Raw genomic sequence first — 57,671 nt, forward strand, 5'->3', positions numbered from 1 at the left:
CAAAAACGTCAGGCTGATGAACAAGCTCGTAAGCAACAAGAAGAGCAAAAAGCACAGCAAACTCAAACACAACCTACCTCAGGAAATACTAGTAGTGCATATTACAAAAATTGTGATGCAGTTAGAGCTGCGGGGAAAGCTCCTCTATATAAAGATCAACCAGGATATAGTCGTAAACTAGATAGAGACGGCGATGGAGTTGCATGCGAATAATAGTAATAAAAAAGAAGCTTAGTAAAAGCTTCTTTTTTTACTGTAATGCCTTACATTTAATATCCCTTTCTCTTATTTAGATGTGTTCTTAAATAAATTTCATACTATTATTCTCAAAAATGACACATAATAAGTGATTTCAATCACCACATTGATTTTCATTTATCGCTATTCTTAATTTAGTAATTACATTCAAACTTTATGGAGGCGTTCATATGAAACATACATTTACTGAAACTTCTATTGTCGGTGAGATCGTTACACAATTCCCGAAAGCTAGTGATCTTTTTAAATCATATAGAATAGATTTTTGTTGTGGTGGCAATAAACCGCTTATTGATGCAATTCATGAAAGAAATTTATCAGCTACTGAAGTGCTTACAGAGTTAAATACGCTTTATAATAATATGAAACGATTAAATGAATCTGAAATTGATTGGAAAAATGCTTCTTATCGCGAATTGATTGATTATGTTATAAATAAGCATCATCGCTATTTAAATGAAGAGTTGCCACAATTAAGTCCGTATGTGACAAAAGTATTACGTGTTCATGGGGCAAGTCAGCCTCATTTAGCTCAAATTCATAAGCTATTTCATGAACTAAAGATGGAACTAGAACAACATTTAATTAAAGAAGAAACAGAAGATTTTCCATTAATTTTAGAATTTGAACAAAATCCAACTGAAGAAAACTATGTGAAGTTACGTAAAGTAGTAGATGAGTTGGAAAATGAACATAACCACGCAGGCAACATTATTAAAGAGCTTCGTAAAGTTACAAATGACTTTACTCCTCCAGAAGGAGCTTGCGGCACTTATCGACTTGTTTACCAACGCCTTGAAGCACTAGAGTCTGATTTATTTGAGCATATTCATTTAGAAAATAACATTTTATTTCCACGTGCAATTACGAGAGTGTAAATTAAGTGCAGGACATGAGTGTAAATACTTATGTCCTGTTTTTTCATTTGGTAAAGAATATACACATCCCTCTCGAATAAGTCCGAATTTTAACAATTTGTGAATCATTGTAAAAATGTGATAAATATCACATCTCCCTCTTTTTAAATTTTCTATAATAGAAATATAATCCTTTGTTCAACACTTCACATAAAAAGGGGAAACGAAAATGAAAAAACGTTTAGTTATGATCGGAAATGGTATGGCTGGCATACGTTGTATGGAAGAAATATTAAAACATGATAGTGATTCATATGAGATTACTATTTTTGGAGATGAACCACATCCAAACTACAATCGCATTATGCTCTCTCATGTTTTACAAGGCAAAACAAATATGCAAGATATCATTATGAATGAATATAGTTGGTATGAGGAAAATGAAATAACTTTGTATACAGATGAAAGGGTTCAAAGTATTAACCGAGAAGAAAAAATAATTATCACAGAAAAAAATCGTACTCTTACATATGACAAACTAATTATCGCAACAGGTTCTAGTGCTTTTATTTTGCCCGTTGAAGGTTCTACTCTTCCTGGCGTAACAGGATTTCGAACTATTGAAGATACACAATTTATGATTGATACCGCTAATGAAAAGAAAAAGGCTGTTGTCATTGGTGGTGGATTACTTGGCTTAGAAGCTGCAAGAGGTCTTATTGATTTAGGAATGGACGTATATGTCGTTCATTTAATGCCAAGCTTAATGGAGCAACAACTAGATGCCAAAGCAGCTTCTCTATTACGCGAAGATTTAGAAGCGCAAGGCATGCAATTTCTAATGGAAAAGAAAACTGTAAAAATTCTTGGTACAGACCATGTTGAGGGCATTCAATTTGAAGATGGTGAAGTTGTAGATTGTGATTTAATCGTAATGGCTGTCGGAATACGCCCAAATACGCAAATAGCAAAAGATGCTGGTTTAATTGTAAATCGCGGTATTGTAGTCAATGACTATATGCTAACAAATGATGAATCCATTTATGCAGTTGGAGAATGTGCAGAACATGACGGTATCGCATATGGACTTGTTGCTCCTCTTTATGAACAAGGTGCGATATTAGCAAAACATATAACGAATTTACAAACTGATGGATATACGGGCAGTATCGTCGGTACGCAATTAAAAGTTGCAGGTTGTGATTTATTCTCTGCTGGCCAAATTTATGAAGATGACCAAACGAAAGCAATATCCATCTTTGATGAATGTAAACGTTCCTATAAAAAAGTATTAATTCGTGACAATAAAGTCGTCGGTATCGTTTTATATGGTGACACAGCTGACGGTACACGCCTCTTTAGCATGTTAAAGAAAGAAGAGGATATACAAGAATATACAACCGCTTCCCTTCTCCACAAAGCTGGTGAAGAAAGTGTACTTGACGTTGCTACAATGAGTGCGGATGACACGATTTGCGGATGTAATGGTGTTACGAAAGGTACAATCGTTCACGCCATTTTAGAACAAGAGTTAACGACTTTTGAAGAAGTTAAGGGCTGTACGAAAGCCGCAGGTTCTTGTGGTAAATGCCGTCCGCTTGTGGAACAAGTTTTATCTCATACACTTGGAGATGCTTTTGATGCCTCAGCGCAATCTGCCGGTATGTGTGGATGTACAACTTTATCCCGTGATGAAGTCGTAGCGGCCATTCACGAGAAAGGCTTAAAATCTCCAAAAGAAGTACGAAATGTTCTTGGTTTTATACATGAAGAAGGCTGTTCAAAATGTCGTCCTGCTTTAAACTACTATTTACGTATGGCGATTCCAGAAGAATATGAAGATGATAAATCGTCCCGTTTCGTTAATGAAAGAATGAATGGTAACATCCAGCACGATGGTACATTCTCTGTTATTCCACGCATGTACGGAGGCGTTACAACAGCTGATGATTTAATGAAAATTGCTGAAGTTGCGAAAAAGTACGATGTTCCTCTTGTGAAAATTACAGGTGCAAGCCGAATCGGCTTATATGGTGTTAAGAAGCAAGATTTACCTAACGTATGGGCTGACTTACATATGACTTCGGGATATGCATATTCAAAATCGCTTCGTAATGTAAAATCATGTGTTGGTTCTCGCTTCTGCCGTTTCGGTACGAAAGATTCATTAGGACTTGGTATGTTGCTTGAACAATCATTAGAAATGGTAGATACACCTCATAAAATGAAGATGGGTGTAACGGGCTGTCCGCGTAACTGTGCGGAAGTACTGACGAAAGATTTTGGCGTTGTTTGTGTCGAAAATGGATACCAACTTTATATTGGCGGAAATGGTGGTACGGAAGTACGCGAAGCTGATTTTGTAATGATTGTCCCTACTGAAGATGATGTCCTTCGCATCGCTACAGCTTATATGCAATATTATCGTGAAACTGGTATTTATGGAGAGCGTACTGCCTACTGGACAGAACGTTTAGGCTTCGATCACATAAAAGAAATACTGCAAGATGCAAATATGGTCACTAAGTTAAATGAACGTTTCCAAAAAGCTCGTGGCACATATAAAGAAGCATGGGGACAAGCACTAGAAACGAAATCATTAAAAGCGATGTATGAAGTAGAAACTGTGAAATAAGGAGCTGTGATCTATATGATACAAACGAAAGAAAAAATAAAAGTTATGCGTGCGGAAGACCTTCCTATTCAAATCGGTAAAGAGGTGCAAATGAATGGTATGTCTATCGCCCTATTCCGCCTTTCAAATGGAGATATTCGAGCTGTAGAAAATCGTTGTCCTCATAAAAACGGACCGTTAGCAGAAGGAATTGTATCTGGAGAATTCGTCTTTTGTCCACTGCATGATTGGAAAATTTCATTACTAACAGGTGAAGTGCAAAAACCTGATGACGGCTGTATCCAAACATACGAAGTAGAAGTTATTGATGGTGACATTTATATAAACATGTAATTTACGAAAGGAAGCCTCCTCTGGCTTCCTTTTACATAAAAATAGAAGAGGTGCGATTATGAACGGATATGTATATTTAGTTGGTGCAGGACCAGGTGATGAAGGGCTTATTACAAAGAAAGCGATAGATTGTTTAAAGCGTGCAGATATCGTTTTATATGACCGTTTATTAAACCCTTTCTTTCTTAGTTATACAAAAGAAACATGTGAACTTATGTATTGCGGCAAAATGCCAAAGAATCATATTATGCGACAAGAAATGATTAACGCCCACCTCCTTCAATTCGCACAAGAAGGAAAAATCGTTGTCCGATTAAAGGGCGGAGATCCATCTATTTTTGGCCGCGTTGGTGAAGAAGCAGAAACTTTAGCAGCAGCGAACGTTCCATATGAAATCGTACCAGGTATTACATCTAGCATCGCCGCTAGTAGCTATGCAGGTATCCCCCTCACCCACCGTAACTACAGTAATAGCATCACTTTATTAACTGGGCATGCAAAAGGCCCTTTAACCGATCATGGAAAATATAATTCATCCTATAATAGCGACACGATCGCCTACTACATGGGTATAAAAAACTTACCTACAATTTGTGAAAACTTACTACAAGCAGGAAAGAAAAAAGATACACCAGTAGCCGTCATTGAATGGGGTACAACTGGTAAACAACGTGTAGTCACAGGGACACTGTCCACCATTGTTTCTATCGTCAAAGACGAAAATATTTCTAACCCTTCTATGACAATTGTTGGTGATGTTGTTACTTTACGGAATCAAATTGCTTGGAAAGAACGTAAACCATTGCACGGCAAGAAAGTTTTACTTGCATCTGCAACAAATAAAAAAAGCGCAATAAAGCAAATGTTACAAGAGTCCGGTGCAGAAATATATCAAATTCCAATTTTCCAAAAGAAAGAATACACATTAACCTTTGAACAAATTAATAAGATTTTTAACGTTGATCGTCTTGTATTTTGTTCCGCTGAGAGTGTAGACATCTTAGTGCAATCATGTAGTAAATATCATAAAGATATTCGCTCCTTACAGGCAGAGCTTCAGTATATGAACCTTTCTATTCAAGAAAAGCTTATGCAATATGGATTGTTAAGTAAACCTGCGCAATTTTCTTCGAATTCAACGATTTATTTAGGACGAAACATTAACCGAATTGCTGTTATTCAAGAAAAAATTGGTGCTGGTTCCTATATGATGACTCATGAGTACACAATTGATCATCGCTTCGATGAAATTCATTCCCGTATGCTTTCTGAATTCTCATGGGACAGCATTGTATTTGAAGGTCGTGCTTCTATTGATACGTTTCTAGCAGAAATAAAACGCCTAGGCTTTATCAATATTCTTACTCTCCCATTCTCGTATACCGACGTTCCAACTTTACACTATGCGAATAAAGTCGGTTTTCATAATGTAGATGAGCAATTACAAGACATGATTATGAAGAAAGATTTGGTGGTACGATGAAAGGAATTGTATATGTTGGACACGGGAGCCGCTTGCAAAAAGGTAACGAACAATTCATTCACTTTATTCAATCTGTTATAAAAGAACGTAACGAACGGATTCAAAAAATAGCTTTCCTAGAACTAACGACACCTACCATTTCGGATGCAGTTACAGAAGCAATACTAGAGGGTGCAACTGCAATAATGATTGTACCTGTTTTATTATTTGCAGCAGCTCACTATAAACGTGATATTCCTTTTGAGATAGAGAAAATACAAAAGCAATATCCACATATAACATTTTCAGTTGTACAACCTTTTAGTACACATCCACATATGGTTGAACTTGTAGTAAAAAGAATACGTGAAACTATGCCAATGCAAGGTAGTAGTGTTTTACTCGTAGGGAGAGGCAGTAGTGATCCACAGCCGTTACATGAATTACAACAAATCGGAGCAGTCGTCGAACGAAAACTCAGTATGCCAGTATCGTGCTCCTTTTTAACGAAAGGAACTCCCTCTTTTACTGCTGAGCTCAAGGCTATAACATCGACTTCATCCCATGTATATGTCATGCCGTACCTTCTCTTTACCGGATTATTACTTCAAAAAATTAAATTGCATGCAAAAAAATACGATCACGTTACAACTTGTAACTGTCTTCAGTTTGATAGATACATGAAGTTAACATTATTAGAACAAATGGAGGAATGCATATATGTATAACATGTACCCTCTTATGTTTAATTTAAATAAAAAAGTGGTCGTTATAGTTGGTGGTGGTAAAATCGCATATCGAAAAGCGTCCGGATTAAAGGATACAGGCGCTTTTGTCACCGTTATCAGCCCAGAAATTTGCGAGGAAATGAAGGAACTTCCTTATATTACTTGGAAGCAAAAAGCTTTTAGTAATAATGATATTAAAGATGCTCATCTTATTTATGCAGCTACAAATCAACATGCTGTAAATATGATGGTCAAACAGGCCGCCCATGATTTCCAGTGGGTTAACGTCGTAAGTGATGGTACAAAATCATCGTTTCACACACCTGGTGTCATCCGACATGATGAATATGTTGTCACTATTTCAACTTCAGGTAAAGATCCATCGTTTACGAAGCATTTGAAGCAGGAACTAACATCTATATTTCCTAAACTTATAAACAAGCTTTCTCGTACTCATAAAATGTAATCTATCACTTAGCTAAAATAGTAATTAACTTTGAACAAACGTTTTTTAGAGGCGTTTGTTCCTTTTGCTTTAGTTTCGCTTTTTAGGATCAGACAAACAATTGGACAAGAATCTGTGAAGAAAAATAGCGGCAACAATTACGGACAAAAAAAGCAGTTGCTTGAGAGCAACTGCTTCAATACAGGTTTTATATTGGATATTCATTCAACCAAATTAGCGCTTGTTCATAATCATCAAAAAATCTCACAGATTCTTTCGTATTAGATTGTTGTAAATAATCCATTATCTCCCCCTCTTCAAGGAGTAATGCAATTGCCTTACTGTTATTCAAAATGATTTCATTGAAGAACTTCTCTTTCCATACTTTTTGAACAGAAAAATGATTTGGCGTGTATCCTTTTCTATCCACCAACAATTTGTATTTCCGCCCTTCAGAAATGAATTGCTGACAAACCTGCTCAAAACCATTAAACCATTCATACACATCATCTGTTTTTATATTTCCAACTAGATGGGTAACAATTATATCTCCTGAAACTGTTGTGCTGATATTCTGTTTACTCAACTTGGAATCCCTCCTTAGTTACAATTTTGCGGAAAAACCGCATAAAATCAATAAAGAAAAAATTCTTACTTGACACTCCCACCCCATCGCTATCAAACTAAGCTCATGTAACGTCAATTATAAGCGAAATTGTGTCTTTTTTCGCAAGTCTATATGTAGATGCTTTAAAGATTTGCATCCGAAATAACCCCTAATGCGTTTCCTTTTTTTGAATTAAACTGCTTGATTATCAGACATGGTACAATTGTAAACGACACCCAATATATCTAAGACTGTTTTCTTCTCATATCGATGGGATTTCCGTCCATCATTTACCGCCTCAAATCTATTCGTTTTTGCACGTATATTCAAAACAAAATATATGACAAATAAATAACGACAGTTACTGTAACAATGCTGAAAAGTGTTGAAAATAAAACGATTTGTGCATGTAGTTCAGGCTCTATTTGATACTCCATAGCAATGGTTGATGTATTTCTTGAAGTAGGAAAAGAACTTGCAATAAATAATGATTGTGCAACAATACCATCAATGTTTAGTAGATAGATCATGGCAAGTGCTAATAATGGTCCTATCAGTAACCTTCCAATTAAAGCCCATGTTATGACTCGATGGAAAAAATTAAGCTTAATGTTAGATAATTGCGCTCCTAGCAATATGATTGCTATTGCAACAAAACTATTCGCAAGCTGATTAAGAGGTAGAAAGATAGAATTAGGTATTTGAATTTTAAAAGATTGAAAGAGAACCCCTAATACAAGCGCATGAAGTACAGGCAGTCTTAGAAATGATTGAATAATACTTCCGATTGTTTTTGTTGCTGATAGTAAGTTATATATCCCATATGAATAAGTTAAAAGATTCTGGAAAATCACAATAAAAATTTGAATGGAAACCCCCACTGGATTGTGACTAAAAATCAATTGACTTACTGGTAATCCATAATTACCGGAATTCATTAACGAAATACTATTTTTTAGAGCTGCACTTTCTCCTTTTTCTAACTTTAATGTTTTTGAAATGAAATGACTTACTATGATCAGACTCAAACTATAAAGCATTAAATAGTATATTATCTGGAGCAACAAACCTGTCTCTATACTAATATCATATATATTCATAAATACAGCCGCTGGCATCAAGCAATAAGTAATAAGTGTAGATAGCTGCTTTAAGTTAAATTGGAACTTCCTTTGTAAAATTGCACCAATTAGCAGCAATATTAATATTGGTAATATTACGTCTAATATAATAAAAATAATCATTTAAAACCTCATTCTACATATATTTTAGTTGGATTAAACGCTCTCTTTTCTTTAACATATCAAATATGACTCATAAAGAAAATTATAGATTATTTATACAAATTCATAACTTTATCTTATTGAACTAAACTGTATTCTTTAGTTTAAGTGTACTTTTTTCACAATATCCGTTAGCCTTACCAAAAAATCTTGCCCTAAAAAAATCTGATACTGCAGTTACTATGCGAAGAATACTTACATCAATTCCATACTTGTCGCTTGAGTCACCTAACACACCTGATACTTGTTTATCTTGAGTGGACTTATATTTTTTTTCATCTAAACATTCCGATTCAATTAAATATTTGCATTCTAAAAATGAGTTCGATCTTTAGAATAGATTTAAGATTTCCTTAACTAATCTGCCCTTTAATTAAATAACTTTTGACATCTATATTTTAAAATAAAATTCCATCAACCTTCTGTTTTTCATTTTAAAAGCACATTCTTATAGAAAACAAGCGTTTGTTGAGATAGCAATAAAAACATGTTGAAGCCTATTACTAAAAGAACCATCCCAAAATACTTTGGGACGGTTCTTTTTCCTTATTAATGATTCTTTAACATCACTAACAATTTCTCTTGGCTATACATCCATACTGTAATGATTAAACAAGCAAGTGCGACTTCTGATAACGCCATAAATCCAATTGCATAATGACCTGTTAATTGGAATAGTAATGTTAAAATTAGTGGCGGGAAGAATCCTCCTAGTCCGCCTAAAGCTGAAACGAGCCCATTTACAATACCGGCTTGTTCTGAGAAGTACATTGGAACGAGTTTGAAGATTGTACCATTTCCAATCCCTGCACAAAATGCGACTAGTAGGCAACCAAATGTATACACGTTCATACTAGGCATAAATGATAAAATAATACCTGAAAGTGTTAAACCGATAAATACGAAGATTAATATTTTAAATGGATTAAACTTATCACCGAGCCAACCACCAATCGGGCGCATAATTGTTGCGAGTACAATGAATCCGGCTGTCCGCATACCTGCATCTACTTTTTCTAATCCGAAGTGAGATACTAAAAAGTTTGGTAAGTATACTGTAAATGCGACAAATGATCCGAATGTTAAAAAGTAAAAGATACATAAAAACCAAAGTTTTTCATTTTTATATACACCTTTTATTTGTTCCATTAATGGTGTATTCACCTTTTTCTCCTTACGATCACCTAATAAAAAGTTCATAAGTGCAAATGCTGCAAGTAAAACTAAATAACATTGTACTGTCGTTCTCCAACCAACTGAAGTTGCGATAACAGGTGCTAAAAACGAAGTGATTGCTGTTCCGGCGTTACCGACACCGTAAATACCATTTACAAAACCGTGGCTCTCTTTCGGAAAGTATTTTGGTAAAGAAGTTACCCCTACTGAGAATACAGCTCCACCAATTCCTACAAATAATCCACCAATAATTAAATCCATCATAGAATTGGCAACACTAATATAAAAGACAGGAAATAATAATAGAATAAAACTAATAAAGAATAATTTTCTTGCTCCGAAACGATTTGTCCAATAGCCAATTGGAATACGAAGAACAGAACCTAAAATAACCGGTACTGCTGTTACCATAGAAATTTGTCCCGCAGTTAATGGAATATCCGCTTTAATATAAGGCATTAATGATGATAAAATAACCCATACCATAAAACCGATAACTAGATTAGAAGTTTGTAAACTTAATTGAAAATTAGGACCTTTCATCCTGTTCCCTCCTATGTATGCATAGTTATATTCATTCCCTCCAGCCTAATCACGTCCTAACATGATTAGGCTGAAAAGAATCAACCACCACTTACTGGCGGAATCATTGCTATGACATCGCCAGTTTGAATGATATCATCCTCATTTGCATACTCTTCATTTATAGCGACCATTATCTCACTTGAAATTGCTACGTTGTATTTCGTAATAAGGACTTCCTTTAGTTCAGCAACCGTAATATTTTCACAATCTATGTGTAATGCTGACTTACTTACTTCTTCTTGTAAATGTGCAAATAATAGTACTTCAATCATATTCTCATCTCCTTTCCAGGCTCACCATTTGCATACGCTACCTTCTCTAACTGATCACCTATCCATGACTCACCATCTTTCCAAAACTCTTTCTTCCATATTGGAACAATTTGTTTTATACGCTCCATAATATATTCGTTCGCCTCATAGGCAGCTTTCCGGTGTGGTGTAGAAACAGCGACGACAACAGCAAGATCAGAAATTTGTAATGTACCAATGCGATGTGTAATGGCGACATTTGTCCCAGGCCACATCTCTCCTACTTCGGTGCCAATTCTCTTAAGCTGTTTCTCCGCCATTGACTTATATGCTACATACTCTAAATATAGCGTACGACGGCCTTTCGTAAATTCTCTAACAGTACCAATGAAAGTCGCAACTGCGCCACATTCACGACGAATTACTTTGTTTGTAACTTCTTCAATTGAAATAGGTGTATCAATTACTTCATAATACGTATGTGCCATCTTGCACCTCTTATCTTTGTATAAGTTAGCAATCTATTTTTCTATTATTTGTATGATCGAAGTGGTTCTTCCCACGGCCACTCACTTCCGGCGCTTGATTCTAATAACAGTACCGAGACAGTTATTCCTGCTTTAAATCCTCTCGTTCCTCCCGGCAGGACGATACATGCATTCGCCCCTGCAAGTGAAGAAATTGCACTAGATTTGTCTAAACCAACTGGTGTAGCTTGCAATGTTCCATCTACAATTTCCACTTTCCCTCGTACAAAACGAGTAAATGGGTTTGCTTTCAGAAAGTCTTTCTGTAATATTGCCTCTGTACGATATACGTGCGAATCTTTTCTATGCAAATATGTTCCAATGACTGGCCGAACATATAATTCACAACCGACATAACAAGCTGAAGGATTACCAGATAGACCAAATAATAGTTTTCCTTCTAGCTCAGCTACAGTTGTCACACTTCCTGGTCGCATCGCTATTTTGTTGAAAAGCACATTAGCTCGTAATTCCTCATAAATAGCAGGTAAATAGTCATAGTCTCCTACCGAAACGCCACCAGTTGTAATTAAAATATCGACTTCTTTTATCGCTTTTTTCACAGTGTTATAACACGTCTCAAAATCGTCAGCGAATTGTCCATAATACTGTACAACTCCGCCCGCTCGTTCAACTTGAGCAGCTATCATATAGGAGTTACTATTTCGAATCTTCCCTGGCTTTAATTGTTCATGTACTTCAAGCAGTTCGCTTCCTGTCGTTACAATTCCGATAACCGGCTGTTTTACAACGTAAACGGTACTATAACCAAACGTAGAAAGAAGCGCCACTACTCCAGGGTTAATAACAGTCCCTTTTTTCACAAGGATGGTATTTTGTTTTACATCTTCACCTTTAAAAGAAATGTTATCCCCAGCAATAAAGGAGCGTTTCAATTTCATATAAGTCTTTTCACTTTCTTCAAATCCTTCAGTTAGCTCTAACATAACAACTGCATTACATCCGGCTGGAATTGCGGCACCTGTCATAATACGGACAGTTTGAAATGGTTTCACTTCTTCTGGAAAAACAAAACCTGCTCCAATTTCGCCAATCACTTCAAACTGAATGGGGTTACTACTACTCGCTTCTTTTGTATCTTCTGCTCGAATCGCAAACCCGTCGTATGGAGAGCGATCAAAGTGAGGGACATCATGATCTGCAATAACATCTTCTCCAAGAATTCTTCCGTAACTTTCTATAAGAGAAACCTTTTCTATTTCACCTTGATGAGCGTATTTCATTACACGTGCCACTGCTTCTGCCACCGGAATTGGTATACGTTTTTCTAACATTCTTTTTCACCTCGTTTTAATAAGGGGCAACGCTCTTTCTGTTCATCCTATATATTTTGCGTATAATCGTTTTGCTATTTTCACATCATTTGTTCCATGAATAAATGCCCTACCGTCTGTAAATAAAACGAAACGATATTCATCAATTAGAAATGATAGTAAGTAAGGCGTTTTTTGGACATGTACACTTTTTTGTAATCGTTTTTGAATTTCGTTTAAATTAAGATCTCTCTTTATTCCTGAACGGATTTGAACTGTATTCCGTCCGCATAGCACTTCCGTTTTCATCTGCGCTTCAAATGTTAGACTTGGATACGTTCGTGATTTCCCACAAGATGGACATGTACTTTTTTTCTGTCTATTTACTTTTAATGAAAGATATTGATTGTTCCAAATATCAAATGATAACATCGTTCCTCTTAACGACTCATAATCATCCACCAATATTTTCATCGCCTCTGTTACTTGGTGAGCAACGACCATTTGTACAGCTGGCTGAATGATTCCGGCTGTATCGCATGTTGCACCGCCCATAGGATGATCCATTAGACAGCGAAAACATGGTGTTTTCCCAGGAAGAATTGTATACGTTACACCGTAACTTCCAATGCATCCACCATATATCCAAGGTATATTTTCTTTTTGTGAAATGTCATTTATAAGTAGGCGCGTATCGAAATTGTCAGTCGCATCTATGATGAGATCCACTTCTTTTGTTAACTCTTCTATTTCTTGCATTGTGACATCCGTTACAACTGGTACAATTTTTACTTCAGAATTAATCTTCCTTACATGTTCTGCCGCTGCAATTGCTTTCGGTTTGCATTGCTGCGCATCTTCTTCTATGTATAACTGTTGCCGCTGTAAATTACTCCATTCCACGTAGTCACGGTCAGCGATTGTCAATTTCCCAATTCCCATCCTAACGAGTGTTTCTGCATTCGCAGCTCCTAATGCACCTGCACCAATTAGGAGCACATGCTTTTCTCTTATTTTTCTTTGTCCTATTTCACCAATTCCAGAAAACAATATTTGCCTTGCATATCGCTCTTGCATAGGGAATCCTCCTCTCACTATCCGCCAATGTAGGACATTTCAACTTTTGGACGTTGATTTGTACTTTCCGCCGTTCTTTCATCTGAATATCGATCTGTTCTATATCGCCATGTATGTTGTAAAATTTTTAATAGTGATGCATCAGAAATATTTCCTCGAAGAAGCGTTCGCAAATCCGTTCCTTTCGTTCCAAATAGACACGTGAAAAACTTGCCGTCTGCCGAGATACGAGCTCTCGTACAAGAAGAACAAAATGACTCAGATACTGAAGTAATAAACCCAACTTCTGCATCGCTCCCTACATATCGATACAATTTCGCAACTTCTCCAAAGTAACGAGGCTGAGCGGGCTCAACTGGATATACGCGATTAATCTTCTCTATTAATTGTTCCTTCGTAATAACTTGTTCAAAGTTCCAGTCGTTTGTACTGCCCACATCCATAAACTCTATAAAACGGAGCTGAATGGCTTGTTCTTTAAAATAACGAGCCATACGAAGAATTTGACTATCATTCATTCCTTTTTTTACGACCATATTTACCTTTACTTCTAATCCAGCAGCCTTTGCTGCTTCAATTCCTTTCAGTACAGGTTTTGTATTTACATTTCGTCCATTAATTTTTTTGAAGACATAATCCTCTATCGCATCTAAACTAATATTTACACGTTTTAATCCCGCTTCTTTTAACGCCTTTGCTTGTTTTGCTAAATGAATACCGTTTGTTGTGAGTCCAATATCTTTTAAGCCTTCTAGCTTTGCAAGTCTTGCAATTAACATCGGTAAGTCTTTACGCAATAACGGTTCACCGCCAGTAAGCCTAATTTTATTGACTCCCAGACTTATAAATAATCTCGCTAATCTTTCTATTTCATCAAACGTTAATAAAAGCTCTTCCTGTAAAAAAGCGTAATCAGGTCCGAACACTTCAGCAGGCATACAGTATGTACACCTAAAATTACAACGATCAATAACTGAAATACGTAAATCTTGAAGTGGCCGTTCTAAAGAATCTTTCATGTTCTCGTGCATCTATATCCCTTCTTTTCTGCTGTAATCCTTAGTAAGCTTTCATTTTTTTATTTGCCTTCATTATAAAAAAGAAGCTACATATTCAATGTGACTTTTCTCACATTACTTTCCCCATTCAAAAATTCTTCACAAATCCGTTCGAATTTTGTTCACATCTTTAATCTCATCCACTTTGTCTATTGAATTTTTCAAACTAAAAATTGAAAATCACTTCCCCCTTACGGTCATTGAAATTTCAATGTATTTTTAAAATAGCTCTTGCATTTTCATCATACTTACACTCAAAATAGGAAATGTATTGCTTATAAGAAGAAAGGTGATCACTGTGGCAAACAGTATGACATTATCTCAAGATTTAAAAGAATTACTTGCATCTGTTGAATATAAAATGCAAATTAAAAAAGGTAGTTTTATTTTTCAAGAAGGTATGGAGGCAACAGAGCTCTATATCATCCACTCAGGAAAAGTACAAATTAGTAAATTAAGTGCTGACGGGCAAGAATTAACACTCCGTATTTGTTCGGCATACGACATTATTGGAGAATTAACATTATTCACGGACAATGCGAAGTATTTATTAAATTCAAAATGCCTTGAAGATGTTGAAGTAGGGGTTATAAAGCGTGAAACCTTAGAAAAAGCATTGCTCCAAAAACCCGCACTTGTATTTGAATTTATGAAATGGATTAGTGAACATTTAAGAAGAATGCAAACGAAGTTCCGAGATTTAGTATTACACGGCAAAAAAGGTGCCCTGTATTCTACTCTTATACGAATGACAAATAGTTACGGTGTATTAAAAGAAAATGGGATTCTCATCGATTTACCATTAACGAATCAAGAACTTGCTAATTTCTGTGCAACTTCACGTGAAAGTGTAAATCGAATGTTAAATGAATTAAAAAAGCAAGGTACAATTTCTATTCATAAAGGAAAGATTACAATCCACGATTTACAATTTTTAAAATGTGAAATTGCTTGTGAAGATTGCTCTACCTCTGTTTGTAGCATTGATTAGCATCTTATTTAGATGCTAATCTTTTTTCAATTTAAGCTACTTATTAACGGTTATTCCCTATATAAACAAAAACGAGGCCTTCCATATTAGACCTCGTTTCGTTTTAACCATTAGCTCCTATCCGTTTACAGCAGTATTATTTTTTCAACTCATTAGGAATACGTCTTCTGTAAATTACATAACTACGGCTTACATATTTAATTGGGGCACTAAATACATGTACAAGTCTTGTAAATGGCCATACTGCGAATAAACCCATTCCTGCAAGAATATGAATTTTAAACCATACTGGTACTTCCATCATATATTCAACTTTCGGTTGGAGAATAAAGAGACTTCGGAACCAAGGGCCAATCGTTGTACGATAATCAAATCCTTTTGAATCTATATTTAAAAATGTTGAAGAAAGTCCTGCTAGCATTACGATAAGTAATAAAATAAGCGCAATATAATCTCCCTTTGTACTCGTTGCAATGATACGCTTTACTGTTACACGGCGGTACGTTAATATAATTAAACCGATAATAGAAGCAATACCTGCCGGAAGCCCAAAACTAATTGCTACTACATGATACATATGCTCAGAAATACCTATTGAACGATATACAGCTTCTGGAATTAAAATCCCCATAACATGGCCGCCAATTACGAACATGATCCCAAAGTGGAATAATAGACTTCCGACCCGGAGCATCTTCTTTTCTAATAGTTCACTAGATTTTGATGTCCATCCAAATTGATCATAGTTGTATCTAAAAATATGTCCACCGATAAAGATCGCAAAAATGATATAGGGAAACAATATCCAAAGAAATTGATCCATCATTTTGACAACGCTCCTTTCTAATTTGTCTGTATACCCCATGTTTCGATAGCGAGTAGCACAGACGCAAGAATTGGTTCATACATACTACCCGCTTCTTTTAATTGAACATGTAATGCTTGTATATTTTCCGTGTATTTACTCATAATTGGTTCACTGTCTTGCTCATTTGCATTTGCAAAAAACTCAAGTAAAAGTGGTAAATAGTCAGGTAGTTCTTTATCTGTTACGCTAAAACCTGATTTTTTATAATGTTGTTTTAACTCTAGTAATTCAATACCTCTTTCTCTTTGGTCACCAGTGTTCATATAAGTAAGATACATATTTGTTTTCTTCCCAAAATCGAATGTATATACGTAACTATCAATGAGTTGATCATTCGTTTTATCTAGCGCTTGCTTTATAAAGCCTGTAAGTGACGCTTTAACGTCTTCCTGTTCTATTGTTTCAACCTCTTCTTGCAATTCAGTTAAAGCTTCTCTCCACCCTAGTTCAGGATAGGAGAGAAGAAAAGAAGAACAAGAAAAAGCTGTTTGTAAACTTTGTTTCATAATTTTCTGCCCCCTTTATTTAAGAAATTGTCATACAAGAGCCTGGACCACCTGTGAATGATAAACCACAGCTTCCTTGTTCGCTATATAAATCTGCCACTTGTTCACGGTGAGATGTCGGAATAACGAAGCGATCTTTATATTTCGCGATGGCAAGAAGACGATACATATCTTCTACATCCTGTTTCGTTAAACCAAGTTCTTTTAATACAGCTTCATTTGGCTCTTTATTAATTTGAAGTGCTCTCATATGCGTTCGCATAACAGCCATTTTCTTCAATGTAAGACGAATGTGTGATTCATCCCCCGCAGTGAGTAAATTCGCTAAATATTGAATTGGAATACGCATATTATCAATAGCAGGGAAAATCTCTTCTGCTTGCCAGTTACTACCTTTTCCCTCCACCATATTCATAATCGGGCTAAGCGGCGGGATATACCAAACCATTGGCATTGTACGATACTCTGGGTGAAGAGGTAGAGCAATTTTCCAATCGATAATCATTTTATAAATTGGCGATTGTTGCGCCGCTTTAATCCATTCTTCAGGAATTCCTTGTTTTTTCGCTTCAGCTGCCACTTCTGGATCATTTGGATCTAGAAAAACAGTAAGCTGAGATTCATATAAATCTTTTTCGTCTTCAACAGAAGCTGCTTCTTTTACTTTGTCAGCGTCATATAGCATTACCCCAATATACCGAATACGTCCTACACATGTTTCCGAACAAATCGTTGGCATACCCGCTTCAATACGTGGGAAACACATTGTACATTTTTCAGCTTTATTCGTTTGCCAGTTAAAATACACTTTTTTATATGGACAAGATGATACGCAGAATCTCCATGCGCGACATGCATTTTGATCGACAAGAACAATCCCATCTTCTTCACGTTTATACATCGCACCAGATGGACAAGATGATACGCACGAGGGATTCATACAATGTTCGCATATGCGTGGTAAATACATCATAAAGACGTTTTCAAAATCTGTTTTAATTTCTTCTTCCATTTTCTTTACGTTCGGATCTTGCAATCCTGTTATATGTCCGCCTGCTAAATCATCTTCCCAGTTTGGACCCCATTCAATTTTGTCGATAAATTCGCCTGTAATTGCTGATTTCGGACGAGCAACTGGTTGATGCTTACGTTGCGGACTATTTGTTAACGTTTCATAATCATAATTCCAAGGTTCAAAATAATCATCAATTGTTGGTTGATCTGGATTGTGGAAAATGTTCATAAGACGTTTCATTTTCGAACCAGATTTCAGCTGAATTTCACCATTTTTCAATTCCCAACCGCCTTTATATTTCTCCTGATCTTCCCATTGTTTCGGATAACCAATTCCAGGCTTCGTTTCTACGTTATTGAAGTACATATATTCAGCACCTGGACGATTTGTCCAGGTGTTTTTGCACGTTACGCTACAAGTATGGCAGCCGATGCATTTATCTAGATTCATTATCATTCCGACTTGTGCTTTAATCTTCAAGCCAATCTACCTCCTTCAGTTTGCGAATTACAACGTTTAAGTCACGCTGGTTCCCAGTCGGACCGTAATAGTTAAATCCATAACTTAATTGACCATATCCACCAATCATATGTGTCGGTTTTACGTGAATTCGAGTTGGACTATTATGCGTTCCCCCGCGGTTACTTGTTAATTTCGTACCAGGTACGTTAATGTGACGATCTTGTGCATGGTGCATAAACGCCATTCCTCTCGGTATACGATGCGTTACAACAGCACGGGCTACAACAACACCGTTACGATTAAAGCACTCAATCCAATCATTATCTGCTACACCAGCTTCTTCAGCATCCTCTTTATTCATCCAAACAGTTGGACCACCTCTAAACAGCGTTAACATCGGTAATGAATCGAAATACATACTATGAATGGACCACTTATTATGCGGCGTTAAATAATTTAACGTAATCTCTTTTCCTTCTACTTCAGGTCGTGATTTACGGAACGGTTTATGTTGCAGAATCGGTTTAAACGTTGCCATCGTTTCACCAAATTCTTTCATCATGTCATGATCTAAGTAGAAAGATTGTCGTCCAGTGATTGTTCTCCAAGGGATGAGGCGTTCCACATTTGTTGTAAACGGTGAGTAACGACGTCCACCTTTTTCAGAACCTGTAAAGGCCGGAGAAGTAATTACTGTTTTTGGCTGCGCTGTAATTTGTTCAAATGTGAAGCATTCTTCTTCACGTTCTTCTGCTAAATCACGTAATTTTAAATCCGTTTGTTTTTCAAGTGCTTCCCATGCTTTTACAGCCATATGACCATTTGTTGTAGAAGAAAGTGTTAATACCGCTTCAGCAGCATTGATTGCTTCTTTTATGTCTGGGCAACCTTTTGCAATAGAATCCGTTCGAACAACTCCTAATCGGCTCTTTAATTGCTCATACTCTTTTTCTGCGGACCAAGAAATCCCTTTCGTACCAATCGGTTGTTTTCCCGCATTTGGTCCTAGCGAAGTCATTTTGTCATAAATTGTTTTATAATCTCTTTCAACAACATGAATTTGTGGCATTGTTTTACCTGGTATTGGCTCACACTCACCTTTGCTCCAATCTTTAATCTTGCCAAGTGGTTGCGCTAATTCTTGCGGTGTATCGTGAAGAAGTGGCGTTGCAACAACTTCTTTCATTGGTTCAAGATCAATTTTCTTCGCTAAATCTGACACAGCTTTAGAAAGTGAAGTGAAAATATCCCAGTCAGAGCGCGCTTCCCACGGTGAACCGATTGCTGGATTAAATGGATGCACAAATGGATGCATATCTGTACTACTTAAATCATGTTTTTCGTACCAAGTTGAAGCAGGTAAGACGATATCAGAATAAAGCGCTGTTCCAGCCATACGGAAATCTAAGTTAATGAGTAAATCTAACTTCCCTTCTGGTGCTTCTTCATGCCATTTAATTTCTTCTGGTCGTAATGAATCACTATCGTCATTCATTAACCCGTTTGTTGTACCTAATAAATGTTTTAAGAAATATTCGTGTCCTTTACCAGAACTTGAAATTAAGTTCGCACGCCATACGAATAAGTTGCGCGGGAAGTTGTTTTTGTTATCTGGATCTTCAATCGCAAATTTTAGTTCTTTTTCTTTTAATTTTTGTGCAACATATTTTCCGATTTCTTCTTGCGTTGTTGCACCAGCAGCAACAGCTTCTTTATATAATTCAATCCCATTTTTCTCGAATGTCGGATACGAAGGTAGCCAGCCAAGTCGTGCCGCTAATACGTTGTAATCACCGTGATGTTGATAACGAGAGTTGCCTTCTACTGGTGATGCTAAATGTCCAACCGGTGTATCTTCATAGCGCCATTGATCTGTTACGAAATAGAAGAAAGATGTACCATTTTGTAATTTCGGTGGCCCTTGCCAATCTTTTGCCATCGCGATTGTTTGCCATCCTTCTGCTGGTCGTAATTTTTCTTGCCCAACATAATGCGCCCATCCCCCGCCGTTTACTCCTTGTGCTCCAACTAGAAGAACAAGATTTAAAACTGCGCGATAAATCGTATCAGAATTAAACCAATGGTTAATACCAGCTCCAACAATAATCATCGAGCGACCATTTGTATCAACGGCATTTTGTGCGAACTCACGAGCGATTTGAATAATTAGTTCTCGTTTCACTCCTGTCATTTTCTCTTGCCATGCAGGTGTAAACGGTACATCATCATTGAAGTCTTTCGGCTCTTGTCCGCCAAGCCCTCGGTTCACGCCGTAATTTGCTAACGTTAAGTCGTATACAGTTGTAACGAACACTTCGCCTTCTTCTGTCATAACCTTTTTCACTGGAATTGTACGTTCTAATACTTTGTTTCCATCATCAGAGAAGTACGGAATTTGTACAGTTCCAATCGATTCTTCCATTCCAAGTAAAGAAAGACGTGGGTCAATCTTTTCACCTGTTTCTTCATCTTCTAAACGCAAGTTCCATTTCTTTTCGTTATCCCAACGTGAGCCCATTGTGCCTTGAGGTGTTGCAAAATCATTCGTATTCTCGTTCCAAAGAACAGGCTTCCATTCTCCTAACTTCGTTTCGCGTCCAATATCAGAAGCGTTTAAGAAACGATCAGCAACGAATTGATCTCCTTTTTGTTTCAATGTGACAAAGAAAGGAAAATCAGTATATTGCTTCGCATACTTTGTGAAATATTCCACTTGATTATCTACGTAAAACTCTTGTAAGATCACATGCCCCATTGCCATCGCAAGTGCACCATCTGTACCTTGTTTTACACTAATCCAATCATCGGCAAACTTTGTAGATTCAGCGAAGTCAGGACTGACAGAAACGACTTTCGTTCCTTTATATCGAACCTCTGCTAAAAAGTGAGCATCTGGTGTTCTCGTCATCGGTACATTTGAACCCCATGTCATAATGTAACCAGAGTTATACCAGTCACTACTTTCTGGTACATCTGTTTGATCGCCCCAAATTTGAGGAGAAGCTGGTGGTAAATCTGCGTACCAATCATAGAAACTAAGCATTGGCCCGCCCATAAGTTGCATAAAACGACTACCAGCAGCATGACTTAACATCGACATAGCTGGAATTGGTGAAAAACCAACATTTCGGTCTGGACCGTATTTCATTACTGTGTAGAGTAATGAAGCAGAAACAAGTTGTAACACTTCATCCCAATTCGCACGAATGAATCCCCCTTTACCACGTGCCTGCTTATACTTGCGTGCTTTTTCAGGGTTTTCCACAATGCTTTTCCAAGCATCTAGTGGTGACTTGTTATTTTGTAATTCCTCTTGCCACATACTCCAAAGAACACCACGTACATACGGATATTTCACACGAAGTGGACTATAAATATACCAAGAAAAACTCGCTCCACGCGGACATCCTCGTGGTTCAAAATCAGGCATATCTGGACCTGTAGTTGGATAGTTAAGCTCCTGTCCTTCCCAAGTTACGATTCCATCTTTCACATATATATTCCAGCTACATGAACCAGTACAGTTCACACCATGTGTAGAACGAATTACTTTATCATGCTGCCAACGCTTTCTGTACACATTCTCCCATTCACGATCTTCATATGTTTCTTGAGTATGATTATCGTTATAACGATCTATTGGTGAAAAATATTTTAAACGTCTCATTAGTGCTGAAGGTTTCTTCTTCATACTGTTCACTCCTTTAATACGTCTCTCTTACATACCCTTACTATAAGAGAGGTTGTAAAATACAGATGTGACATTTCGCACAGTTCAAGAGATTGTCAAAAATTCAGTAGAAAATAAGTTTGTGAGAAAATCTTTTATTCCGTTTTGAAGGGTTATGATTAATCGTGATTATTAGGAGAATGGTATTTTGAGGTATCGACTATTTTGCAAAAGAAAAACGCAGGAGAAATTCCTACGTTTTTCTTTATAAATATATAAAAAAGAGTTTTGATATTATTTCAAAACTGCCATAAGGAAGAGTTTAGAAATTGTATATAAGGAATTTTTTCTTTAACAATACTATTTTATATCCAGACATATTTTACATAAAACTACAAATCATTATTTACTGTATTGCCCTTAGTTACGGAAACAATTATACTAGATGTAATCGAAATAAATATTCTGAATATTCTTAGAATTAATGATAAAATTTTTACTACCTGCAAATAGAATTATAAATTTGTCCACTAAATAGATTAGAAAACGATAATAAAATTAGGAGGATTACGATGCCCCAGCTTGATTCATTACATCCCACTGTAGAAAAAATAATCAATAATATTGAAAAAATAATGGTCGGAAAACGAAAAGAAACAATCTTAGCTTTGACAGCTCTCTTAGCTGAAGGTCATGTGCTATTAGAAGATGTTCCTGGTGTCGGCAAAACAATGCTAGTACGTGCTCTTTCTAAATCCATTGATGCGGATTACAAGCGAATTCAATTTACACCTGATTTACTGCCGTCAGATGTAACAGGAGTTTCTATTTATAATCCGAAAGAGCTCCAATTTGAGTTCAAGCCTGGACCAATTATGGGGAATTTTGTACTTGCTGATGAAATTAATCGTACATCTCCTAAGACACAATCTGCTTTACTTGAATGTATGGAAGAAGGCAATATTACAATAGATGGCATTACAAGGCCTTTACCAAAACCGTTCTTTGTCATGGCTACACAAAATCCGGTCGAATATGAAGGAACATATTCTCTACCAGAAGCTCAGCTCGATCGTTTCTTATTGAAACTAAAAATGGGATATCCTACACCAGAAGAAGAATTTGAAATTTTAAACCGGATGGAAAAAACAAATCCACTCTCTCAATTACAGGCCATTACTACAATAGAAGAATTACTTTACTTACAACAAAGCGTACGGGTAGTAAGTATGGACAAAGCAATTAAGCATTACATTGTAAAGCTTGTTAATCAGACTCGTACGTATAGCTCTATACAGCTAGGAGCAAGTCCACGTGGCTCAATTGCTTTAATGAAAGCTTCACAAGCTTATGCATTTATCCATGGCAGAAATTATGTTATTCCAGACGATGTTAAATTTTTAGCTCCTTACGTTTTAGCGCATAGGCTCATTCTAAAAATGGAAGCAAAATTTGAAGGGATAACAGGAGAACAAGTTATCGCAAAAATCGTTGCACGAACTACCGTGCCGACTCAAAGGACGATGAACCCTTGATGAAACGAATGCTGCGAGCGCTATATCACGTTATGAAGTTATTGCTACTCCCTTTATGCCTAGTCTTAACATTTGTGTACGCTATGTTTCAAGGAGGGTTTGTAAGTTGGTTTTTATTTTACAGCACAATTCCCATTGCTCTTTATTCACTACTACTCCCCTTCTACGCTTTACGGGACGCTGAAGTAAAACGAACAACAAACCAAAATGGATATGTAGTAGGAGAACAATTTGTAAGCACGATTACAATAAAAAGAAAATTTCCTTTTCCCTTACTTTATTTAGTTATAGAAGATGAACTGCCACCACAATTTATAAGTTGTAAACAAACAAAGATGAATAAGGTAGTACTCTTCCCAGGATTGAAACGAAATATTTCGTTTCAATATGTTATTGACACAATCCCTAGAGGCGAGCACACTTTTTCAAGCGTTCGTGTCAAAACTGGCGATTTATTCGGCATGATGGAGAAAGAAGTAACTTTTTCAGTTCCAGATACATTTTTAGTCTATCCCCAGTATGTAGATATAGCGTATCGACAATTGGAAAATCATTTCGAACAAGGAGCGCTTTCAGCAAATATAAATTCTGCAAAAGACTCTACAATCTCTGTCGGTGTCAGAGACTATAAACCTGGAGATCGCTTTTCATGGATTGATTGGAAAGCAACTGCACGAACAAACAATATTATGACAAAAGAGTTTGAACAACAGCGCAGCCATAATATCATGATATTCATAGACAGAACCGAGTCTCCTCTATTCGAATCAGTCGTCACATTTACTGCCTCTATCGTAAGGGCTGTCTTGAAACAAAATTCACCAGCATCATTCGTGTCTATCGGAAAAGAACAAACTATTTTCCCTTTAGATAATGGAGATACGCAGTTACAACAAATCCTTTGTCATTTAGCAAAAGTACAAGCAGACAGTGTATTCCCGCTCTCCCAGAGTGTAGAAATAGAACTAAGAAAAATTTATGAGCCCGTCACGGTTATACTCGTAACAAGTAATCTTTCTCCCGATATTCAAAAGGCGGCTGATTGTGCTGCTATAAGAAATAGAAAATGTATGATTTTTGTCGTGAAAGAAAAAGCGAATCAACTTTCACACCGAGAACTCAGTATATTAGAAACTCTAAAAAAACGACAAATATTTGTAAACACGGTTTATGAAAACCGGTATACAAACGTGTTTTTTGAGGTGAGCAAATGATAACATTACAAGCAAAATACAAGTGGGATACGAACAAATTCTTCATGCATGCATGTGTATTTCTTCTTTTACTAGAATGGATAAGACCTCTTATAGGTATTACAAATGTAGGTAGATTAGATATTTTCGTAACATTTATAGGAATTTGCTTCGCTCTCTCTTTTTTTCAAACGAGGTGGCAGATTCCAATAAAAATTGTCACAGTCCTATTTATCATTCATTCCCTATATTATAAAAATGCTTTTATAAATCCATCTTGGCTAACAACACTCTTTTCTGATATGTCTCGAAATTCCTCCCTATTTTTCCAAGGGAATTTACTAGATATTTCTCCAGTTTTTCCGACGGTTTTATTTTTTCTCTCATTTTGGTTTTTGAGTTCTTTCACTTCATTTTGGATTATTCATAAAAAACGTGGGTTTTTATTTCTTGTATTGACTATTATTTATATCGCAACTTTTCATAACTTACATTTATACAATGCAAACTACGCTATTATTCGTACTGTTGTCATCGGCTTTTTTATGCTTAGTCTTCTTCAAGTAGAACGAATAAAAGAGCGCGAACACTTACAAAATTATGCTAGGGAAATCTCAAAATTACTTAGACCACTTACAATATTTATTGTATTATTAGCAACCATCGCATACTTTGCTCCAAAATTTGGCCCTCAATGGCCAAACCCAATGGATTTTTTAAAATTCAACACATCTGAAGCAAGTAAAGAACAAAAAGTTTCTACAATTGGGTATGGTTTAGATGACTCGCGATTAGGTGGTCCTTTTAAGGCGGATCCTACAATTGTTTTCACAGCACGAACGCAAAACAAACAATATTGGCGAGTAGAAACAAAAGATTTTTATACAGGAAAAGGCTGGGAAATTTCTGAAAATCCGAAAAAGGTTTCTTTTAAAAATAAAAACGACGTCGTAAGCTGGTACGAACAAAATACAAAAACGGAAACGACTGAGGCAACAATTACCATGCTAAAAAGTTATCCTCACCTTACCTATCCAGCAGGATTAGTATCAGTTGAGGCTTCTTCTGATGTATCATACAGTGTTAACTCGTTTTCAGAAAAAATTTATACAATGAATGGAGACTCTTCTACTACTTTACATTCGTATAAAGTAACATATGAGATCCCTGAGTTTTCCATAGAAAACTTGAAAGCTGTAAAAACAAATGAAGGTCAAGAAACAAATCCTTATTTTATGACAAAGTACACACAACTTCCCGAGTCATTACCACAGCGCGTAAAAGACTTGGCTGCCAATCTTACAAATGATAAAGACAACCGATATGATAAAGTATTAGCTATTGAAAATTACTTCACAGACAACTCTTTTACATACGAATCAACGAATGTCTTATTTCCTGCCAAAAGCCAAGATTATGTAGATCAATTCCTTTTCGATACAAAAAGCGGCTACTGTAATAATTTTTCGACGTCTATGATTGTACTACTTCGTTCTGCCGGGATTCCTGCTCGCTGGGTAAAAGGCTATACAGAAGGAACTCTTGACAATACACTTGCCTCTGCAGAAGGTGCGGATGTTTATACAATCACGAACGATAACGCACACTCTTGGGTCGAAGTATATTTCCCAGGATACGGATGGATTCCATTCGAACCAACAAAAGGATTTACCAATCCCTATAATTTTATAAATAATACGCCTGCTCCTATTTCACAAAATAGCGAAGCAAATAATTCTAATAACGAGCAAATACACCAACGAAATAATGAAGCAAAACTTAAAAGTTTAATAGAACATACAGAAGAAGCTTCTACTAAAAAGGTCACAAATTCTAAAACTAGTTTTTCTTGGTGGTACGTATTCCTCTCTACGATACCAATTAGTATTATGGGATACATTCTCTTTATCACTAGAATGAAATGGATGACATTTCTTATTATTCATTTCTATAGATACCGAAAAGATGATGCTGTTTATCAAAAAGCTTACGGTGCACTTTTAAAACAATTTGCGAGAATTGGCATACCACGGGGTGAAAGTCAAACATTCCGAGAATACGCTCTCCATATCGATACACTTTACAAATCGGCCGATATGCAACAACTTACTGCCAGTTATGAGAACGCTATGTATCAACAGGGGCAGGCTGCAGCAGAATGGAAGACATCCGTACACTTATGGGAAGTGCTTATGAAAAAAGCAGGTTCTCTACCTAAATCAGATGGCTTTGATACAGTTATTTAATCTTGAAAATGTGAGTTTAAAGAAAACGTCTCAAAAAACTACATTGTTCTTTGAGACGTTTTTTAATAAAGTGAAACTCCTAATTATTCTCCAAGTACCTTCTCAATCTCAACCTCTAAATCTACCGGCTTCGTCTGCGGCGCAAAACGCCCTACTACTTTCCCGTCTTTTCCGATTAAAAACTTCGTAAAATTCCATTTCACTGCTTTCATACCGAGTAAACCTGGTGCTTGTTCTGTCATGTATGTATATAAAGGATGAGCCTTATCACCTTTCACATCAACCTTTGCAAACATTGGGAAGTTTACACCGTAGTTTAATTCACAAAAACTAGTAATGTCCGCTTCTGTACCTGGTTCTTGTCCCCCGAATTGGTTACAAGGAAATCCGAGTATTTCGAGTCCTTGGTCTTTATATTTATCATACACCTCTTGTAATCCTTTATATTGCGGTGTGAAACCACATTTACTAGCTACATTTACAATAAGAAGTGCTTTTCCTTCGTAATCTTTTAACGATTTTTCTTCACCTGTAATTGTTTTAGCTGAAAAATCATAAACTGTCATTGTCTTTGCCCCTCTCTTCACTATCATTCTATGTTTATACTATACTACATTCGTGAATATACAGCTCTTATTACGTACTTATACGCTATAATGATAGCGCTTTATTTCCGTTCGAAAATTCGGCACAAACTACTAGACTTTTATGATGGAAAGTTTTACAATCGAAATGTGAATAAAATGTGACAGTTTATATTCCATTATAAAAGAAAAGGATGGTGTTCATTATGAAAACTGCACAACATGAAACGATTTCAAATCGCGAGTTTTATTTCGTACTATATATGATGTTATTGTATGTTACTGGCTGGGTAATCGATGTAAATGGTTTATTCTTAAGCTCCTACTTTAATTTAGCAGGAGAAATTATGCTTCCATTAGTTGGTGGGATTGTTGGACTGTTCATTATGTCTATTAATAAACAACAAACGAAATAATAGTATTACAAAAGGCAGAAGACGAGCTTTCGTTTTCTGCCTTTTTTCTATTTTAGCGTATAATAGAAACATGTAATATATAAGGAGTGGTAAATATGAAAAAAGTAGAGCAATTATCTTCTCACCTATATCTTATTGATGATTTCGATTTACAGCATAATGAACGAACAGGTACGTACGTTTTATTAGGTGACGATATTACTTTAATTGAAACTTGTGCAGCCCCTTCTCTTCCGTATATTTTAGACGGCTTACAACAATTACATATTGATTTAAACGATGTTAAAAACATTATCGTTACACATATTCATTTAGATCACGCCGGTGCTGCTGGTTTAATGATGGAAAAATGCCCAAATGCTACGTTATATGTGCATTCTCGTGGTGCTCGTCATATGATTGATCCAACAAAACTTATTTTAGGTGCAAAAGCTGTGTACAAAGAAGATTTCGATAAACTCTTTGATCCAATTCTTCCAATTGAAGAAGAACGTGTTCATATTGTACAACATGGTGATACGTTAAAAATTGCAGAAGACCGCATCCTTACATTTTATGATACACCAGGGCATGCGAAGCACCATATTAGCATTCACGATTCATTAACAAACGGGATTTTTACTGGCGATACAATTGGAATTTATTATAGAGAACTCGCAGACGTTGATGTAGAGTTATATCTACCATCAACGTCCCCTTCGCAATTCCAACCAGATGCGATGATTGCTTCTAAAAATCACATTCAAAGCATGAATGTAGATACTATTTATTTCGGTCATTACGGCGCATCCTCTCATGTTACAGAAATATATAATCAACTGGAACATTGGCTACCTATTTTCGTTCATACTGGTAAGGAAGTCTTTGAACAGTATAATGATTTCGATGAAGCGACTAAAGCTTTACAAACTTTATTAATGGATAAAATCTCTTCTCATCTTACAAAGTTAAACGTTCCAGCAGATCATTCCGTTTATAACATTTTACATCTAGATATAGAAATTAGTGCGATGGGCATTATTGATTATTTCACGAAGCAAGAAAAAGCAAACTCCACTATTAACTAACAGTAAAAGAAGAGATATACAACAGTAGTTATTGTATATCTCTTCTTTTTTTGAATATATTTTGAGTAAAGGATGGTGGAATATAATGCAAAGAGTAATGCTATAACCTCTGCTTCACATTATTTATCGTCTTATTATTATTTGTTGGAGTGAAGATTCAATTTTATTTAGATACAGACGCGCAAGTGAACTTTAACGTTTATCCAAGATTATTCTACTTTACACTCTTTCCTCTTTTGGTCGGCATTTTATTACGATTCCTTCAATCCATTAATCACGAAACAAGTAAACAAAACTGGCGTTTTCAACCGGATAAGTTTATCGCTATTACAGTGCCTACAATATTAATTTCCTTTTCTCCAGCACTACTTTTCTCACCACTTGGCGAATACCTACCTTATTTAGCTAATGTTATTCTTATAAATACAACTTTTGTTACGATAATTAGTTTAATAGCTGGTTATTCACTATTAGATTGTTTTATACAAAAGGACAATGCAACGATGAAAAAATATAATTGAATGCTCTATTTAATCGTGCAAGTCAAGGATTGTACCTCCTTGGCTTGTTTTTAGAATAATTATATTCCTGTATAATACAGTTATCGAATAAAATTCGGAGGAATGATACAATGTTTTTTCAATTTTTTCTACTAGCAATCATTATGTCTTTTATTAGTGGTCGACTAATTGGTACAAAACTAAATCTTTTCAAACAAGCAAGTGCAGCAACTTTAGGTGTTTCACTTACGTCAGCTCTGTATTGGTTTTTATATTTACGCTATCAAGATGAATCGGTTGTCGGTGTTGATAGATATTTTTGGCTAGGAAGCTCATTAATTGTATCCATGCTTTGTTACCTAGTTTTTGAATTATTTGATCCTATTAGACGAGGCGAAATGGATGACGTAGTAACGGAAAGCCGAAATCCTATTTCAAAATTCTTCGCAAAGGTTGGTAGACAAAAAAGATATATGCGTGTCTCTTCTATTGCAATAAAACACGGAATGGGTAAATATTTAGCTTTAAAGCGCTCGCCAGAAGCAGATCGTAAGCTCGCCACTTCACTTCGAAATACACTAGAAGAATGCGGCGGTGTATTTATTAAATTCGGACAAGTTTTATCAACTCGCTCTGATTTATTACCACCTGCTTTTATTCACGAGTTATCAAACCTTCAGGAAAATGTAACGCGTTTATCACAAAAACAAGTTGAAGAAATATTAAAAAAGGAACTACATATACCAAAAGATGAAATTTTCAGCTCCTTTGAAATGGAACCGTTAGCTGCCGCCTCTATTGGCCAAGTACATAAAGCGAAGTTGAAAGAAAACGACCAGGATGTCGTCGTTAAACTACTACGTCCTAATATTTCTGAGACAATTAAACGTGACTTAGATATTTTAATTCATTTTTCTTTATGGATTTCCAACAAATCAACTTGGGCTAAAAATATCGGATTTCTTGATTTAGCACATGGCTTCTCCATCGCAATGAAAGAAGAAATTGATTTCAAAATTGAGGCTCGTAACTTCGAACAAGTGTCTGATTCACTAAAAAATAGCGAAACGAAAGTAAAAATACCGAAAGTATATAAAGAATACAGTAATTCAAAAATACTTGTGCTTGAATTTTTAGATGGAGTAAGTGTTAAAAGTGGGTCAGCATTATTAAATGAATTACAAATTGATACGAAAAAAGTACAACGACAACTCTTTGATTGTATTTTAGAGCAAATTTTCTTTAAAGGTATTTTCCATGCAGACCCTCATCCAGGTAATGTGTATATTCTTCGTGATGGCACACCTGCATTACTTGATTTCGGTTCCGTCGGGCGATTAGGAACACTACAACAAGATGCATTCAAGCGACTACTTATCGGCTTTGAGCGCAAAAATTCTTATGTCTTGCTTGATGGACTGCTTCAATTAGTTGAAAAGAAGCCAAATGTTGATAAAGAGGAATTAGAACAATCTATCAGTCAATTATTAATCCAAAGTACGTATGGTTCTACAAATGGTTCTGAAGAATTCATTCAGGGGCTATTTCAAATAATCGCTGAGTTTGAATTAGCATTTTATCCAATGGTTGCAGGGGCTTTCCGTTCTCTAATTACGCTAGAAGGAACGATGCTGCAACTAAATCCCGAATTCAATTTAATGGACGAAGCGAAACGCTTTGCGAAAGATCATGCAGCTAGTTTCATATCAGTTAACAATTATTCTAGTTTAAAAGAAGCTGCAACAAACGAATTACTCGCTATGTTACCTGCCATGCGACGCATTCCTAGAAAACTAGATGATTTAAGTTCAAAACTAGAAAACGGAGAACTATCCGTTAAGGTTGGCTTTTTCTCTGACGAAACAAATGCATCGTTTATTACTACATTTATCTCACAATTCCTCATTGCATTTATTGGAACTGCATTTGGTGGGATTTCGGTAGGCGTATTGCATTTAGCAAACAGTGCGACAGAGCCAAATGATCAATTTTTAAGTGTCGTTGGTTACGGTGGTTTATTTATAAGTGCGATATTACTTGTAAGAGTCGCTATTCATGCGGTAAGGAAATTTAAGTAATAATAAAATGAGTATACAATCACGTAGATTGTATACTCATTTTTTATTGTTTACATATTCAATATGTAATAGTTAAACGAAAGAAAGCTTTGAGCTTTTTTACTTATCTCACCTTTTCATCTACATACTCCATAAACTGCTCCGCTTTAATAAATCTTTCTTTGTACGCCTCAGGTACTTCTTCTACTGTTATCCCGCCACTCGATTTCGTTTTTACTAACACAGTTTGATATGACATTAATGCCTCCATATATTGTTCATACTCTTCAGGAGTTAGTACTTCTTTACTAGATTTATGGCCATTTAATTTATCAAAATACGGATGAAGCTCCATTACTACCTTTTTCAATTCCTCTTTTTTAGCTGGTGATAATTGATCGTAATCTATATTACCGTTCGAATCTCCGTACGCAAGCTTTGCACTAGTTAATTTTTTCATTTCTTTTGTAAACTCTTCATATTCCTTCGTACCCATTTCATCTTTCGCTTCTGATAATTTTGCATTAAAACGCATGTACGCTTCTAATGTCATCGCTCCGGCATGTTTTTTTAAATTCTCAAACGATCCGTATATACCATCCGCCATAATAGATTGATACGCAAAACCAGTCGTTGGGAGTAAAAATGCTGCCGCAAGCACTCCTGCGATAAGGCGCTTCTTCCTTTTACTTCCCCCGCTCTTCATTTTTATTTGGACAATTACTTTTTCTTTTAACTCCGGCGGGGCAATAATCCCCTTCGCTTCTTCTTGTATAAATTCTCTAACTCTACAATCTAAGCTCATTTCACATTCCCTACCTCTCCTAAAAAGATTTCTTCTACTTGCTCTTTTTGACGTAGTTTTTTTAGTGCTGCATGAATTCTAGATTTCACAGTACCGATTGGAATATGCAATATGTGTGCTACTTCTTCTTGTGAATAATCGTGTAAGTATCTTAAGATAATAACTTGTTTCAATTTATACGGTAATTTATGAATGAGTTCGATTAGTTTTTGGTTTGATAGTTTACTTACAACATCGTTAGAAAAATCAATTTGTACTGGTTTTCTTTGCTCTTCTGCTTTTTTTACAATTCGTAGTCGCATCCACCTCTTTCTTCTATAAGAGTGAATTTGTTTAATTGTAAGTCCAATTAGCCAAGGACGAAATGGCTTCTCGCTATCATACTTACGAAGCGATTCATATAGCTGTATGTATATTTCTTGAACGACATCATCTACATCCGTTTTATCTTCTATTAAAAAATGTGCTGTTTTATATACTTCTTGAATCGTTTTATCATACAATTCGCTATACGCTTCTTTATTGCCTGATAAAGTTAATTGGATTAAATCTATATACACCGTTTCATCCTTCATATTCCATCCCTCCTTTGTCTTACACTTTATATTGGCAAGTAATTGATATTTCGTTCGATTTTTCAATTTTTTTATATAAATTAATATAATGATTCAATCAGTTCATAAGCTTCACTTATAATCACACATAACTATTATATAATTTTCCAATTTCTAATGACGATTTAAAATGATTTATATAATCAAATTTAGGAGGATATATAATGAAAGCTATCATTGTAACGTCGTTCGGTGGTCCTGAAGTGATGAAATATACAGATGTGGATATGCCGACTATTTCAGAAGATCAAGTTTTGATTCGCGTTGTTGCTACTAGTATAAATTTCGCCGATATTAAATCCCGTTATGGTAAAAAAGGAAATAAAGCACTACCTTTTATACCAGGGATAGATGCCGCTGGTATTGTAGAACGTGTCGGTTCTCAAGTGAAAAATATTCATCCTGGACAACGTGTCATTGCTTTTCCTCAAAATGGATCTTACGCAGAATACGTTGTCGCAAACGAAAACCTTACTTTCGTTTTACCTGATGAAGTCGATTTTCAAACTGCAGCTGCTTGTCCGATTGTATCTTTTACAAGCTATAATTTACTCGCAAATGTTGCAAGGCTTCAACAAGGCGAGTCTGTACTCATTCATGCTGCGGCTGGCGGAATTGGTACAACAGCTATTCAACTTGCAAAACGATTAGGGGCTGGAACCGTTATTGGTACTGTCGGAAGTGAAGTAAAAAGAAAAATAGCTTTAAATGCTGGAGCTGATTATGTTATTTGTCACCAAGATGAGGATTTTGTAAAGAAAGTCAACGAACTGACAAACGGTGAAGGGGTTGATGTAATTTTAGACTCTATTTCTGGAACGGTTTCAGAAAAAAGTTTAAATTGTCTCGCTTATTATGGTCGCCTCATTCATTTCGGTAATGCTAGCGGTGAAATTGGTAATTTCCAAACGAAAGATTTACACGCAAGTTGTCGCTCTATACTCGGTTTTAGCTTTGGCACTACACGAAAAAAACGTCCTGAACTACTCCAAGAAACTGCAAATGAAGTTTTCCGTTATTTACGTGATGGCAGTCTAAAAGTAAAAGCAACGAAATCTTTTCCGCTTCAAGATGCAGGGAAAGCACATGAATGGGTCGAAAGTAGAAAAAGTACAGGGAAAGTAATACTAACTGTTCAGTCCTCTTCCTGAAATGAATACTTGAAACCGAGGTGTCATTCATGGGATCACGAATTATGCATGCTATTATCGCTATCAAGATTGCCGAAAAACTATATATCCAAGATAAAACTTCTTTCATACTTGGAGGTGTAGCCCCTGATGCGGTTCATTCAGCAGAAGAAAAAGGAACTTCACACTTTTACGCTGGTACAACGAAAAACTATACGAGAAGGATAGATTTCAATTCTTTTTTTCAAAAATATAAAGCTCATATGGATTCCCCTTTTCTCTTAGGCTATTACACCCATCTCATTGCCGATGACAATTGGCTAAGCGGCTTTTTTCTACCTTGGCTAAAAAATAGAATCGAAAATGACGAAACGATCGCACCCCTGTACTATAACGATTTTAAATTATTAAATGCAAAGTTGCTTCATCATTACGATACAGAACAGCAACTCTTCTCTCTTCTCAACCAAGAGGCTCACATCATGGATATTGAAGAAGTTTCTAAAGAAAACGTTTTTTCTTTTCGAAAGTATCTTTTTGAAGATATGTTGTATCCGGAGCAAAATTTGCATGAAGACTTACAAGTGTTTACGTTTGACCAAATCGTTGGTTATATTGAGACAGCCATTGAAAAAGGCGTATTTTATATTAATCAATTCTCTAATGAAAAATCCACTTCAAACATGTAATCCCCCTCAATATATTTGAGGGGGATTTTCACATAGTAATATTACTATTTGTTCTTTTCCATAACCGCAAAATAATTCCCTTCGCTATCAGCAAAGTTAAATACTTTACCAGAAGGCATAGTTACCATTTCTCCAACAGTAACATTTTTATTTTTTAAATCTGCATATAATTGATCCAGATTTTCTGAGAAGAACATTAAGGACGGTGTACCAAGATTTAATTCTGGGCTCATTTTCGAAATAACTTCTTTATTATGTAGTATAATGCTCGTTTCAGCACCATTAGTCGGAGCGATTTCAATCCATCTCATTCCTTGCTTGTTATCTTCCTCTGCTACTACATGAAACCCTACCTTTTCCGTCCAGAAATTTACTGCCTCATCTTGATTATTTACATACAGCATAATTTGTCCAACTTTATGAATCATTTGTATTCCTCCTATTGTTTTTTTACATTCTATGTAGCTTTCTACAGCTGCTATCGTTATTCCTTTTGAGTTGGTATGTACTTCTTTGCAAAATTTATCGACTGACTCATCCCATCCAGTTCGTCAAAATAATCATTTCTTTCAATCATGTTATATCCGTCGAATCCAATTTCATCTAATACTTTGAAAAATATATCGAAATCCACTTCACCATTTCCTACTGCTACTTCTATATACTTACTTGAACGATCGCTTTTCACTTCTTTACAATCTTTAATATGAGTTTGTACTATATAATCTTTTAATAGTAATAAACTTTCTTCCGGATTTTCATTTACATCACTTATTAAATTTGCTGGGTCAAAGTTAACAGCTAGTCCTTTCGAGTTTACAGTTTCTAAAAATTGTTTTAATACTATTGTTTTTTCAGATCCCGTCTCAATAGCAAAGACTCCCCCAAGTTTGAATGCTAATTCCCCTATCTCATAACAAACCCGTATCATTTTATCATAGTACTCACTTTTTTCATCATCTGGAACTTTCCCAATATGAGCTGTTATTATCTTTGCTCCCAGCTCCAAACCTCTGTCAGTAATATATTTAATCTGATCTATTGCACTGTCAACTTCTGTTCCTGTAATTCCATTTTCTCCAAAACTAATTGCTAATGATGGAATCTTTATTCCATTAAAAGATAAGCTTTTCTTTAAAGCAGTCCATTCTACCACTGGAATATTAGCTAAGTTGAAGTTTTTATTCATAGCATATAATTGAATATATTCTAAATCCCATTCCCTTGCTTTTTGTATTCCTTCGTTTACTTCAATATGTTTCGTATTCAAAAACATTCCTAATTTCCTATCCATATATGTACCTTCTTTTTATTATTTCGCATCAATTTAATATTCGACTTTTTTTATATTACTTCCTTTTACATATGTTGATTTAAAAAATGATGATAGATACATTTTAATAACCATTAATAAACCTCCTTGTATTATTCAATTGCAAATAAAAAAAGACGTAACTACAAATAGTTACGCCTTCCCCATTATTTATCTAGGCTTTTTCTTCCCAGTAAATGCTGGTTTCTTTTTCTTTGGTGCTTTCGGTTTCGTTTCTACGAATGATCCGTTGAACATTTCTTGCTTCGTAAATACGATGCCTAGTTTTTTCGCAAATTGCAGTAATTTACGTTCTTCTTGTTCTGTTACAAGAGAAACTACTGTTCCTTCTTTACCCATACGTCCAGTACGTCCTGAGCGGTGAATGTATTGGTCTACTGTGTCTGGTAACTCTAAGTGAATTACATGTGTTAAATCATCAATATCGATACCGCGTGCTGCAATATCAGTAGCAAGGAGAATCTCTAGTTTCCCACCACGGAATGCACGCATCGTCGCTTCACGCTCTTGCTTACTTGCTTCTGCATGAAGAGCTGCTGCTTTCATTTTACGGAATTGCAATTTCTGAGTAATTTCATCTAAACGGAATGGGTCATTTAAGAAAGCAACTGCTTTTACATCGCCCATATGCATAATTCTTCTTACGTAATCATTTTTTTCGCGTCGCTCACAAATGATATACGTATGTTCAACTAAGCTTTTTGACTCTGCACGTGTTATACGCACTAATTGTGGTTCAACTGCTAAATCGCGTGCAGCATCTTCTGCCGCTTTTGTAATTGTCGCCGAGAAGAATACTAATTGACGATCTCGCATTGTAGATTTAATTACATCTTGTACTGCGCCCATCATCTTTTGTTTTACAATTTGATCAAACTCATCAAATACAATCGTTTTTACTTCATGCATCTTTAACTTTTTCATTCGAATTAATTCTAAAATACGTCCTGGTGAACCGACAATTACTCTCGGGTGTTTCTTTAATTTTTCAACTTGGCGCTTAATATCTGCACCACCAATTAAAGATGCCCCTGAAATTTCAGTTCCTGCTGTAAACTTTTGAACCTCTTCATGAATTTGCATGACAAGTTCACGTGTTGGCGCTAAAACAACAACTTGTGGCTGTTTTACTTCAGGATTAATTTTATGTAAAAGGGGTAATAAGTACGCTAATGTTTTTCCTGTTCCAGTTGGAGATTCAGCTATAACGTCTTGTCCTTCTAAAATAGTTGGAATCGCTTGTTTTTGAATTTCAGTTAATTCTTTAAAACCAGCCTTCTCCCAAGCTTCTTGTAAAAATGGTTGCATATCTTTTATCATTTGTTTTTCTCCTTTATCTCTATTTTTGAAGAAAATGCTGTATTGTTCGCACCGTTTCTATCATGTGTGAAATAACAGCTATTAAATCATCAACATGGTCTTCTGTAATCGCTTTTTGAAATAGAACCTCTACCTTATTATGATATGAAATCGCTTGCTTATTATATTCGTATGAAACTTTCTGCATAATCATTCTTTCTTTTCCCCATATAGAACGCATTAAAGTTTCAATTTCTTCGCATCCTACTTCTGGTTGTTCTAACGGGAATGAAAATGCTAGCTTCATTTCACAACCTGGTGTAAACTGAGGCACTTCTAGTATTTCACCAGACAAGTTCTTTGCATCCACAGATAATGAAAATGTTGCTTCTACTAATGGTTCAAACGGTTCTGTTAATTGAAATGAGATATGATATATACGACTTAATGAAGCAAGGTCCATCATATCTTTTCGATCTGTTACAAGAATATCTCCATGTAGATCAAAATCATACACAGCACCTTCTACGATTACTTTTAAATTGTCAAAAGCAGTTGGATCAAACATAATTTCCTCCAAAAAACAGGCGCCTTTCGATGGAAAGGCGCCACTTGATGTATATATAGTTTACAGATAAACGAGATGAATTACAACCTTTTAGAATAAACCTACTGCTTTTCCATCTTCATTTACATCCATTTGAAGTGCTGCTGGTTGTTTTGGAAGACCTGGCATTGTTAACATTGTACCTGTTAACGCAACGATAAAGCCTGCACCGATAGATGGTTTTAACTCACGAATTGTAACGATAAAGTCAGATGGACGACCTAATTTTGTTGCATCGTCAGAAAGAGAGTATTGAGTTTTCGCCATACAAACTGGTAGGTTACTCCAACCTTCTCCTTCATATTGAGCTAATTGCTTACGTGCTTTCGGAGCAAATTCAATATCTTTTGCGCCATATACTTTTTGAGCAATTGTACGAATTTTTTCTTCTAAGGGTAATTCTAACTCATAAAGTGGTGCGTAGTTGTTTTCACCTTTTTCGATTTCTTTTAGTACTTTTTCAGCAAGATCAACTCCGCCTTGGCCACCTTTCTCCCAAACTTCTGTTAAGGATACTGCATAGCCACGCTCATTACACCACTCTTGTAAGTATGTAACTTCTGCATCTGTATCTGTAATGAATTTATTAATTGCAATTACGAAAGGCACACCGAAGCTTTGAATTGTTTCAACATGCTTCTGTAAGTTTTCCATACCTTTTGCTAATGCATCTACATTTTCTTCTTTTAATTGATCTTTTGCAACGCCGCCATGCATTTTAAGCGCACGAATAGTCGCAACAATAACAACTGCTTCTGGTTTAATACCAGCTGCACGGGCTTTAATATCTAAAAACTTTTCAGCGCCTAAATCAGCACCGAATCCAGCTTCTGTAATAACATAATCACCTAATTTTGCTGCCATTGTCGTAGCGATAACACTGTTACAACCGTGAGCGATATTCGCAAATGGTCCACCATGAATAATAGCTGGTGTATTTTCTAACGTTTGTACTAAGTTTGGTTTTAATGCGTCTTTTAATAATAGCGTTAACGCACCTTCTACACCTAAATCTTTAACCGTTACAGGTTGATTTGCAAAGTTATAAGCAACTACGATGCGAGATAGACGTGCTTTTAAATCTTGAATATCTGTTGCAAGGCAGAACACGGCCATAATTTCAGATGCTACTGTAATGTCAAAACCGTCTTCACGTGGTACACCTTGTACAGGTCCACCAAGACCAATTACTACGTTACGAAGGGCACGATCATTTAAGTCAACACAGCGTTTCCAAACGATTTTACGCGTATCAATTCCAAGTGTGTTTCCTTGTTGGATATGATTATCAATAAACGCTGCTAATGCGTTATTAGCAGTTGTGATCGCATGGATATCTCCAGTAAAGTGAAGGTTAATGTCTTCCATTGGTACGACTTGTGAAAAACCGCCACCTGCTGCTCCACCTTTTAATCCCATCGTTGGTCCAAGAGATGGTTCACGAAGTGCAATTACTGTTTTCTTACCAATTTTATTAAAAGCTTGACCTAAACCAACTGTTACTGTTGATTTACCTTCTCCAGCTGGAGTTGGGTTAATCGCTGTTACTAAAACAACTTTACCGTCTTTCTCATCTTGTAAGCGCTTAAAAATATCAAGAGATAACTTACCTTTATAATGCCCGTATGGCTCTAATTCATCTTCTAAAATATTTAAATCAGCTGCAATTTCTTGAATCTTCTTCATACTCGCTTCTTGTGCGATTTCAATATCGGATTTCACTGTTGTAGTAGTTGTCATATACCCTAGTCCCCCTTTAATTGGTTCTGATGATATTGTATCAGTTTTTTGTATTTTCTGCACTTATTTACCTCCTAAAAATTCTTTCATTTCTTTATACGTTTTTTAACATAAATACCCATAAGAATGTTAACGATTGTTGTAACTCTGTAGGTAGTTGACCTAGCATCTTCTCATTTACTCCGCGCTTATATACGCCGATGCCATCTACAACTTCAAAACCTTGTTCTTTCGCTAACTGTTCAAATTCCCAAGGCATCATCGTATTACAAACAACGTCTTTTCCATACAAGCGAGGATAACTGTTCTCTCGTGGCTTTGCTGTCGGTCCTAAAATTGCAATACATGCATATCCACCTTTCTTTAACACACGCTTTATTTCATTTAACGCTCGTAATGGCTCTTCCGTCCATTCTAAAGAATTAATTGCCATAATTGATTCAAATTGCTCATTTTCAAATGGTAATGCAGAAAGATCTCCTTTTATAAAAGATAAATTTGGTCCTTCTCCGCGCTCCTTACCTTTTTGAATCATCACTTCCGATAAATCTACTCCCACTGCTTTATAGCCTGCGCGACTTAATTTATATGTACCGTAACCATCACCACAACCAACATCGAGCACTTGTGCTTCTTTCTTCACGTATTGTTCAAAAAACGGAATAATTGTGCTCCTACTCCCGCTATCCCACATTTCCTGACTATTTTGATTCCAAAACTCCGCACTACTATCCCATTTCTTCTCTGCTGATTCATGCCAATTAAATGTTGTCATACATTCCCCTACCTTCACGTATTATCATTCATTTCATTCTACATCATTTTCCAAAATTCCTGTTTTATCCCGCTTGCAGTAAGACACCTACCCCAAAATTCAATGGATGCGGACCAGTTAATGGGAGAGAATTGCTCATAAAAATCCAATTGTCGCTGGCTGATAATCAGTCCTAGTGGAAAAAATCCCGCACTTTATCTTCAATAGGAGATGGATATGTTAACGATGGAATGCGTATTCTCCAATTTTTGCTTTACTTGGGTTTAACTCATACTCATGCTCTTCTCATTTTGAAAGATACTATAGATACACCCAATTGAAAGAGAGGGATGTACATGCGAAGAAAGAGAAATCATCATTTTAAAAGTGGTGAAAAAAACGAAGAGTATGCTGCTGAAATATCACCAGCTGGCATTCCAATTAGACATAAGCGTAAAGAAATTGCAAATGAGATAGAAGGTACAAATACCGGCGCAATGGTAGGCTATGTCGCCTTATTTCTTTCGTTATTCTCCATTGCTTTTTATCCCGTTACGCTCGGCTCCCTAGCAATTTTAGTTGGCCTATTAGCTGTCAATTTCGGAGCAAGAACACTTGGATATACAGCAATTGGCTTTGGTAGTTTTTCTGTTTTATTTACTTTACTTTATCCGCTTGCTTTGTCAGCGTTTTAAAAAAACACACCAAGTTATACTTGGTGTGTTCATTCATGATACAACATAATATGACCGCATCCACAACAATGTTTCGCTGTAATTTCTTGAAACACTGGATAATTTTCTTCATCTCGATGCTCAATAAATACTTTTTCAAATCGATACATGTTTGGTGCATATGCCCAATCTTGTTTCGTACGTGCATATAACGTTGAGGAAAAAAACTCCTCACCACCGCAAACGATACATGTGTTCTTCATCGCTATCCCTCCTATGCTTGTCTTACTTCATCTATATGAACATAAGCATAAAAAAAAGACCTTCTATTACTAGAAAGTCTTCTCTGAAACAAAAAGAAATGTACCAAACATTCCTACTCCGCTATATTCTTTTGAAACACCAGCTTCTGTTTTAAATGTTTGCTTTACAGTCATAAAGAATACACCATTTCGTGCATCTGTACTTTCAAATTGTAGTTTTTCTTTTTTACCATCTACATTTTGCGTGCATTCAAAACTACTCTCATTACAATTCAACGCATACTTATCCTCTACATACACTTTAAAATCTGATTCTTTCGGACAAGTTATAAGTAATATTGCCACGAGAATAATACTTATAATACCCACAATTGTATAATATTTCTTCATTTGTACTCCTTTCAAATGACAAGAAAACTTGACTTCATACGCCAAGTTTTCTTAGTCAACAACCCATTGCCACTCTTGTTCTTTCTTATCAAAAATGAGCCAACCTGTTTCTGTTGCTTCCTCTTTCAATTCATCGATATTATCTAACACCTCATCCGTACTTTCATACGAACCAACTACATATACCGGAATTTCAAGACCTCTTCTTGACTCAATCTTCCCTGCTAGATCTATGTAAAGACCATCTTCCATTAGTGGAATCAGCCCCATGATCAATTCTTTTGAAATTGCTGGAAAAATTTTTGATTTTTGGAAGAAAGAAAAACGTTTCTTACCGAAAGCACCGAGTTTATACGGAATGACTTTACTTAACATTCCTACAAAATCAGCAATTCTACGATAATACACTTTGTTGTACCATCCGTCATCATGTGAAAAATAAACAAATCGATTTTTCAACAGCGGAAAGAATGTTCTTGCAAGTGGTTCTTTTTTGTGAGCCAAATATAATAATTCTGCAATTTCTTTCGGCTCTAATTCATCTAAATCGCTTGCATCATCAAAATCTACCCAACAAAATTCATCAAATTCATCAATCTCTGCTTGAATTAACTTATGTATATTTTCTTCCTCAACATATTCAAATAAAGTATGATAATGAAAATCCGTCCATTCAAAGTTGTGCTTCAAAAGCAACACTTGATGAAGCGGTGAAGGGATGTTACTCGCAAACTCTTTAAACGTAATTCCTGATGTAATAAAACAATGACCTCGACGATTACCATTAATATATATCATATTCTTTACTTGGTCAGATCCTCCAGACAAAGCACCTAGCCACCTTCGTTTTATATGTTTCAATTCTATAGCATATTTTAACATGAAAAATTTTAGAAACATAGAAAAAACTTCAAAAACTATTTACAATTTCATGTGTTTTATTACATAGTGATTACAAGAAAAAACGCCTGCTCATAAGCAGGCGTTTTTAAAGGATTTCATCAGGGTTTTGAGGATGATGATTTCCCTCTTTCTTTTCTTCTTTTTGGAACATCGATTGAATTTTATCAATTGTTTGCGGAGCTAATTCAATCATTTTTTCTGCTAAATGTGTCGCATTTTGTAAATGAAGAATATTTACTCCATCTTTATTCACCACAAGAAATGCTACTGGTGTAATCGAAACACCACCCGCGCTACCGCCACCAAATGCAGCGTTACCGTTCGCTCTTTGTCCATCATTCGTTTGGAAATCAGAACCTCCTGCTCCAAAACCGAACGCTACTTTAGAAACCGTTAACACCACACCACCGTCAGCCGTTTGAACAGGCTCTCCAACAATCGTATTTACATCAACCATTTCTTTTAAATTTTCCATTGCTGCTTTCATTAACCCTTGAATTGGATGATCCACCGTTCATAACCTCCTTTGTCATATCTTTCCTAGTTTTTCCGAAAGTTTGTGAACTAAACATAAAATTTTATATTGATTTCAAAAAACTTAAGTTGTAATATTTAGAAAAATAAAAAAGAGGTCGATTCGTTATGATGCGAAAATTAACAAAGAAAGATCATGAACAAGTATTCGCTTATCTAAAAGAAGAAGCAGCCCTTAACTTGTTTATTATTGGAGATATTGAAGCTTTCGGTTATGACACAGATTTTCAAGAATTATGGGGAGTATTTAAAGAGAATGGAACATTAAAATCAATTCTACTCCGATTCCACGATTCATTTATACCCTATAGTAAAGAAGAATTTATTACCACTGATTATGAGGCACTTCTTTCCGCATATAAGCCACTTAAACTCTCTGGTAAGTCGACTATCGTAGAACAATTTGAAACTGCTTCAAATATACAACTAGGTACTAAAAATGAAATGTATTTTTGCGAATGTCTAAATGACAACAACTTACCTAGCACACCAATTCATGAAACAATTAAACTTGCCTCACTCGATGATATAGAACGAATTATGAAATTACGAAGTGACATCGCTGAATTTCCGACTACCAATGAATCAGAGAAAATATTAAGGCAGACTATCGAAACAAATACAGGACGCACATACTATATTGAAAAAGATGGCGTGATCATCGCATCCGCCTCTACTTCCGCTGAAAATTCATTATCCGCTATGGTAGGACAGGCGAGTTAATTCACCCGAGGCAGGACAAGCCTCACAAGGTCAAGCTGAATGGTTGTCTATGACAGAAACAATATTCTCACAAGAGACCACTTTCTAGGTTACTCACAAGTAGCCTATGGAGGTGGTCTTTTTGTGCGTACTCAAGGGGGAAACTAAATGGCACTACTTAGATTTATGATTAAGGATTACCTAGAGGATAAAGAACTCAGTGGGCTAGCTCCTAGGACAATACAGAGCTACGGAGATACACTCAATGAGTTTTCTCGCTGGCTCGTTGCTGAGAAGGAGATCATTAACATCGAGGATATTACTCCACAAGTTATAAAGGGCTACCTCCTCTACTGTTCCAAGGAGAGAGGAAACACAGTAGTTACTCGTAATGGTAAGCTCCAACACTTGAAAACATTCTTTAGATACCTAGAGGATGAGGACATTATAGAGATCCGTAGCAATCCCACTAACAAGATTAAGCCTGCTAAGACGGACAAGGCCATCAAGGTGTACTCCGATGAACAGATAAAGCAAATGCTTAGATACTACAGGAGGATGCGTTCTCGAGAAAACACGTTGTATAGCTACAGAGGTCATACCGTGATAGTCGTCCTCGCTGGTACAGGCATAAGACTAGGCGAGCTGGTATCCATGAGGTGGGATTCCGTGGATCTACTCAATAAGACTATCACTATCTTCGGGAAGAATCGTAAGAGCCTGTCTACTCCGTTAACGGATAAAGTGGCTCGAGAGTTGTACGAGTGGAGATTATTCTGCGAGAAGTACTACATTAAGTTGCCTGCTCATGTGTTTAATGACCACAGAGGTAACCCACTCACAGTGAACGCTGTCAAGTTAATGTTCACCAGATTGTCTTCACGCATGGGTTTCAAAACTACAGCTCACATGTTTAGGCATACCTATGCGAGCAACTGTTTAAGAGCTGGCATGGATATATACACCTTGAGTAAGCTTATGCATCACTCCCAGATAAGAACTACTGAAGTTTACCTACATGCTTTCGGTAACTCGTTAGCTGAATCCAATGATAAGTATAACCCTCTCAATAGGTTTGACCTATAAGTAAACACAAAAGAGCCCTGCTCTAGTTTGGCGGCCAGACAGGACTCTTTCACAAAATAACTATGGAGCTATTTGCTTATATTGTACTACCCTAAGGTACACTCTGCAAGTAGCTCCTATTAAGGAGATTATTTACTATGAAGGAACTACGAAAATATCAATCTTTTAATTCGATTACTGAGATGGACAATTCTATTAGTGAATACCTGTCAGCGTACAAACTTAAAGAATCAGAGTACACAGTGTTATGGAAACTTGCTTGTTACTCATGCAAATTCATAGGAGTTAGCTACCTCAAAGTAGACTCTTTAGCTGATCTCACAGGTTATTCTAAACGCACTATACAGCGCGCTTTCAAGGTTTTATCTGAGCTAGGAATTATTACTCGTATCAACCAATTCAAGCCTGTTAAGGGTGGCTATAGCGCTTCAATAACAGTGATTAATCCCTATGAGAGTCACCTTGCTAAGTCACCTTGCGAGGAAGCTGCAGAGCCTACTCCTGAGTACATTGAGGAGCACCCTTCTCATACAGATACAATTACTTACAAAACTAAAAACTCTAAAGATAATAGATACGTAGACGATCTAGGCATAGATGACTTAATTGCCGCTGATGTTCCCCCCGAGTTCGCTAGCTTGGCTATCTCCTACTTTGATGCAACTGAGGTGTACAAGTTATGGAGTCGTGTTCAATTAGCTGCTCGAAAGTATGCACCCGATTTAGTTAATACTGTAGAGGTAGCTACCTCAGGGTTACGAGCTAGCATTCTTGCTAGCAAAGCTAAACGTGTACGTGATTTCAATGGTTATTTCTATGGAGTTCTGGCTCAGAAGTTATCTACTGCCCAACGATCTCTTAATTGCAAACTTTTCAACTTCCTTCAGTAGTATTCCTGTAGGGAATAATCCCTCCTATCTGGTTGCTGTCCTATAGCTCTTTAACATAGGAGGTATCTCTATTTAGCTATGCCCGATTGATTACCAAGGGTGGCATTACATTTGGTTCTTGTACGATTATACACTTTAGAGATAGCCCTCGGTGGGTTGTGTCTAAGGGTCTGGCAACCGATTAGGTATATGCTCGATTGAATGCCATATGATGTAAAATAACATCTACATTTTCGAGCCATCTCATAAAACGAAGCTCCAGTTTCCCTTGTATGAGTTTTTATTAGATACCTTATTACGTTTACACCTAAATCAGTTATACAACGTGTAATAATCTTGTAAGAACCCTAAAGAGTTTTACACTTATCCGAGCTTTCTTTGGTAACCAAAAAAGAGGTAGCCAACATAATTGGTTGTAAGGATAAACTGTGAGGCAAAGAAAGGAATTTTAAAAAAGTTTACAAAATGTATTGACGGTTCTAGAACTTTTGATTAATATGTAATTAAGCCACTCAGGGAATGAGGTGAGCAAAGAAATTGGAAACTAAGCAACAAAAGTTTTACGGTAAAGTCAAAGACTTCTATGAGCTGGAATCCATCGAGGATGCTAAGAGGTTTTATACAGCTTTTAATCAACTCAACAAGATTAACACAGTAGATAAAGCTAATAAGATCGATAAAATGTTAACTCGAATGTATGCTGGTAAGAAGTTAACCGACTAATCTAGAACTACACAAAACAAAATAGCCCTACTCGGTAGTTATACTTTGGCGAGTATACCGAACAAGGCTACGCAATTCAGTCGAACCTATAAGGCTCTTTCCTCCCTATAGTACCACGAGCAGGAATAGCTGTAAAGGTTCGACCTCACAGGAGGCGAATAAGTTGAAACCTAAAGAGTGGGTTACGTCAACCTTGGTAGCTGGCGGCAGCATAAGCTTTCTTTACACAGCTGGTTACATCGTTTCACTCATGATTGTACACCTGTAGGTATTACCTATCTCGTGTAAACAAATAAAAACTAAAGGGAGAGATTTTTTATGACAACGAATACTATTCAACCAACTAATTTAGATATCGCTATGGAGGAGATCGATACTTTAGTGTCCAACTTCCAAGACTCACTATCTCGTATCACTAATAAAGTTTGCAAAGTAGATACATTCCAACTAGGCCTTACGTATGTAGTTATCTTACGAGCTGGCAAAATCTCTAAAACTCTTAGTTTTAATTTAAACGAAATAACTGAGGAGGAATACCAATGAAGAAAAAACGAATGGTTGTTTTCCTGTCCAGTATTATTCTGCTGAGCGCCTGCAACAGTTCAACAATCTCCGAAGATGAGTATAACTCTCTAGAGGAAGGGATGACGCTCTCAGAGGTTGCAGATCTCGTGGGCGGTAACGGAAAGCGCACCAACTCTAATGGCTACACCGACGTAACTTATGATGGTGACAGTGAGGAAACTGGTGAGATTGACTTTGCAGTCATGGTATTCGAAAAGGGTAAACTAAGAGTGTGGGATCGAGAAGATAATAACTAAGGGGTAAGAAACTAAAATCTCTAGGACACTCCCCCTCGAGCTGGCTCTCATTGAGTCAGCTCGAGGGGGAGTGTCCTTATCGATATCATTACGGTAATTGAAATTATATTTTGTATTCATGTGAATACCCTTTATGAGAACGGCCTACTGAGGTTACACCCGATGTTACCAATATGTATTTTCTCTGTAAGTCTATATTCCCCACAGACACCTACCCCTATGGCCATAAAAATAGGTAGCCCCTCGGGATAGAAGCTACCTCAGTTAACCAAACAGCCCTATGAAAACTACCCAAAAGACAGTATTAAAGAATGCGCCTATCAAGACTCCTCTGTGGAGATCACTCATCGACATTACCTCCTCTTATAGACTTATCACTAAAGCATACACAAATCCTAACAGGAATACTGCTATAGCTAGCTTATCCATCTCACCACACTCCTACGGCTAGCTCATAGAGAACGACTACAGCAGCAAGCAATATAGCTCCTCCAAACCATACAGTACCAGCTAGTAAGAACATCCCACCATAGATATACAGGTAGGACTTAACTACATCCCACTTGCTATCCGGAGGAAAGCCTAGCTTCTTGAGGCCACTATCACTCTTCTTACGAGCTTGCTCTTCCGCTTTCCTATCCTCTTCCTCTAGTAGACTCTTAAACCTGTGTTCTAGTTTGACCACATTAGATCACTTCCTCTAATTAAATTAGGCTCATTAGTTCATCTCTTACAGCACTACATCGAGTACGGCATAGAAGTTACCGAAGCAACCAAGCACCACTCTCTAGCCAGATATCTCACCAAGTAGAGCTTGCTTGCCCTACTTAGTCAGCTTCACTTCAACCACTGTAGCCATATTAATGGCCTCCCTCTAGGATTACTAGTTCTTTATTGGATTCAAAATACTTTCTTGATACCTTACGAGTACGAACACTATTGAGTGTCCCACCTAGCGGCTCAATAGATTCCCTCACTAACCTCTCTGTATTTCCTCTCAGTTGAACTGCAGCTAATACTGGGTTACCCTCCATAGCCACACACTGTTGAGTTTCCATGTGTTCGCCGTTCTCAATAAAGTTAACGTTCACTTGGTAATAGTTCATCGTCTAACACCCCTTTTCTGTAGGTTAAGGTCTCGCTTGCCTTCTCTGGAGAGTGCGTGTCTTTTGTATTCAATCTCGCTTACTTCTCTAGGAGTAATACTAATGAGATCGCACTGAGTAATAACAAATGCTTTCTCGTATGCTCGTTTGGTTGCCGCTGAGTAGGCTTCCATCATCTCGTTGATATCGTCCTCAGTTTGGAACATACGGCTATCTAGGAATCTCTCATTGTTTTGCTTATAAGCTACCTCTATACAAAAGTAATTCATTGTCCATCTCTCCTTTTAATAACCAAGGAGACCGAAGTCTCCCTAGTATTTTCTAATTGATTGTTGTAAACCTGCGTAGTCCATTCCACTTAAGCCTTGCTCATAAGCTGTTCTTGCGACTCTCTGCTCCACAGTGCTTCTTAAAGCATCTCCGTCTACACCTACAGTGCCATTAACATTATGCTCGTGCTTGTGGGTAACTGTGATAGCCGTCTTTCCTCCGGTGAATGCCTCCAAACCTGTGCCTGCTAGAGCTACATTAGCCTCGTTAGCAACTCCTTTGAAGGCACCTCCTACAGCACGTTCCATCGATCTCACTTGTGTTAATGCAGCTTCGTACCAAGTAGGGAAGAATGCTTCACCTGACTTGTCTAGGTCACTAAGTGGCCCTTTCTTTGCTGGTGAGAACGGTAAGTAAGCACGAATGTTTTTCATACCTCTAGAGACAGCATCAGCAGCATCTCCGAATCCTTTCCAGATACCATTTACGAACTCACTAAGTAGCCCTTTCCCTGAGTTGTAGAAGTCTCTGAAGTATCCAGTGAACTTGTTTACCATCTTTCTAATTCCGTCTCCTGTGGCGCTAACAGCATCGTTGAATCCATCTCTCACAGAGTTCTTTAATGCTCTTAGCATATCTGAGCCAGCTTCTCCAAAGTTACTTACCTTGTCTTTAGCAGCTTGAACCATATCGTTAAACTTCTGCTTAGTGTCATTCAGCATTCCTTGTAATTTATCTACTGTCTTACTCTTTAGTTCTTCGTATTTCTCGACAACACCGTTCTTCAAGTTAGTTACTTTCTGCTTAGCATCATTAACAATACTGTTCCACTTGTTAGCGTTGTCTTGGAGGATACCTTGTATCTTGTCGACTGCCGCCTGTTTAAGCTCCTCGTATTTAGCGACTACTTTATCTTTCATCTCTTGAGCTTTCTGTTTAGCGTTATCTACAGTGTCATTCCATTTCTGCTTAGTCTCATTCCACCACTGTTTAACAGCCGCAATCATCTGATCGTGAGCATCACCAATAGCCTTAGTCATTCCGTTCCAAGCATCCTTAACCTTGTCCCAAAGCTCCTGAGCATATTTCTTAACCTCATCCCAGTTTTGATATAAGAGAACGCCAATAGCGATTACTGCTGCAATGGCTGCTACTACCCAGAACCAAGGAGAAGCTAACAGCGTCATACTCAATCGACCTAGTAACTTAATAGCGTCAAGTATCCATGAGCCAAACAATTTACCTATCTCGATCACTTTCTTAATAGCCTTTCCTGTGTCATCAATCCACAAAGCTACACTTACTAGGATACTGAAAGTCTTAAAGCTTGCTACGATACCAATCACTAATGGAGCTAGCCACTCAATGTTGTCAATAACAAACTGCATGGCATCCTTCACTAGTCCTAAAGCAGTATCAAGAGCACCTGACTCTCTAGCCCACTCCATGAATCTATTAGCTAACTCGAATACCTGTATAGATACTGGCGCTAACGCTTGGATGATATCCCACAGAGTCAACACTAAGTTGCCTATGAATTGCATAATGACTGGCGTACTCGTCTTAACAAAGTTAACGAAGTCTTGGAAGGCTGTATTCGATTGTAATCCTGCTACCCAGTTAGCGAACTTCTGAGTCAGATCTACCATGCCGTTTCCTAAGTCCATACCTAGCGGAGTGAATGCTATCATGATGTCGCTGAACCCCTTGAGGATATTACCGGCAGACTTCATTACCATTTCGAACATCGGAACCGCGAAGGTATTCATATGCTCGAAGAACTTATCAGCTTTACCTTGAGTGATACCTTCGTTCATTTTGCCTATCATGTTGGAGAATGATTGTCCGACTCCCTGGAAAGAAGGGAACAATTTAGTCATTGTTAATCGGAGAAAATCTGTGGAGTTAGCTATGAGGTTTAACGTAGTAGGAGCCATTTGATTTTCCATCTCTCGCCAAGCATCACTGAGGTTGTTGATAGCTACTACAGCTTTCTTTTCCTCCTCGGTGAGATCTTCCATGATGGCCTGCACCAGAGCCATCTGCTTTGCATAACCTTTGGTGTCACCTGCTATCAGGGCAGCGTTAGCCTTGAGTTGGGCTTCCTCTAATTGGTTTGCTGTCTCTACAGTTTTACTTATCGTAGTAAACGCTAGAGCTCCAAACCCCACTGCAGCTATCCCGGCAGTACCGAACAAGGAAGTAATCGCTCCTAGTCCACCCAATAGAGCTGGAGTCATCGCACTTGCCGCTATCGTGATACCGCCTATGATGGCTGCCATCTTCTTAGCTTCTGATGAGGTTTGTCTAAACTGACTACTCGCTCTATCTTGAGCTTGAATTATAATATCAATTACACTCGCTATGATAATCACATCCTTATGTTTATGAGAACGACAAATAAGCCCACCTGCAAAGTAGGCTAGAGAGATCCGTCCTCACTAGTTCTTATTTTTCCATCCCATCAAACAAGCTATTGAATACATTTACGTTCGTAGAGTTAGATGAGTTCTCACGAGACTTCTTAAACTTACGAGACATACCTAAGTCGTCAAGTAACTTGATAGCTCTGTTCTCAAAGTCAACCATTGAGACTTTCTCATTAACTGCATAACTCATTGACTTACCATTCTTTCTCCAGCTCTTCAGTGTATTGATTAGAGCTAGGTCAAGTTTAGCAATGTCTAGTGGATCTAAGTCTTCATAGTTGTTCTTGTACCACTCCATAGTGTCGCTATACCAGTCCTTTTCCTCCTCGGTTAATGTTGCTAAGAAGTCTTTCTGATACAACCCATGTATAGGCTGTCTCCCTTTAGCTAAGTTTTCTTTCATTTTGTTTTTTCCCTCCTCTGTAGTTGCTCCTGTGCTTTTACCTCCATGGAAACAGCAACGCAGATTCTTCTCATTAGAAGGAATACGAGTACACACTTCTCCACTACCCTTGATAGCTCCGCATATAGACGACTCCTTCTTGAGAAACTCCTTAACGAGTGCCATCTCCTCAGAATCCTTTTTAAGATCTCCGTTAACTAGACCTGATTTAATGTTGTCTATGTACTTTTGGAGATCCTTCCTTAATTTCTTTTTAGCCATATTATTTCTTCCTCTGGCCTAGACCTAGGCTAGCCATATACTTATCGTAATAAGCTCGGTCTTCCCTGCTCATCTCGATAGGTTTTTCTTTCTTGCCGATGCTGATTAGGTACTCATCGTATTCCTTTTGGAACTTAGCCTTCTCGTTAGCTTTCTTCTGTTCAGCAAATGCTCGCTTGTCTTCCTCAAGTTGTTTGTTCATTCGGTCAATCTTTTCGTTAAACTCTTTGAATCGTCTCTCTAGTTTCATTTGTGCTACTCGTTGATTTGGGTTCATGTTCGTTTCCTCCTCACTTATTTAATCCGTATGAGAAAGCCACTTTCTGAGCTACGGCTGTTCATCTGTTGTGTAACTTTCTGGTGGAGCCGATCTACCGAGTTAGCAACCTCCACCTGTGTTAATGACTTCCGCGATTGCTAACTCAGCATCCGACTCTGAGTGTTACTTATATAGGAACCTACCGAGGTTAGATTCTCGATAAGTTAACTAGCGTCTGTTGTCCAAGCTCAATGTTATGTTTCTTGAAGACTGACAGGATAGCTTCTTCTAACTCTCGAGAAATAACTTCAGCTTGTTTGTCTGCTTCAGCAGCGTCCTCGTTATTCATGTCTGCAATAAAATTCCAATCTTCACTACGAGGATCTAAGCTGTCTGTAGCGCCTACTCCGTATTCAACTCCTAAGTCGTATCCTTTTGCATCATAGACAGTAACCAATCGTAGGGCATCCTCTAATCGGAATACATTGTTGAATCGGCCAGCAACTACCATGTTGCGTCGTTGCTCTACATTGTACTTACGAGCTTTCTCTCCACGAGAACGATACAATTCCTTAATCGCTTCTTGCTTCTTCGAGCTAATCTCTGCAAGTTTAGACTGCGTAGATTCGATCTCTTTTGTTAACGCTTCTAGCTTAGCCTCACCTTTCTTCTTGTTGGCTAAAGCTACCTTGTCTGTCTCATCAATGATTAGGCTGGCTGAAATAATGTCTAGTGCGGCCGATACTTTGGCGTGTCCTGCTTGTACTTCTTGGAGTTTTCTTTGTAGGTCATTCTCTTGAACTTGTAACTTCTCAACCTCTTTGTTGGCTTGCTCCTCTGTCTTTACCTTTGTGTTACCTGCTAATAAGTTTTTAAAAGTGTTCATCATTTGTCATCTTCTCCTTTTGATTTGGGTTTATTTTGTATTGAGTCGGCTAAGGGGTAGCCTGTGAAGCAATAAGGTTAGGGGATTAAATCAGGTCTAGCAATCTAGCGAACTCTTTGACACCTTTCTGGCTAACAAGCATCTGTAGTTTCTTCTTCTCGATAGGCTTGTAGTTGATGTAGCCATCCTTCAAGTACTCATATCCTGCTCTGTGTAACCATGAACCTCTACTTGAACGCTTGATAATCTTCTTATCTTTCAACATCTGATTTAGCTGCTGAGCACTTCTGAGACCTAACTCCTTAGCCGTCTCGTCTATAGTCATATAGCCTTCGATGTTTAACACTTTATCGTGATACTCCACCTTAGGAGCTTGTACCTCCAATGTTTGCACGGCTTGTTCTAGTTGTTTTACCTTCCTCGCTAGTGTCTTCTGAGCTAGGATAAGCGCTCTTGCAATTAAATCTTCTTCCGTCTCTTCCTCGTGCGCAACCATGTAGCCACCGTCTCTACGTATACTTGGTAATATCTCTGACGTAACCCATTTCTTGAAGGCTTTCGCTTGAGGCTTCTTGCTCTGCATAATTGCTGAGTACAATCCTGATTCGTTAACTAACACAGACTTCATATTCATACCTGTCAATTTGACAGACATGAGTTCATCTTCATCCAAGTATCTTGTCATAGCACTTGTCTCGCTGTATTCTAATATGTTAGCTACATCCTTAGCGATAAACCATGTGGTACCTCGCTCTTCTACTAATCTTAATTCTCCAAGTCCATTCTCAAATACTTGTACATTTGTCATTCTCTCCAGCTCCCTTTTAGTTTGTTTACCTTCAGTCCTAGAGGTGGACTATTGAGGATATTATTTTAGAGGTTGTCTTTCAGCGTTCTCGCTTTATTCCTATAGTAGATAAATCTGATTAGTTAATCTTTCTATAATTAGAAGAAGAAAGGTGAACCTGTTTAGCTACTCTCTTGATGTCTTCCAGAGTCACCTTCTTAGCTTGCTTGCTCACTAAGTCTGGATCTAGCACGATTACATCTATAACAGTTCCGATTTCCATAGTGATTTCATTTTGTCTGAACTTCTTTAGAGTTGCGCTCACAAAGTTCCTTGAGTAGCCCAGCACCTCTACAATGTCTTTCCCCTTCCAGACTTCTAGCTTACTAGCGTCCTTCTCTGTAGGATTGCTACAAAGGATGTGCGTCTCCCAGTGCATATGAGCCAGTATATCTGAGAGGAATCCTAACTCGTTATGTGATAGCTTACTAGCAACTTCTTGTAGGCGCTTCTTGAAGATTTTAACTACTGGAGTATTTTTCTCCATGTAACCACAACGGTAAAACCCTTCTGAGATGTTAACAAATACATTCTTCCCTACTTGTTCCTTTGTGATAGCTCCTATGTTTTCTAACTCAGTTAGGATCTTAAAAGTTTGAATCCTCTTCTTTCCAATCATGACAGATACATCCTCAACGGTTAGGCGTTCGTTCTTTCCCTTGAATAACTTTCCTCCCTCGTTGATTTCCATCGCGGTTGTAAGTAATAGTAGTACACCCTTTTGACCTTGTGTGAGTTGGCTTCTCAGCAGTTCGTAACTCTCAATATTCTGCATAGTAAAATGCCTCCCATCTCGTTCAACTGGCTTGTACTTTTTTCTAGCTTCCTTCTGAGCTGGGCTGATTAGATCGTAACCCGCTTCCAATAATTCCTCTTTAGCTTGTCCCAATGCATTCATTATTCTTCCTCCTCCAGTTTACTTTTACGTTCGTTGTATCGTTCCTCAGTTATCTCTGTGCAAGTGATACTAACGAGCCGCGTTGAGTCTGTGTTGTATATGCCACTGTAGACCTTACTAACTAGTGCTACATGTTTGTCCAACTTTCCGTCTCCTACCTGAGATAACTGATATCTCTTGAGTATCGTGCTAGTTCCTGTGAATTTCATTCGAATAGTATACTCTAGATATTTCTTCATTTAGCTACCTCCTTAGTGATTGACTTCAAGTGAATGTCCAGTTTTAAATCTCTTAGTTTTGACTCGTAGGCTAACTTGAGTAAGCGATACTCCTGTTTGAATTGCATCGCTTTAATTTTCCTCTTCATTGGTCATCCTCTCCTTGGCTTTGTCTACCTAGCTCCCTTTGGTACTATCGAGCTTTTATTATTTCGTTAATATCTTTGATGTTTAACGCTTGAGCAATTCGACTGATACTACCTAGAGTAGCTGTCTGATTTCTCTTAATACGAGTCAGGTTAGGTCTTTCAATGCCTGTCCGTCTCGATAGATCAGCTAATGTAATTCGGTGCTTCTGTAGTAGACCTTCTAAGTCAACATAGTGTTCCATTTCTTTTCCTCCTCATAGGTTATTTTATATGTGGTGATTCTTTGTAGTTGTCTTGGTTATAATATTCCTCCAGATACCCTTTGAGTAAAAAGGGAGCCAGCTCGGTGACAAGCCGAACTAGCTATATATAACTGGAGAGTTGTTAATGAATAATGAGCAACGCTTTAGAGGTGCGCAGTAAAGAGTTGCTCCTCACAAGCCACCACTTCAAAGGGGAAGAAATGACTTCAGAGCAACAACTCTTTTAATTGCTTCATATATAGAGTAGCAATGTCGTGAGTGTATCTCATCTCAAAAGGTTAACTTGTATAGATCTCCCCTCTTTTATGCCCTCATACTATAGTACTTAGCCTGTGCTTTTTTTTACTTCTCTTAGGGGATCTATAGATATAGTAGATAAAAGTTGCTATTGTTTTCCCTCTCATATATAAAGTAGGTACAAGGTAGTCCTTTTCACTTCTACTAATATAGTAGCTGTACCGTATACCTCTTTTGTTTCCCTATAGATATAGTAGATTTACACCCCTCATCCTTTATTTCAATCTCATATATAAAGTAGGGGGTTTGTACTACTCTCCCTTAGTTAACTCCTACTATTGAATTACGTTTCAAAATAAGACACAAGATATACCTGTAGAGATCGCCAGCACTAGAGGACACCCTTGCAGGTTAAATACATACAGTTTGCTATCTCACAAAAGTAATCTCCAAAAAAGTATGCACATGAAAGTGAACATGTTAGTCCCTTTTTGCACATAAAAGTGAACATGTCATTTCGACACAATCCCTTGCGGCTCTAAGGACTAACCTTGTTCCAGGGTTAAACATCCTCTTATATCTTATAGGGGGCTTCCACCTCATATTGCTATTCGAATAGTTATTATTGCCTGGAGGCAAACTTTATAAGCTGACTCCATGGTATACACTTAATCAGCTGTCTCTACTAGTCCTTAACTTCTCAAAACATAAATACAAAACCTCTGAAGAATACCTATCGAGAGTACTATAGGAGTAATACACAATTAGTTCCAACTCATTAAAAAAAATAAAAAGACCTAATGAGATAGGTACTCTAGAGAATAACTTTAAAGGCTTGTCTATCTCGATAACGAGAAGAAGAAACGTTAAAGACTTACTCTAGAGATTTAACTAATTGGCTACCTCACTATAGTCCTTTTGTTTTTAAATATTTAAATACCTAAAACATAGAGAAGGATAACTAATTAGAGTAACTAAAGAGTTATAATTATTGGTTTACCAGTTAGCACTTCTCTTTAGGCTTCCTCAGTAGTCCTTTATTTTTTCTCAAGGAGTTACTCTGATTAGTTAACTATCAGATCTAAACTCATTAGTTTAATAGCAATAGCGCTCTAATGAGATGGAAAACTAATAGAGAACGATGTATAAGTAATCTTTTGGAATTATTTTAAAGGGAGGTCGTTGATTTTCACTGTTAAAGCTGGTCTTGTAAGGGACTTATAGAGTACGTCTAATAAGTGATATTGATAGGACAACTATGAGAACGAATATAATAAACCAAGGGGGATGTTATATGGTTAAACACTTTGGATTAGGAGCATTATTTATAAGTATCGGCTTATTAGCTGCCTGCTCACAGGAAGAAGAAGTTGCGACGAAGGTACCATTTGAGGACTACAAGCCATCTCAGGGGTACATAAACGAGGGAGAGTTTGAAGCACTTGAAGATGATATGACTCGTGAGGAAGTAGCTCAGTTGATTGGCGGTGTAGGTGAACTCTACAAAGAGGAGGACTACATAGAAACTATAATTTACAAAGGGGAAGGAAATATAGATTTTGCTATGCTGCGATTTGAATATAGCAAGTTGGATTTGTGGAACAAACACGATAAAGAATAATTGCCTTAGAGGGATTTACACATAAGGAGTTAGGCTAAGGAGGTCTACTCCTTTATTATTACTACGTTCTCATAGGCGTCTGCTCAGAAGGTCTTTATGTTTTTAACCTTTTAGAGTTGGATCTACTGAGGCGGAAAACTGTAGAAGGATAACTACCGGAAGCGAATGTTGAGTATGACTTTTAGTAAAACTGAGGAGGCA

General features: G+C 37.0%; 56 protein-coding genes and 3 pseudogenes. 25 read left to right on the forward strand and 34 right to left on the reverse strand.

Annotation, left to right across the window (positions count from 1 at the left end):
• The 7 genes from MR167_RS05225 to MR167_RS05255 all read left to right on the forward strand — a co-directional run.
• A partial coding sequence (locus MR167_RS05225; protein WP_242314118.1) for an excalibur calcium-binding domain-containing protein occupies positions 1 to 213 on the forward strand: 213 nt, incomplete at its 5' end.
• Positions 214 to 428: 215 nt separating this feature from the next.
• The gene (ric, locus tag MR167_RS05230) at positions 429 to 1,136 is read left to right on the forward strand and encodes an iron-sulfur cluster repair di-iron protein (protein ID WP_000683171.1); all 708 of its coding nucleotides are present in this window, start codon (positions 429 to 431) and stop codon (positions 1,134 to 1,136) included.
• A 208-nt stretch (positions 1,137 to 1,344) separates the two neighbouring features.
• Positions 1,345 to 3,750, forward strand: coding sequence for an NADPH-nitrite reductase large subunit (gene nirB, locus MR167_RS05235; protein WP_000746934.1), 2,406 nt, complete (start codon positions 1,345 to 1,347; stop codon positions 3,748 to 3,750).
• Between the two features lie 15 nt (positions 3,751 to 3,765).
• Positions 3,766 to 4,083: a nitrite reductase small subunit NirD gene (gene nirD, locus MR167_RS05240; RefSeq protein WP_000616697.1), complete on the forward strand. Its 318-nt coding sequence runs from the start codon at positions 3,766 to 3,768 to the stop codon at positions 4,081 to 4,083.
• 58 nt (positions 4,084 to 4,141) lie between these two features.
• Positions 4,142 to 5,566, forward strand: a complete 1,425-nt coding sequence (locus MR167_RS05245; RefSeq protein ID WP_242314121.1) for a uroporphyrin-III C-methyltransferase — start codon at positions 4,142 to 4,144, stop codon at positions 5,564 to 5,566.
• Positions 5,563 to 6,273 carry a sirohydrochlorin chelatase gene (locus MR167_RS05250; protein ID WP_242314123.1) on the forward strand — a complete coding sequence of 237 codons (711 nt, stop codon included), beginning with the start codon at positions 5,563 to 5,565 and terminating at the stop codon, positions 6,271 to 6,273. The genes MR167_RS05245 and MR167_RS05250 overlap by 4 nt, the downstream gene beginning before the upstream one ends.
• Positions 6,266 to 6,739, forward strand: coding sequence for a precorrin-2 dehydrogenase (locus MR167_RS05255; RefSeq protein WP_000282583.1), 474 nt, complete (start codon positions 6,266 to 6,268; stop codon positions 6,737 to 6,739). Before MR167_RS05250 ends, MR167_RS05255 begins: the two co-directional genes overlap by 8 nt.
• A gap of 187 nt (positions 6,740 to 6,926) precedes the next feature.
• On the opposite strand, the gene MR167_RS05260 is transcribed toward MR167_RS05255, so the two are convergent.
• The 9 genes and pseudogenes from MR167_RS05260 to moaA all read right to left on the reverse strand — a co-directional run bounded on the left by MR167_RS05260 (position 6,927) and on the right by moaA (position 14,529).
• A complete protein-coding gene (locus MR167_RS05260) occupies positions 6,927 to 7,304 on the reverse strand; it encodes an STAS/SEC14 domain-containing protein (RefSeq protein WP_242314124.1) in 378 nt (125 codons plus the stop codon).
• A 347-nt stretch (positions 7,305 to 7,651) separates the two neighbouring features.
• A complete protein-coding gene (locus MR167_RS05265) occupies positions 7,652 to 8,569 on the reverse strand; it encodes an AEC family transporter (protein ID WP_000583193.1) in 918 nt (305 codons plus the stop codon).
• A gap of 184 nt (positions 8,570 to 8,753) precedes the next feature.
• Positions 8,754 to 8,906: pseudogene (locus MR167_RS33640) on the reverse strand (PspC domain-containing protein); the annotation flags it as partial.
• A 251-nt stretch (positions 8,907 to 9,157) separates the two neighbouring features.
• Positions 9,158 to 10,327, reverse strand: a complete 1,170-nt coding sequence (gene narK / locus MR167_RS05275) for a nitrate transporter NarK (RefSeq protein ID WP_000678170.1) — start codon at positions 10,325 to 10,327, stop codon at positions 9,158 to 9,160.
• Positions 10,328 to 10,407: 80 nt separating this feature from the next.
• Complete coding sequence (moaD, locus tag MR167_RS05280; RefSeq protein WP_000573685.1) at positions 10,408 to 10,641, reverse strand: molybdopterin converting factor subunit 1; 234 nt, start codon at positions 10,639 to 10,641, stop codon at positions 10,408 to 10,410.
• Complete coding sequence (locus MR167_RS05285) at positions 10,638 to 11,108, reverse strand: molybdenum cofactor biosynthesis protein MoaE (RefSeq protein ID WP_000951544.1); 471 nt, start codon at positions 11,106 to 11,108, stop codon at positions 10,638 to 10,640. Before MR167_RS05285 ends, moaD begins: the two co-directional genes overlap by 4 nt.
• 44 nt (positions 11,109 to 11,152) lie before the next feature.
• Positions 11,153 to 12,442 (reverse strand): molybdopterin molybdotransferase MoeA, encoded by a 1,290-nt coding sequence (locus MR167_RS05290; protein ID WP_000890797.1) that lies wholly within the window; start codon positions 12,440 to 12,442, stop codon positions 11,153 to 11,155.
• A gap of 42 nt (positions 12,443 to 12,484) precedes the next feature.
• The gene (locus MR167_RS05295; protein WP_242314126.1) at positions 12,485 to 13,498 is read right to left on the reverse strand and encodes a molybdopterin-synthase adenylyltransferase MoeB; all 1,014 of its coding nucleotides are present in this window, start codon (positions 13,496 to 13,498) and stop codon (positions 12,485 to 12,487) included.
• Between the two features lie 17 nt (positions 13,499 to 13,515).
• Complete coding sequence (moaA, locus tag MR167_RS05300; protein ID WP_242314128.1) at positions 13,516 to 14,529, reverse strand: GTP 3',8-cyclase MoaA; 1,014 nt, start codon at positions 14,527 to 14,529, stop codon at positions 13,516 to 13,518.
• Positions 14,530 to 14,854: 325 nt separating this feature from the next.
• Here moaA and MR167_RS05305 point away from each other — a divergent pair, with 325 nt between their 5' ends.
• On the forward strand, positions 14,855 to 15,547 hold the full coding sequence (locus tag MR167_RS05305; protein WP_000013864.1) for a Crp/Fnr family transcriptional regulator: 693 nt from the start codon (positions 14,855 to 14,857) through the stop codon (positions 15,545 to 15,547).
• A 136-nt stretch (positions 15,548 to 15,683) separates the two neighbouring features.
• Here MR167_RS05305 and narI read toward each other — a convergent pair whose 3' ends face one another.
• The 4 genes from narI to MR167_RS05325 are packed head-to-tail and all read right to left on the reverse strand — an operon-like array spanning position 15,684 to position 22,089.
• Positions 15,684 to 16,373 carry a respiratory nitrate reductase subunit gamma gene (gene narI, locus MR167_RS05310; protein WP_242314130.1) on the reverse strand — a complete coding sequence of 230 codons (690 nt, stop codon included), beginning with the start codon at positions 16,371 to 16,373 and terminating at the stop codon, positions 15,684 to 15,686.
• A 17-nt stretch (positions 16,374 to 16,390) separates the two neighbouring features.
• Positions 16,391 to 16,921, reverse strand: a complete 531-nt coding sequence (gene narJ / locus MR167_RS05315; RefSeq protein WP_242314132.1) for a nitrate reductase molybdenum cofactor assembly chaperone — start codon at positions 16,919 to 16,921, stop codon at positions 16,391 to 16,393.
• Positions 16,922 to 16,940: 19 nt separating this feature from the next.
• On the reverse strand, positions 16,941 to 18,416 hold the full coding sequence (narH, locus tag MR167_RS05320; protein ID WP_000692656.1) for a nitrate reductase subunit beta: 1,476 nt from the start codon (positions 18,414 to 18,416) through the stop codon (positions 16,941 to 16,943).
• Positions 18,406 to 22,089 (reverse strand): nitrate reductase subunit alpha, encoded by a 3,684-nt coding sequence (locus MR167_RS05325; protein WP_242314133.1) that lies wholly within the window; start codon positions 22,087 to 22,089, stop codon positions 18,406 to 18,408. Before MR167_RS05325 ends, narH begins: the two co-directional genes overlap by 11 nt.
• Before the next feature lie 551 nt (positions 22,090 to 22,640).
• Between MR167_RS05325 and MR167_RS05330 the strand changes: the two genes are divergently transcribed.
• From MR167_RS05330 to MR167_RS05340, 3 genes are read left to right on the forward strand one after another with little or no spacing between them, the layout of a single operon-like run.
• A complete protein-coding gene (locus MR167_RS05330) occupies positions 22,641 to 23,603 on the forward strand; it encodes an AAA family ATPase (protein ID WP_001135803.1) in 963 nt (320 codons plus the stop codon).
• On the forward strand, positions 23,603 to 24,817 hold the full coding sequence (locus MR167_RS05335) for a DUF58 domain-containing protein (protein WP_074789616.1): 1,215 nt from the start codon (positions 23,603 to 23,605) through the stop codon (positions 24,815 to 24,817). Before MR167_RS05330 ends, MR167_RS05335 begins: the two co-directional genes overlap by 1 nt.
• On the forward strand, positions 24,814 to 27,042 hold the full coding sequence (locus tag MR167_RS05340; RefSeq protein ID WP_086396567.1) for a transglutaminase TgpA family protein: 2,229 nt from the start codon (positions 24,814 to 24,816) through the stop codon (positions 27,040 to 27,042). Before MR167_RS05335 ends, MR167_RS05340 begins: the two co-directional genes overlap by 4 nt.
• A gap of 83 nt (positions 27,043 to 27,125) precedes the next feature.
• Here MR167_RS05340 and bsaA read toward each other — a convergent pair whose 3' ends face one another.
• Positions 27,126 to 27,608: a glutathione peroxidase gene (bsaA, locus tag MR167_RS05345; protein WP_000219434.1), complete on the reverse strand. Its 483-nt coding sequence runs from the start codon at positions 27,606 to 27,608 to the stop codon at positions 27,126 to 27,128.
• Between the two features lie 224 nt (positions 27,609 to 27,832).
• Here bsaA and MR167_RS05350 point away from each other — a divergent pair, with 224 nt between their 5' ends.
• From MR167_RS05350 to MR167_RS05365, 4 genes and pseudogenes are all read left to right on the forward strand, one after another.
• Positions 27,833 to 28,042: a DUF3925 domain-containing protein gene (locus MR167_RS05350; RefSeq protein ID WP_000844984.1), complete on the forward strand. Its 210-nt coding sequence runs from the start codon at positions 27,833 to 27,835 to the stop codon at positions 28,040 to 28,042.
• 95 nt (positions 28,043 to 28,137) lie between these two features.
• Positions 28,138 to 29,109 carry an MBL fold metallo-hydrolase gene (locus MR167_RS05355; RefSeq protein WP_242314134.1) on the forward strand — a complete coding sequence of 324 codons (972 nt, stop codon included), beginning with the start codon at positions 28,138 to 28,140 and terminating at the stop codon, positions 29,107 to 29,109.
• Positions 29,110 to 29,194: 85 nt separating this feature from the next.
• A pseudogene (locus MR167_RS05360) lies at positions 29,195 to 29,630 on the forward strand (hypothetical protein).
• Positions 29,631 to 29,740: 110 nt separating this feature from the next.
• The gene (locus MR167_RS05365; protein WP_242314135.1) at positions 29,741 to 31,687 is read left to right on the forward strand and encodes an ABC1 kinase family protein; all 1,947 of its coding nucleotides are present in this window, start codon (positions 29,741 to 29,743) and stop codon (positions 31,685 to 31,687) included.
• Positions 31,688 to 31,790: 103 nt separating this feature from the next.
• Here MR167_RS05365 and MR167_RS05370 read toward each other — a convergent pair whose 3' ends face one another.
• Both MR167_RS05370 and MR167_RS05375 read right to left on the reverse strand, forming a co-directional pair.
• The gene (locus MR167_RS05370) at positions 31,791 to 32,471 is read right to left on the reverse strand and encodes a DUF3600 domain-containing protein (protein ID WP_242314136.1); all 681 of its coding nucleotides are present in this window, start codon (positions 32,469 to 32,471) and stop codon (positions 31,791 to 31,793) included.
• Positions 32,468 to 33,046, reverse strand: coding sequence for a sigma-70 family RNA polymerase sigma factor (locus tag MR167_RS05375; protein WP_098096370.1), 579 nt, complete (start codon positions 33,044 to 33,046; stop codon positions 32,468 to 32,470). Before MR167_RS05375 ends, MR167_RS05370 begins: the two co-directional genes overlap by 4 nt.
• A gap of 203 nt (positions 33,047 to 33,249) precedes the next feature.
• Between MR167_RS05375 and MR167_RS05380 the strand changes: the two genes are divergently transcribed.
• Both MR167_RS05380 and MR167_RS05385 read left to right on the forward strand, forming a co-directional pair.
• Positions 33,250 to 34,236: a quinone oxidoreductase family protein gene (locus MR167_RS05380; RefSeq protein ID WP_150158009.1), complete on the forward strand. Its 987-nt coding sequence runs from the start codon at positions 33,250 to 33,252 to the stop codon at positions 34,234 to 34,236.
• A gap of 29 nt (positions 34,237 to 34,265) precedes the next feature.
• The gene (locus MR167_RS05385; RefSeq protein WP_000535582.1) at positions 34,266 to 34,904 is read left to right on the forward strand and encodes a zinc dependent phospholipase C family protein; all 639 of its coding nucleotides are present in this window, start codon (positions 34,266 to 34,268) and stop codon (positions 34,902 to 34,904) included.
• A 44-nt stretch (positions 34,905 to 34,948) separates the two neighbouring features.
• Here the strand turns inward: MR167_RS05385 and MR167_RS05390 are convergent, their stop codons facing one another.
• From MR167_RS05390 to MR167_RS05415, 6 genes are all read right to left on the reverse strand, one after another.
• Complete coding sequence (locus MR167_RS05390) at positions 34,949 to 35,332, reverse strand: VOC family protein (RefSeq protein ID WP_000581472.1); 384 nt, start codon at positions 35,330 to 35,332, stop codon at positions 34,949 to 34,951.
• A gap of 56 nt (positions 35,333 to 35,388) precedes the next feature.
• Positions 35,389 to 36,198, reverse strand: coding sequence for a sugar phosphate isomerase/epimerase family protein (locus tag MR167_RS05395; RefSeq protein ID WP_000375201.1), 810 nt, complete (start codon positions 36,196 to 36,198; stop codon positions 35,389 to 35,391).
• 189 nt (positions 36,199 to 36,387) lie between these two features.
• Positions 36,388 to 37,557, reverse strand: coding sequence for a DEAD/DEAH box helicase (locus MR167_RS05400; protein WP_000588599.1), 1,170 nt, complete (start codon positions 37,555 to 37,557; stop codon positions 36,388 to 36,390).
• 19 nt (positions 37,558 to 37,576) lie between these two features.
• A complete protein-coding gene (locus MR167_RS05405) occupies positions 37,577 to 38,104 on the reverse strand; it encodes a hypothetical protein (protein WP_000460216.1) in 528 nt (175 codons plus the stop codon).
• A gap of 90 nt (positions 38,105 to 38,194) precedes the next feature.
• Positions 38,195 to 39,883, reverse strand: coding sequence for a formate--tetrahydrofolate ligase (locus MR167_RS05410; RefSeq protein ID WP_014482011.1), 1,689 nt, complete (start codon positions 39,881 to 39,883; stop codon positions 38,195 to 38,197).
• Between the two features lie 94 nt (positions 39,884 to 39,977).
• Positions 39,978 to 40,658: a class I SAM-dependent methyltransferase gene (locus MR167_RS05415; protein WP_242314137.1), complete on the reverse strand. Its 681-nt coding sequence runs from the start codon at positions 40,656 to 40,658 to the stop codon at positions 39,978 to 39,980.
• A gap of 335 nt (positions 40,659 to 40,993) precedes the next feature.
• Between MR167_RS05415 and MR167_RS05420 the strand changes: the two genes are divergently transcribed.
• A complete protein-coding gene (locus tag MR167_RS05420) occupies positions 40,994 to 41,332 on the forward strand; it encodes a hypothetical protein (RefSeq protein ID WP_001253201.1) in 339 nt (112 codons plus the stop codon).
• A gap of 29 nt (positions 41,333 to 41,361) precedes the next feature.
• On the opposite strand, the gene MR167_RS05425 is transcribed toward MR167_RS05420, so the two are convergent.
• The 4 genes from MR167_RS05425 to ytfJ all read right to left on the reverse strand — a co-directional run bounded on the left by MR167_RS05425 (position 41,362) and on the right by ytfJ (position 43,378).
• On the reverse strand, positions 41,362 to 41,574 hold the full coding sequence (locus tag MR167_RS05425; protein ID WP_000798747.1) for a hypothetical protein: 213 nt from the start codon (positions 41,572 to 41,574) through the stop codon (positions 41,362 to 41,364).
• Positions 41,575 to 41,643: 69 nt separating this feature from the next.
• Positions 41,644 to 41,964, reverse strand: a complete 321-nt coding sequence (locus MR167_RS05430) for a hypothetical protein (protein ID WP_000761171.1) — start codon at positions 41,962 to 41,964, stop codon at positions 41,644 to 41,646.
• A gap of 51 nt (positions 41,965 to 42,015) precedes the next feature.
• Entirely contained in the window at positions 42,016 to 42,792 is a 777-nt protein-coding gene (locus tag MR167_RS05435; protein WP_000014087.1) for an oxalate:formate antiporter, read from the reverse strand.
• 160 nt (positions 42,793 to 42,952) lie between these two features.
• Complete coding sequence (gene ytfJ, locus MR167_RS05440) at positions 42,953 to 43,378, reverse strand: GerW family sporulation protein (protein WP_000349986.1); 426 nt, start codon at positions 43,376 to 43,378, stop codon at positions 42,953 to 42,955.
• Between the two features lie 131 nt (positions 43,379 to 43,509).
• On the opposite strand from ytfJ, the pseudogene MR167_RS05445 reads away from it, so the two are divergent.
• The 6 genes and pseudogenes from MR167_RS05445 to MR167_RS05470 all read left to right on the forward strand — a co-directional run.
• A pseudogene (locus MR167_RS05445) lies at positions 43,510 to 44,109 on the forward strand (GNAT family N-acetyltransferase); the annotation flags it as partial.
• A gap of 162 nt (positions 44,110 to 44,271) precedes the next feature.
• The gene (locus MR167_RS05450; RefSeq protein WP_061663719.1) at positions 44,272 to 45,189 is read left to right on the forward strand and encodes a tyrosine-type recombinase/integrase; all 918 of its coding nucleotides are present in this window, start codon (positions 44,272 to 44,274) and stop codon (positions 45,187 to 45,189) included.
• 137 nt (positions 45,190 to 45,326) lie between these two features.
• Positions 45,327 to 46,079: a helix-turn-helix domain-containing protein gene (locus tag MR167_RS05455; protein ID WP_242314138.1), complete on the forward strand. Its 753-nt coding sequence runs from the start codon at positions 45,327 to 45,329 to the stop codon at positions 46,077 to 46,079.
• A gap of 537 nt (positions 46,080 to 46,616) precedes the next feature.
• A complete protein-coding gene (locus tag MR167_RS05460) occupies positions 46,617 to 46,802 on the forward strand; it encodes a hypothetical protein (RefSeq protein ID WP_242314139.1) in 186 nt (61 codons plus the stop codon).
• A 318-nt stretch (positions 46,803 to 47,120) separates the two neighbouring features.
• Positions 47,121 to 47,345: a hypothetical protein gene (locus MR167_RS05465; protein ID WP_000210744.1), complete on the forward strand. Its 225-nt coding sequence runs from the start codon at positions 47,121 to 47,123 to the stop codon at positions 47,343 to 47,345.
• Complete coding sequence (locus MR167_RS05470; RefSeq protein ID WP_242314140.1) at positions 47,342 to 47,623, forward strand: hypothetical protein; 282 nt, start codon at positions 47,342 to 47,344, stop codon at positions 47,621 to 47,623. Before MR167_RS05465 ends, MR167_RS05470 begins: the two co-directional genes overlap by 4 nt.
• An 860-nt stretch (positions 47,624 to 48,483) precedes the next feature.
• Here the strand turns inward: MR167_RS05470 and MR167_RS05475 are convergent.
• The 8 genes from MR167_RS05475 to MR167_RS05510 all read right to left on the reverse strand — a co-directional run bounded on the left by MR167_RS05475 (position 48,484) and on the right by MR167_RS05510 (position 55,591).
• The gene (locus MR167_RS05475; RefSeq protein ID WP_142331064.1) at positions 48,484 to 48,681 is read right to left on the reverse strand and encodes a hypothetical protein; all 198 of its coding nucleotides are present in this window, start codon (positions 48,679 to 48,681) and stop codon (positions 48,484 to 48,486) included.
• A gap of 359 nt (positions 48,682 to 49,040) precedes the next feature.
• Complete coding sequence (locus tag MR167_RS05480) at positions 49,041 to 51,281, reverse strand: phage tail protein (protein WP_242314141.1); 2,241 nt, start codon at positions 51,279 to 51,281, stop codon at positions 49,041 to 49,043.
• A 166-nt stretch (positions 51,282 to 51,447) separates the two neighbouring features.
• Positions 51,448 to 52,092, reverse strand: coding sequence for an HGGxSTG domain-containing protein (locus MR167_RS05485; RefSeq protein ID WP_168410318.1), 645 nt, complete (start codon positions 52,090 to 52,092; stop codon positions 51,448 to 51,450).
• Position 52,093: 1 nt separating this feature from the next.
• Positions 52,094 to 52,369 carry a hypothetical protein gene (locus MR167_RS05490; RefSeq protein ID WP_089607409.1) on the reverse strand — a complete coding sequence of 92 codons (276 nt, stop codon included), beginning with the start codon at positions 52,367 to 52,369 and terminating at the stop codon, positions 52,094 to 52,096.
• Between the two features lie 190 nt (positions 52,370 to 52,559).
• Positions 52,560 to 53,240, reverse strand: a complete 681-nt coding sequence (locus MR167_RS05495) for a hypothetical protein (protein ID WP_000982207.1) — start codon at positions 53,238 to 53,240, stop codon at positions 52,560 to 52,562.
• Positions 53,241 to 53,322: 82 nt separating this feature from the next.
• Positions 53,323 to 54,045, reverse strand: a complete 723-nt coding sequence (locus tag MR167_RS05500; protein WP_098516218.1) for a BRO family protein — start codon at positions 54,043 to 54,045, stop codon at positions 53,323 to 53,325.
• Between the two features lie 118 nt (positions 54,046 to 54,163).
• Positions 54,164 to 54,982: a MarR family transcriptional regulator gene (locus tag MR167_RS05505; RefSeq protein ID WP_098516217.1), complete on the reverse strand. Its 819-nt coding sequence runs from the start codon at positions 54,980 to 54,982 to the stop codon at positions 54,164 to 54,166.
• Between the two features lie 411 nt (positions 54,983 to 55,393).
• Entirely contained in the window at positions 55,394 to 55,591 is a 198-nt protein-coding gene (locus MR167_RS05510) for a helix-turn-helix domain-containing protein (protein ID WP_080609436.1), read from the reverse strand.
• Positions 55,592 to 57,143: 1,552 nt separating this feature from the next.
• Between MR167_RS05510 and MR167_RS05515 the strand changes: the two genes are divergently transcribed.
• Positions 57,144 to 57,470, forward strand: coding sequence for a hypothetical protein (locus MR167_RS05515; RefSeq protein ID WP_225988055.1), 327 nt, complete (start codon positions 57,144 to 57,146; stop codon positions 57,468 to 57,470).
• Positions 57,471 to 57,671 lie beyond the last annotated feature (201 nt).

It is taken from the genome of Bacillus cereus group sp. BfR-BA-01355 (assembly GCF_022663675.1).
Lineage (GTDB): Bacteria > Bacillota > Bacilli > Bacillales > Bacillaceae_G > Bacillus_A > Bacillus_A thuringiensis_S.

Excerpts from the sequence above, each read along its gene's own strand:
- MR167_RS05285 (WP_000951544.1), bottom strand. The coding sequence starts at position 11,108 with ATGGCACATACGTATTATGAAGTAATTGATACACCTATTTCAATTGAA.
- MR167_RS05510 (WP_080609436.1), bottom strand. The coding sequence starts at position 55,591 with ATGGAACACTATGTTGACTTAGAAGGTCTACTACAGAAGCACCGAATT.
- MR167_RS05405 (WP_000460216.1), bottom strand. The coding sequence starts at position 38,104 with ATGTTTGATCCAACTGCTTTTGACAATTTAAAAGTAATCGTAGAAGGT.
- MR167_RS05325 (WP_242314133.1), bottom strand. The coding sequence starts at position 22,089 with ATGAAGAAGAAACCTTCAGCACTAATGAGACGTTTAAAATATTTTTCA.
- MR167_RS05290 (WP_000890797.1), bottom strand. The coding sequence starts at position 12,442 with ATGTTAGAAAAACGTATACCAATTCCGGTGGCAGAAGCAGTGGCACGT.
- MR167_RS05475 (WP_142331064.1), bottom strand. The coding sequence starts at position 48,681 with ATGGAAACTCAACAGTGTGTGGCTATGGAGGGTAACCCAGTATTAGCT.
- MR167_RS05450 (WP_061663719.1), top strand. The coding sequence starts at position 44,272 with ATGGCACTACTTAGATTTATGATTAAGGATTACCTAGAGGATAAAGAA.
- ric (WP_000683171.1), top strand. The coding sequence starts at position 429 with ATGAAACATACATTTACTGAAACTTCTATTGTCGGTGAGATCGTTACA.
- MR167_RS05495 (WP_000982207.1), bottom strand. The coding sequence starts at position 53,240 with ATGATGAACACTTTTAAAAACTTATTAGCAGGTAACACAAAGGTAAAG.
- MR167_RS05330 (WP_001135803.1), top strand. The coding sequence starts at position 22,641 with ATGCCCCAGCTTGATTCATTACATCCCACTGTAGAAAAAATAATCAAT.
- MR167_RS05500 (WP_098516218.1), bottom strand. The coding sequence starts at position 54,045 with ATGACAAATGTACAAGTATTTGAGAATGGACTTGGAGAATTAAGATTA.
- MR167_RS05490 (WP_089607409.1), bottom strand. The coding sequence starts at position 52,369 with ATGAACCCAAATCAACGAGTAGCACAAATGAAACTAGAGAGACGATTC.
- moaA (WP_242314128.1), bottom strand. The coding sequence starts at position 14,529 with ATGCACGAGAACATGAAAGATTCTTTAGAACGGCCACTTCAAGATTTA.
- MR167_RS05295 (WP_242314126.1), bottom strand. The coding sequence starts at position 13,498 with ATGCAAGAGCGATATGCAAGGCAAATATTGTTTTCTGGAATTGGTGAA.
- MR167_RS05245 (WP_242314121.1), top strand. The coding sequence starts at position 4,142 with ATGAACGGATATGTATATTTAGTTGGTGCAGGACCAGGTGATGAAGGG.
- MR167_RS05455 (WP_242314138.1), top strand. The coding sequence starts at position 45,327 with ATGAAGGAACTACGAAAATATCAATCTTTTAATTCGATTACTGAGATG.
- nirB (WP_000746934.1), top strand. The coding sequence starts at position 1,345 with ATGAAAAAACGTTTAGTTATGATCGGAAATGGTATGGCTGGCATACGT.
- MR167_RS05265 (WP_000583193.1), bottom strand. The coding sequence starts at position 8,569 with ATGATTATTTTTATTATATTAGACGTAATATTACCAATATTAATATTG.
- MR167_RS05350 (WP_000844984.1), top strand. The coding sequence starts at position 27,833 with ATGAAAACTGCACAACATGAAACGATTTCAAATCGCGAGTTTTATTTC.
- MR167_RS05400 (WP_000588599.1), bottom strand. The coding sequence starts at position 37,557 with ATGATAAAAGATATGCAACCATTTTTACAAGAAGCTTGGGAGAAGGCT.
- MR167_RS05505 (WP_098516217.1), bottom strand. The coding sequence starts at position 54,982 with ATGAATGCATTGGGACAAGCTAAAGAGGAATTATTGGAAGCGGGTTAC.
- MR167_RS05420 (WP_001253201.1), top strand. The coding sequence starts at position 40,994 with ATGCGAAGAAAGAGAAATCATCATTTTAAAAGTGGTGAAAAAAACGAA.
- MR167_RS05355 (WP_242314134.1), top strand. The coding sequence starts at position 28,138 with ATGAAAAAAGTAGAGCAATTATCTTCTCACCTATATCTTATTGATGAT.
- MR167_RS05425 (WP_000798747.1), bottom strand. The coding sequence starts at position 41,574 with ATGAAGAACACATGTATCGTTTGCGGTGGTGAGGAGTTTTTTTCCTCA.
- MR167_RS05470 (WP_242314140.1), top strand. The coding sequence starts at position 47,342 with ATGAAGAAAAAACGAATGGTTGTTTTCCTGTCCAGTATTATTCTGCTG.
- MR167_RS05430 (WP_000761171.1), bottom strand. The coding sequence starts at position 41,964 with ATGAAGAAATATTATACAATTGTGGGTATTATAAGTATTATTCTCGTG.
- bsaA (WP_000219434.1), bottom strand. The coding sequence starts at position 27,608 with ATGACAGTTTATGATTTTTCAGCTAAAACAATTACAGGTGAAGAAAAA.
- MR167_RS05335 (WP_074789616.1), top strand. The coding sequence starts at position 23,603 with ATGAAACGAATGCTGCGAGCGCTATATCACGTTATGAAGTTATTGCTA.
- moaD (WP_000573685.1), bottom strand. The coding sequence starts at position 10,641 with ATGATTGAAGTACTATTATTTGCACATTTACAAGAAGAAGTAAGTAAG.
- MR167_RS05380 (WP_150158009.1), top strand. The coding sequence starts at position 33,250 with ATGAAAGCTATCATTGTAACGTCGTTCGGTGGTCCTGAAGTGATGAAA.
- MR167_RS05385 (WP_000535582.1), top strand. The coding sequence starts at position 34,266 with ATGGGATCACGAATTATGCATGCTATTATCGCTATCAAGATTGCCGAA.
- MR167_RS05370 (WP_242314136.1), bottom strand. The coding sequence starts at position 32,471 with ATGAGCTTAGATTGTAGAGTTAGAGAATTTATACAAGAAGAAGCGAAG.
- nirD (WP_000616697.1), top strand. The coding sequence starts at position 3,766 with ATGATACAAACGAAAGAAAAAATAAAAGTTATGCGTGCGGAAGACCTT.
- narI (WP_242314130.1), bottom strand. The coding sequence starts at position 16,373 with ATGATGGATCAATTTCTTTGGATATTGTTTCCCTATATCATTTTTGCG.
- MR167_RS05480 (WP_242314141.1), bottom strand. The coding sequence starts at position 51,281 with ATGGCAGCCATCATAGGCGGTATCACGATAGCGGCAAGTGCGATGACT.
- MR167_RS05365 (WP_242314135.1), top strand. The coding sequence starts at position 29,741 with ATGTTTTTTCAATTTTTTCTACTAGCAATCATTATGTCTTTTATTAGT.
- MR167_RS05390 (WP_000581472.1), bottom strand. The coding sequence starts at position 35,332 with ATGATTCATAAAGTTGGACAAATTATGCTGTATGTAAATAATCAAGAT.
- narJ (WP_242314132.1), bottom strand. The coding sequence starts at position 16,921 with ATGAAACAAAGTTTACAAACAGCTTTTTCTTGTTCTTCTTTTCTTCTC.
- MR167_RS05415 (WP_242314137.1), bottom strand. The coding sequence starts at position 40,658 with ATGACAACATTTAATTGGCATGAATCAGCAGAGAAGAAATGGGATAGT.
- MR167_RS05375 (WP_098096370.1), bottom strand. The coding sequence starts at position 33,046 with ATGAAGGATGAAACGGTGTATATAGATTTAATCCAATTAACTTTATCA.
- MR167_RS05250 (WP_242314123.1), top strand. The coding sequence starts at position 5,563 with ATGAAAGGAATTGTATATGTTGGACACGGGAGCCGCTTGCAAAAAGGT.
- MR167_RS05465 (WP_000210744.1), top strand. The coding sequence starts at position 47,121 with ATGACAACGAATACTATTCAACCAACTAATTTAGATATCGCTATGGAG.
- MR167_RS05255 (WP_000282583.1), top strand. The coding sequence starts at position 6,266 with ATGTATAACATGTACCCTCTTATGTTTAATTTAAATAAAAAAGTGGTC.
- MR167_RS05515 (WP_225988055.1), top strand. The coding sequence starts at position 57,144 with ATGGTTAAACACTTTGGATTAGGAGCATTATTTATAAGTATCGGCTTA.
- MR167_RS05410 (WP_014482011.1), bottom strand. The coding sequence starts at position 39,883 with ATGACAACTACTACAACAGTGAAATCCGATATTGAAATCGCACAAGAA.
- MR167_RS05340 (WP_086396567.1), top strand. The coding sequence starts at position 24,814 with ATGATAACATTACAAGCAAAATACAAGTGGGATACGAACAAATTCTTC.
- MR167_RS05485 (WP_168410318.1), bottom strand. The coding sequence starts at position 52,092 with ATGGCTAAAAAGAAATTAAGGAAGGATCTCCAAAAGTACATAGACAAC.
- narK (WP_000678170.1), bottom strand. The coding sequence starts at position 10,327 with ATGAAAGGTCCTAATTTTCAATTAAGTTTACAAACTTCTAATCTAGTT.
- MR167_RS05395 (WP_000375201.1), bottom strand. The coding sequence starts at position 36,198 with ATGGATAGGAAATTAGGAATGTTTTTGAATACGAAACATATTGAAGTA.